Origin of the sequence: Citrobacter sp. Cpo074 (genome assembly GCF_030332745.1) — a bacterium.
GTDB lineage: Bacteria > Pseudomonadota > Gammaproteobacteria > Enterobacterales > Enterobacteriaceae > Citrobacter > Citrobacter portucalensis.
Genome location: NZ_JAOWHG010000023.1, coordinates 57,672 through 115,342, shown reverse-complemented (window position 1 = coordinate 115,342; position 57,671 = coordinate 57,672). Strand labels below are relative to the sequence as shown.

Below are 57,671 nucleotides of genomic sequence, written 5' to 3'. Positions count from 1 at the left end.
ATCCATCCCAGTTCGACGTGTTGCTGTGCTCTAACCTGTTTGGTGACATTCTGTCTGATGAGTGCGCCATGATCACCGGTTCAATGGGCATGTTACCGTCCGCCAGCCTGAATGAGCAGGGCTTCGGTTTGTACGAGCCTGCTGGCGGCTCCGCTCCGGACATCGCCGGGAAAAATATTGCCAACCCTATCGCCCAGATCCTGTCGCTGGCGCTGCTGCTGCGCTACAGCCTGGATGCCAATGATGCGGCAACCGCAATTGAGAGCGCCATCAACCGCGCATTAGAAGAAGGCATTCGCACCGGTGACTTAGCCCGTGGCGCTGCCGCAGTCAGTACCGATGAAATGGGCGACATCATTGCCCGTTACGTCGCAGAAGGGGTGTAATCATGGCCAAAACGTTGTACGAAAAATTGTTTGATGCGCACGTCGTCTTTGAGGCGCAAAACGAAACCCCACTGTTGTACATCGACAGGCATCTGGTGCATGAAGTGACCTCTCCGCAGGCGTTTGATGGTCTGCGCGCGCATTGCCGTCAGGTGCGCCAGCCAGGTAAAACCTTTGCCACCATGGATCACAACGTCTCTACCCAGACCAAAGATATCAACGCGTCGGGTGAGATGGCGCGCATCCAGATGCAGGAGCTGATTAAGAACTGTAACGAATTTGGCGTCGAGCTGTACGACCTGAACCATCCGTATCAGGGTATCGTTCACGTGATGGGGCCAGAACAAGGCGTGACGTTGCCGGGTATGACCATCGTCTGCGGCGATTCCCACACCGCTACACACGGCGCGTTCGGTGCACTGGCATTTGGCATTGGCACCTCTGAAGTTGAACACGTTCTGGCGACGCAGACCCTGAAACAGGGGCGCGCCAAAACCATGAAGATTGAAGTCAACGGTAAAGCAGCCCCTGGCATTACCGCCAAAGATATCGTGCTGGCGATTATCGGTAAAACCGGTAGCGCAGGCGGTACCGGACACGTGGTTGAGTTTTGTGGCGAAGCCATCCGTGCATTGAGCATGGAAGGCCGGATGACCCTGTGCAACATGGCCATTGAAATGGGCGCCAAAGCGGGTCTGGTCGCACCGGATGAAACGACCTTTAACTATGTTCAGGGTCGTTTACACGCACCGAAGGGCGAGGATTTTGACCACGCGGTTACATACTGGAAAACCCTGAAAACCGACGACAACGCGACGTTTGATACAGTCGTTACCCTGCAGGCAGAAGAGATCGCTCCGCAGGTCACCTGGGGAACAAACCCGGGTCAGGTCATCTCGGTAAACGATAATATTCCCGACCCGGCGTCATTTGCCGATCCCGTTGAGCGTGCATCAGCTGAAAAAGCGCTGGTGTATATGGGGCTGAAACCGGGTATTCCGTTAACGGAAGTGGCTATCGATAAAGTGTTCATCGGTTCCTGCACCAACTCGCGTATTGAAGATTTACGCGCCGCGGCAGAAATCGCCAAAGGGCGCAAAGTTGCGCCGGGTGTGCAGGCACTGGTGGTGCCGGGCTCTGGTCCGGTGAAAGCGCAGGCGGAAGCAGAAGGTCTGGATAAGATCTTTATCGAAGCCGGTTTTGAATGGCGTTTACCGGGCTGTTCCATGTGCCTGGCGATGAACAATGACCGCCTGAACCCAGGCGAACGCTGCGCATCCACCAGCAACCGTAATTTTGAAGGTCGTCAGGGCCGCGGTGGTCGCACGCATTTAGTCAGCCCGGCCATGGCCGCCGCTGCCGCCGTTACCGGTCATTTTGCCGACATTCGCAGCATCAAATAAGGAAACTACCATGGCAGAGAAATTTACCCAGCATACCGGCCTGGTTGTCCCACTGGATGCCGCCAACGTTGATACCGACGCAATTATCCCTAAACAGTTTTTGCAGAAGGTTACGCGCACCGGTTTTGGCGCCCATCTGTTTAACGACTGGCGTTTCCTGGACGAAAAGGGCCAACAGCCGAATCCTGAGTTCGTTTTAAACTTCCCGGAATATAAAGGGGCATCAATTCTGCTCGCACGGGAAAACTTTGGCTGCGGCTCTTCACGCGAACATGCGCCGTGGGCACTGACCGATTACGGCTTTAAAGTGGTGATCGCACCAAGCTTCGCCGACATCTTCTACGGCAACAGTTTCAATAACCAACTGTTGCCGGTGACCCTGAGCGACGCGCAGGTAGATGAAATGTTCGCGCTGGTGAAAGCCAATCCGGGCATTAAATTTGAAGTGGATCTGGAAGCGCAGGTGGTGAAAGCAGGCGATAAGTCCTACAGCTTTAAAATCGACGACTTCCGCCGCCACTGCATGCTCAACGGTCTGGACAGCATCGGGCTGACGCTGCAGCATGAAGCGGCCATCACCGAGTACGAAGACAAGCAGCCAGCGTTTATGCAGTAATCTCTTCCGCTGGTCACCACACGGTGGCCAGCCCTTTCTCTTCGCCTAAAGCGTATCGCCGTAATAGATTTGGTAGCCAAGATTGACGCTGCCCGGCGCATCTTTCCCGTTCAAACGCTTAATCAGAATATCCGCCGCCGTTTTGCCAATCTCAAAGCGTGGCGTAATCACACTGGCGATTTTTTGCAGCCGCGCACGGCCAATTTCCAGCCCGTGGAAACCGGCAATCGCCATTTTTCCCGGCACATCGTACTGCTGTGCCTGACACTCCAGCAGCGCGCCAACCGCCAGGTCATCGTTGGTACAGAAAATAGCGTCAATATCCGGCTTTTCCGCCATCGCCTGCTGGAACATCTTGCGGCCCAGCGCCACCGACGAAATAGTCTTTGGCGCCAGGTGGTACGCTTCCAGTCCCTGCGCCGCCAGCGCTTTCTCGGTGCCGCGAAAACGGCTAAGGTCTCGGGGGTCATCCATCGAGCCAAAGAAAGCAATGCTGCGTTTACCGCTGTCGATAAAAGCCTGCGTCATTTCAAACGCGGCTTTTTCGTTATCAAACCCAACCTGTATATCAAGATACTGGCCGCTAATATCCATCAGTTCCGCCACCGGTACGCCGCTGGCGCGCACGTACTGGATCATTCGCTCGGTATGCAGCTTTCCCGTGAGGATCAGGCCGTCGATATTGTAAGAGAGCAGGTTCAGCACCTCGCGTTCTTCACGCTCGGCATCATATTCGTAGTTGGCGATCAGCGTCTGGTACTGGCAGGCCGAGGTGACGGATTCAATCCCCGCCAGCACGTCGGCAAAGATCTGATTACGAAACGAGGGGATCAGCACACCAATGGTTTTGCTACGTGCGTTGAGCAGAATTTCCGGGGCACGGTTGGGGATGTAGTTGTTCTCTTCCATCACTTTCGAAATCAATTCGCGGCTGCGTTGCGACACCTGATTCGGGTCACGCAGATAACGGCTGACCGTCATCTTATTCAGCCCGGCCAGATTAGCGATATCCTGTAATGTCATCCGATTGTTTTTCATGAGGTTCTCTACGACCAACAGCCCATTATGCTCGCAGAGAACCTTATCACAGCCGGTTAGCGACTGCACTCCTCGCTCAACCTTAACGCGTAGCCATCTCAGCCGACGGCGACGTGGTTTCATTTTGCGCACGAACGCAGTACATCAGCACCACCGACGCCAGCAGAGCAATCGCCATGAAGGTGTAGGAGACGCCCGGCCCGCCGGTCACGCCGTTGAGGTAACCCACCAGCCACGCGCCGAGGAATGCCCCTAACGCGCCAAAACTGTTGATCATCCCCATCGACACGCCGGAGACGTTGCGCGGTAGCAGTTCGGGGATCAGCGCAAAGAACGGCCCGTAAGGCGCATACATACAGGCGGCGGCCACAACCAGCAGCGCGTAGGAGAGCCAGAAGGACTGGTTGCCCAACAGCCACGAGGCAAAGAACGCGATGGCGGCAATCAACAGCAGTGGCCAGATAAACAGCTTACGGTTCTGGAACTTATCGGACAGCCAGGAGACGGTCAGCATCAGGCAGATCGCCGCCAGATACGGTACCGCTGCCAGCCAGCCCACCGCCACGATGTCCATCTGCGCCGCATTTTTGAGGATTGACGGCATCCACATCATGAAGCCATACACCCCGATGCTCCACAGCGCATGCACCGCGCAAAGCATAATGACGCTGCGTGAACGCATCGCTTCACCGTAGTTACGCATCGGTTTGATGTCGCGCTGCTCGCGATCCATCGCCTGCTGTAATGCCTGTTTCTCCTGCTCGCTCAACCAGCCCGCATCCGCCGGTTTGTCGCGTACCAGAATCACCCAGCAGAACGCCCAGATCACCGCCGGGATACCTTCGATAATAAACATTTCGCGCCAGCCCCAGGCTTCAATCAGGTAGCCGGAGACTATCGACATCCACAGCACTGTGACCGGGTTGCCAAGAATTAAAAAGGTGTTGGCGCGCGAGCGTTCAGTTTTGGTAAACCAGTTGCTGATATAAATCAGCATCGCGGGCATCACCGCCGCTTCGACGATGCCGAGAATAAAGCGGATCGCCATCAGCGTTGGGATATTGCTGACAAAGCCGGTCGCCGCGGCACAAAGCCCCCAAAGGATCAGGCTGTAAAAAATCATTTTGCGCACGCTATGTTTAACGGCGTACATCGCGCCCGGCACCTGGAAAAAGAAATAGCCCAGGAAGAATAACGCGCCAATTAACGATGCTGTTCCCTGAGTAATCCCTAAGTCATGTTCAATACCGGCGGCAGCGGCAAAGCCGTAATTGGCGCGGTCGAGATAAGCTAAGCTGTAGGTAATAAAAATAATCGGCATTAAATACCACCAGCGACGCGCTGGCAGTTTTGCGAGCATATTCATACTCACTCCTTGGATTATTGTTTTATCGCTCAGGCCGCGCGTTGCGGCCCATTATTGATCAGACCGCGGCCAGCATGCCGCCGTCCACAAACAGAAGATGCCCATTCACAAAGTCAGAAGCGGGCGCGGCAAGATAAACCGCCGCGCCGATCAGCTCCTCCGGGTTACCCCAGCGAGCGGCGGGCGTGCGCTGGAACAGCCAGGCGGAGAATGCTTCATCGTTGACCAGCGCGGTGGTCATGTCGGTGGCGAAATAGCCGGGAGCAATGCCATTGACCTGAATATTGTATTCCGCCAGTTCCACGCACATGCCACGGGTTAACATTTTGACCGCGCCTTTTGACGCCGCGTATGGAGTAATGGTTTTACGACCTAATTCGCTTTGCATTGAGCAGATATTAATAATCTTCCCGCGGCGGCGTTGCACCATGTAGCGGGAAACCTGCTGTGACACCAGAAAGACCGATTTCTGGTTTACATCAATCACTTTGTCCCATTCAGCCTCCGGGAATTCGGTGAAGGGAAAACGACGCTGAATTCCGGCGTTGTTAATTAAAATATCAATGGCCCCAACTTCCTTTTCAATTTGCGCGATGGCGCGCGCCACCTCTTCCCCGTTGGTGACATCAAATCCATAGCCAACGGCGCGATAGCCTTCGGCAACCAGTTTGTCCGCCGCCGCCTGAGCGCGCTGCTGGGTAATATCGTTAATCACAATCTCAGCACCGTGCGCCGCCAGACCGTTGGCCAGCAGGTTACCAATGCCCTGAGCGGAACCGGTAATCAGCGCGCGTTTGCCGGTCAGGTCGAATAGGTTCTTCATAAAAAACTCCTTTTTTAATAACTGTTACGCGTAACTGTATACGCGTAACAGTAGAAAAAAGAAGATCCAGGAAGAGGAAAATGATCGTTATGTGATCAACATTGCATTTACGTGCAAGATGAAAAAAAGAGGGATTAGCCTGATAAGCGTAACGCGATCAGGCCGTAAGGACAGGTTGCCGGATGGCGGCGTAAACGCCTTATCCGGCCTACAAAAACGACAAAAGCGAATACGAAATGTCGTCCGGTCGAGCACTGCAACGCCGGGACTGCACCGGACTAAACATCCTTCACCCGACCAGTCATCCACAGCGTCACCACCGAAATCACCGCAATCACCCAATAGACGGCAGAGTGACCGTAGCTTTGCGCAACAGCCCCCTGAATCACCCCTGCCAGAATGACTCCCGTTGAAATACTGTTGGTAAATAATGTGGTCGCTGATCCCGCACGTCCGGGCATCAGATCCTGAAACCACAGCATGCCTATCCCGGCGATAATACCGATAAATACCGCGTTAAACAGTTGCAGCACCAGCAGCGCCGTACGGCTGTGAAAGAAGATCAAACCAAGATAAAACAGCACGCCTGCCGCGACGGCCGCGATCATCATTCGCCGTTTGCCAAAGCGCTTCACGTAATAGCCCGCAAGAATCATCGCCGGAATTTCCAGTCCAGCCGCCGTCCCCATTAGAATCCCGGCCAGCTTGTCCGGCAAGCCCAGTTCGAGGCTTATCCACAGCGGCATATCGATGATGTACATGGTGTTGCAGGTCCACATCAGCGTGGAGGCAATAAACAACATGCGTACATTTTTGTCCTGCCAACCGCCGGTCTGTTCCAGCGGCACGTCTACAGGCTGCTCCACCCGAGCAACTGACGGCAGTATCAGCGCAATCAGCACCAGGCTAATGGCAAAAATCCCTGCGGCAATGGAAAACATCGCCGTAAAGCCGTAATTCAGCGCCAGCATAAAAGCCAGCGGTGGGCCAATTACCCAGGCCAGTGAAAGCTGCGCACGCATCACCGAGCTAAACATCACCACTTCACGCGCGGAGTTATCAGCATATTCCCGCGCCAGCGCAAACAGCTGCGGCATGGCGGTGTTCGCCAGCGAGGCCAGCAGCACACCGCAGGTGATCAGCGTAAGATAGTGACGATTAAAGGCAAACAGCAACGCATTGCCAATTGCCATCAGGCAGCAGAACATGATCAACTTACGTCGATCGCCATGGCTGTCGGATCGTTTCGCGAGGCCAAGGCTGACGACGATCCCGACAATCGCATTGACGGTGTAAAACAGCCCGACCCAAAATGGCTGCGCCCCGACTTCACGGCTCAGGAACAGACTCAGCGTGGGTGCCTGCAATGCCCCCGCCACGCCCATCATAAAAGCGACCAGCATAAATGCCGCGTAAACGCCGTTGAGGCGCCGTCCCATGGTCATAATCCAGAGCATTGTTATCCCTATTGGCTGGGCTGATACGAAAAAAGCCAGCAGAAAAAATCTGCTGGCGGGTGATTTTACACCAATACTCAGTCACACATGATGTCTGCAATTTCCAATTCAGGAGTCAGATGTCATCTCCCACTGCATCAGCTCTTCGAGCATCTTTAAGCGCTGCGGGGCACTCAGGCAAGCCAACCAGGACGATTTTTCTGTCGCGGTAAAGTACTTCAACCAGAACTGACGCATAGATGACCCCTTCGTTGTCTCATCGCTTCATCGGAATCTATTATTGGCTTAATATAGGGATTATAAAATTGCTGAGTTTTCCGCAGGAGTTCCCCTTTTATGTCTTCTGGTCGTTTGCAACAACAGTTCATCCGTCTGTGGCAATGCTGTGACGGCAAGACGCAAGACACGACGCTCAACGAGCTGGCGGATCTGCTGAGCTGCTCGCGCCGCCATATGCGTACGCTGCTTAATACCATGCAGGATCGTGGTTGGTTAACGTGGGAAGCTGAAGTTGGACGAGGTAAACGCTCGCGACTGACATTCCTCTATACTGGGCTGGCGCTCCAGCAGCAGCGCGCGGAAGACCTACTGGAACAGGATCGCATCGATCAACTGGTGCAACTTGTTGGTGACAAAACGGCCGTCCGGCAAATGCTGGTCTCCCATCTGGGTCGCAGCTTTCGCCAGGGTCGGCATATCATGCGCGTTCTCTATTATCGCCCGATGCACAACTTGCTCCCCGGTACGGCATTACGCCGCTCCGAAACCCATATCGCCCGCCAAATCTTCAGTGCCTTAATTCGGGTAAATGAGGAAAATGGGGAACTGGAAGCGGACATTGCCCATCACTGGCAGCAAATTTCACCTTTGCATTGGCGATTCTTCCTGCGCCCGGGGATCCATTTTCATCATGGCCGCGAGCTGGAAATGGAAGATGTTATCGCCTCGCTGAGGCGCATTAACGCCCTGCCGCTGTACTCACACATCACGCAGATCGTCTCCCCCACGGCCTGGACGCTGGATATCCATCTGGCCCAGCCAGATCGCTGGCTTCCCTGGCTATTGGGGCAGGTCCCCGCCATGATCCTGCCGCGAGAATGGGAAACGCTAAACAACTTTTCCAGCCACCCGATTGGTACCGGTCCGTATGCGGTAATGCGCAATACCAATAACCAACTGAAAATTCATGCATTTGATGATTACTTTGGCTACCGGGCGCTGATTGACGAAGTTAACGTTTGGGTATTACCCGACATCGGAGAAGAGCCTGGCGGCGGGTTGACGCTAAAAGGTCCAACAGAGGATGAAAAGGCGATCGAAAGCCGCCTCGAAGAAGGTTGCTACTACCTGTTGTTTGATGCGCGTAGCCACCGTGGCGCGAACCAGGAGGTTCGCGAGTGGGCAAGCCGCGTTCTCTCGCCAACAAATTTAATCTGCCACGCCGATGAACAGTACCAGCGGTTGTGGTTTCCCGCCTACGGTTTGCTTCCCCGCTGGCATCACGCCAAACCTGGCCATGGTGAAAAACCCGCCGGGCTGGAAACGCTGACGATCACCTACTATCGCGATCATATCGAACACCGGATTATCGCGCAGATCATGAAAACGTTGCTGGCGCAGCATCAGGTACAGTTGAATATTCAGGAGATCGACTACGATCAATGGCATGCAGGTGAAATCGTCAGCGATATCTGGCTCAACAGCGCCAACTTTACCCTCCCGCTGGACTTCTCACTGTTCGCACATTTGTGCGAAGTCCCTTTGCTGCAAAACTGTATCTCGCGGGACTGGGAAAACGATGCGGCTCGCTGGCGAACGGGCGAAATGAGCCTGGCAGCATGGTGCCAACAGTTGCTCGCCACAAAGGCCATTGTGCCATTAATCCACCACTGGCTGATCATTCAGGGACAGCGCAGTATGCGCGGGCTGCGCATGAATACCCTCGGCTGGTTTGATTTTAAATCGGCGTGGTTTGCGCCGCCGGATCCATAATTGCTGCTGAACAACAAAATCATTACACTAACGCTGTTCTCAACGGGGTGCTAAATAAAAACATACACAAAATCATTCGATCGGTGTATGGGCTGAGAGATACCCGTCGAACCTGATCCGGATAATGCCGGCGAAGGGATTTGAGGCTGTAGCTCAAGTCCTTTGCCACCTAACTCGTCATATTTCAAGCTGCAGATGCGTTGGCTTTCCTCGCTCACCCCAGTCACGTACTACCTGTACGCTCCTGGGGATGCGCTGCGTCGCCGCCTTCCTGCAACTCGAATTATTTAGAGTTTTACTTTATGAGGTGCAAAGTGTTTAAAAAATGTCTTCCGCTTTTACTGCTGTGCGCAGCGCCTGCTTTCGCTAAACCTGTACTGACCGTCTATACCTACGACTCGTTCGCAGCTGACTGGGGCCCGGGCCCGACAATCAAAAAAGCTTTTGAAGCTGACTGCAACTGCGAGCTAAAACTGGTCGCGTTGGAAGATGGCGTGTCGCTGCTTAACCGCCTGCGCATGGAAGGAAAAAACAGCAAAGCCGACGTCGTGCTGGGTCTGGATAACAACCTTCTGGAAGCCGCTACACAAACCAAACTGTTTGCCAAAAGTGGTGTTGCAAACGACGCCGTTAACGTACCCGGCGGCTGGAAAAACGATACCTTCGTTCCGTTTGATTACGGCTATTTCGCCTTCGTTTATGATAAGAACAAGCTGAAGAATCCGCCCAAAAGCCTGAAAGAACTGGTAGAGAGCGACCAAAAATGGCGCGTCATTTATCAGGATCCACGCACCAGCACGCCAGGATTGGGTCTGCTGCTATGGATGCAGAAAGTCTATGGTGATAAAGCGCCAGAGGCGTGGCAGAAACTGGCAGCCAAAACCGTCACCGTCACCAAGGGCTGGAGCGAAGCCTACGGCCTGTTCCTGAAAGGTGAAAGCGATCTGGTGCTCAGTTACACCACCTCTCCGGCCTATCACATCATCGCCGATAAAAAAGACAACTACGCCGCGGCCAACTTTAGCGAAGGCCACTATTTGCAGGTGGAAGTCGCCGCCCGTACCGCGGCCAGCAAGCAGCCGGAACTGGCCGAGAAATTCCTGAAGTTTATGGTATCCCCGGCATTCCAGAATGCGATTCCGACCGGCAACTGGATGTATCCCGTGACGCAAGTCGCCCTACCGCCAGGATTCGAGCAACTGAATAAACCGGCCACCCCGCTGGAATTTACGCCGCAGCAGGTTGCGGCTCAACGTCAGGCATGGATTAGCGAATGGCAACGCGCCGTCAGCCGTTAATTCCCGGCTGGCTGTTTCCTGGGCTTACCGCCGCCACGCTGATGGTGGCCGTTGCCCTGGCCGCATTTTTGGCACTGTGGTTTAACGCCCCGCAGGGAGAATGGCTCTCGCTGTGGCAAGATGACTACCTGTGGCACGTGGTGCGCTTTTCTTTCTGGCAGGCATTTTTATCCGCTGTGCTGTCGGTTGTCCCGGCGATTTTCCTTGCCAGAGCGCTCTATCGTCGTCGTTTTCCAGGGCGTCTGGCGCTGCTGCGTCTGTGCGCGATGACGTTAATCCTGCCAGTGCTGGTCGCGGTATTCGGTATTCTTAGCGTCTACGGTCGCCAGGGTTGGCTGGCCTCGCTCTGGCATACATTCGGGCTGGAGTGGACGTTTTCGCCATACGGTTTGCAGGGCATTCTGCTGGCGCATGTCTTTTTCAATCTGCCGATGGCCAGCCGCCTGCTGTTACAGTCGCTGGAGAATATTCCCGGCGAACAGCGGCAGTTAGCCGCTCAGTTGGGTATGCGTGGCTGGCATTTCTTCCGTTTTGTTGAATGGCCATGGCTGCGTCGTCAGATCCTGCCCGTCGCGGCACTCATCTTTATGCTGTGCTTCGCCAGTTTCGCCACCGTTCTGTCGCTTGGCGGCGGGCCACAGGCCACCACCATCGAGCTGGCTATCTATCAGGCGCTGAATTTTGATTACGATCCTGCCCGCGCAGCCATGCTGGCGTTGATCCAGATGGTTTGTTGTTTGGCGCTGGTGCTCCTCAGCCAACGTCTGAGCCGGGCGATTGCTCCCGGTGCTACCCTGGTACAAGGCTGGCGCGATCCCGACGATCGCCTGCACAGCCGACTGGCTGACGCAATCCTGATTATTCTTGCCCTGTTGCTGTTACTGCCGCCGTTGCTGGCGGTGATTATCGATGGCTTAAACCGCCATGTTCTGGATGTACTGATGCAGCCAGTGCTGTGGCAGGCGTTGGGAACCTCGCTGCGCATCGCATTAGCAGCAGGAGCGTTATGCGTCGTGCTCACTATGATGCTGTTATGGAGCAGTCGTGAACTCCGTGCCCGACAGCAGCTGCTGGCAGGTCAGATGCTGGAGTTGAGCGGCATGATGATCCTCGCCATGCCGGGCATCGTGCTGGCAACCGGCTTCTTTCTACTGCTCAATAATACCATTGGGCTTCCTGAATCTGCCGACGGCATTGTCATTTTTACCAATGCGCTGATGGCGATCCCTTACGCGCTGAAAGTGCTGGAAAACCCAATGCGTGACGTCACTGCTCGCTACAGTATGTTGTGCCAGTCGTTGGGCATTGAGGGATGGTCGCGCCTGAAAGTGGTTGAACTGCGCGCCCTGAAGCGCCCGCTGGCGCAGGCGATGGCGTTTGCCTGCGTCCTGTCGATTGGCGATTTTGGCGTAGTGGCGTTATTTGGTAATGAGGATTTCCGTACCCTGCCGTTTTATTTATATCAGCAGATTGGCTCTTATCGCAGTCAGGATGGCGCGGTTACGGCGTTATTACTGCTGATCCTGTGCTTTACGCTGTTTACCGTTATTGAGAAATTGCCGGGTCGAAATGTTAAAACTGATTGATATCACATGGCTTTATCACCATTTGCCTATGCGCTTTACGCTGTCGGTCACGCGCGGTGAGCAAATAGCTGTACTCGGGCCCAGCGGCGCCGGGAAAAGTACGCTGCTGAATCTGATTGCCGGCTTTCTCACGCCTGCCAGCGGTACCATGATGATTGACGGTGAAGATCACACCACCACGCCGCCCTCACGCCGTCCCGTTTCCATGTTGTTTCAGGAAAATAACCTGTTCAGCCATCTGAGCGTACAGCAAAACATCGGCCTGGGCCTGAATCCGGGATTGAAGCTGAACACATCGCAGCGGGAGAAAATGCACCACATCGCTCAACAAATGGGACTCGACTCTCTGCTGGAACGCCTCCCCGGTGAGCTTTCCGGCGGGCAGCGGCAGCGCGTGGCGCTGGCGCGTTGTCTGGTGCGAGAACAACCTATTTTACTGCTTGATGAACCGTTCTCAGCGCTCGATCCCGCGCTGCGCCAGGAGATGCTAACGCTGGTCGCCGAAGTCTGTCGCGAGAAGCAGCTGACGTTGCTGATGGTTTCTCACAGCGTAGAAGATGCCGCGCGAATTGCGTCCCGCTCGATTGTGGTCGCCGATGGGCGCATCGCGTGGCAGGGCAAAACGGACGATCTGTTAAGCGGCAACGCCAGCGCCTCGGCGCTATTGGGCATTAAAGCATAATGCGTTGCCGGATGACGGCGTGAACGCCTTATCCGGCCTGTAGGTCGCACATTTTGTAGGCCGGATAAGGCGAAGCCGCCATCCGGCAAAGGTATCGTCAGTAACCTACAACCTTACGCAGAATGTCGATATACACCGGCATCAGCGGATGGCGCAGTAACGCCACCAGCGCGACCACGCCGATCCCGAGCGTTAACGGCGCCAGATACAGCAAACGGCTGCGGGGGAAATACGCCGTTAAGCGATCAACAGCCGCTTTGCCACTACGCCATAGCCGCCAGCAAAACCAGCCGCCCACCCAGAGCAACACCGCCGTCGCCAGCAGCAACCATTTAAAATCCCCGCTCTGCATATCAGAAGGGATATCAATTGCCGCTCCCGCCAGGATCCCCGGCAGGAAGTAGAACGGTGGCCACAGCACGCAGCCAATAATATTCGGGACGATAAATTTAGCGACAGGCAGATCCAGCATGCCTGCTACCATCGGCACCAGCGGGCGCGTCGGTCCGACAAAACGCCCCACCAGAATAGTAAACATGCTGTGTTGATGCAGGGCGTGCTCGGTTTTATCCAGCAGCGCCTTGTTCTTTTTCATGAATGACCAACGGTGCAGCGGCTTTTTAAAGCGCCAGCCCAACCAGAAGGAGATCCAGTCCCCCAACAGGCAGCCGACAATGCCCGCAAGCCAGGCATGCCAGAAGTTCAGTTCGCCGCTGCCAATCAGCGCGCCCAACCCCGCCATCATCACGGTCCCGGGCAGAATCAGACCAACCAGCGCCAGCGACTCCAAAAAAGCCACCAGAAGTACGGCGATCAGAGAGTACAGGGCGGACTGGAGAATAAAGTGTTCCAGCAATGCTTGCATAATGTGTCCGTCAAATTTACGAAGCAGGGATTTTGATAACCCCTCTCAACTTCGTCAAGCCATCAATTGTCTGAATAGATTGCGAGTTATGACAACTTTCAGGATACATCATTCACTTTTTCTTTACATCAAGGTCTGTTTACCGCAAATGACACGCAATTTGCCGAGTTTCGGCGCATCCTGGATCAATCGCTGGCCGAAAAGAAAGGGTGATTTAATGCGCGATAAGTATTCATGGTGAAAGACTTAGAGCCAGGCCCATTAGTTCATTTCACCGTGTCAAAATACTCCAGCTCAAGAGAGTCCCATTTTTGGGATATACAATAGCGTTGATAGTTATCAGCATAGTTATGCGGGTCATGATAAAACCATATACAATTATATTTTATTGAAGGATTTAGTTTCTGCAAAAAACCGATTAAGTACGTTTTTTTAGCAGCGATATCATTAATATTACTCCACTTTACAATAACTCTCATTTGCTGATTATCCAGATTATATTCATAATTATACTCAACATCTTCTGATATTAATGGTACATTTTTCAGAACATCAGGCGTATATAGCCAGTAAGAAAAAATATCACTACGTTCGTAATGATGTTCCCCAGACGTTAGAGCAAACCAAATTAAAAAACACAGAAATGGTATAGTAAGTAGTATTACAAATAATAAAATCCATTTTTTCATATTCACCAATGCCTCTGTGGTGAATGTGGATTAAGCAGAAAAAAAAGTGGACGGTCAAATGGCGAATCAGCATAGTTCATAGTATCAGATACTGAGACAGAGCCATAAACCTCATGATTTATCCTATTTTTATTTTTAAAAAAACCATCAATCGGATTACTATGAAACTGATTACACATTAAACCGGAGAAAGATTCATTTAATGGTTTTATATAATTCATCCAGTCTGGCAGATTTTTCTTAATCGGTTCTCCATATTTGAAAGGTGGATGAGTTGAAAAAAGAAAAGGCAAAAAGTCTCTATTCTTAAAAGTACCAATTGGATCATGAGCATCCCATATTTGTGCGGCTGTTTCATAGGATACTGGCTTCGCCAGATAAAATGGATCTGGCCCGGTTCCAAAAACACGATAAAAACCCACTAAATCAGAAACTAAATCCTCGACACTAAAACCACTATCGGTATACCAATTGAAGAGAATAGAGTCTTGCCAGGCTTCGAATCTTTTTGCAGTCCCATACATAATAGTCAGAGCAATTCGGGCCTTAACCGCAGGTGAAAGGCATGAACGCACCATGACCTGTGTATGTACACCAGAATGAAAAGTCAAACCTAAACCAAATAACTTCTTCCTTATCCCCATTTCCTGATAGTAATCTACTGGAAAGTACCAATCATTGAGTTTCTTGTAATATTTTGCTCGTTGCTCTTGTTCAAGTTTTCTCTTCAGGATTCTGGCATCATTTCCCTGTGCATGACCTAAATCGATCCACCCCAGCTCTTCAGTGTAAACTAACCCATATTTTTTTGTTGTCGCAAACATTCCATCAGTAATATCAAAACGCTTACTCATTTAAAACCTCCTTGACAGGAAGTTTATAGCAAGAATATTTTCATCAAACAAATGCTGATTTTTTATTATTTATAGATATATATTCATCATAAAATCACCGCGCATCTCAGATGCCAAATTTTAATGCGCTGAAAGAAGTTTAATACTCGCAGCGCACAAGCTAAATTTATTCACATCCAGCGCGAAACTCACTCGGACTGGCACCGGTACATTTTTTGAAAACACGAGAGAAATAGAGCTGGTCGTCAAAACCAACATTGCGACCTACGGTGGCGATAGGCATACGTGTGGTACTCAGCAGTAGCTTCGCCTGGCTGATGCGCTGGTCCTCGCGCCAGCTTAATACGCTGATCCCCAACTGCTGACGGAACAGATGCGACAAACGGGAAGGCGACAGGCAGACGTGCTGCGCGACGCTGGCGATATCAAAATTGCTGTCCGCCAGGTGATCGCTGATGTACTGGCAGGCATCGCGGACGCGGTTGTCCATGGGCGGGTGTAGCGATTCATTGATGGCTTCCATACGTCGGAGCAACAACTGCTCCAGTAAATTAATCGCCAGCAGTTCGGAATAACGACCTTCTCCCTGCCCGGCGTTAATTATCTGCCCAAACAGTTCGTTAAAATGCGGCTGATGTGCTTCATCCGGGCGGAAAAAACCGGTCTGGCCAAAAATGGCCGGCCAGGTCAGCCACTCCTGCCAGTAGGCGCGCGGACGAAAGTAAACCCACTGGTGATACCACTCGCTGGCATCAGGATGGCGCCCGTAGTGGTGAATTTCTCCAGGTGGAAACAACAGAATATCGCCAGGCCGGCAGACAAACTGCTTGCCCTGATTATTGATAACCCCTTCGCCACGGATGGTGAGATTGAGGATATAACCCTTCATACCCAGCGGCCTGTCGATAAAAAAATCCAGGTATCCGTTCGCTTCAATGGGGGTTAATCCGGCCACCAAATGCGCGTTAAACGAATAACCTGGCAACAGGGGATCGTTTTGCGTTTCAGCCATAATTTCAATACTCCCTACGTCCTGCCAAGAAACAATTTGTCCATATTACGCCAGACATCATCGCTGTCGCTCCTGCGGGCCGCTGTATTTGCGGCAATGGACCACCAACCCCGCTCGTGAAAAGCTCTTTGTAAAAAACATGTACTACGCCAACGTCAAAATCGGCTAACAAAAGTGTCTATAACTACGGCAGAAATGTCCACATTGATTATTTGCACAGCGTCACACTTTGTGATGCCACAGCATTTTAGTCCATAAGATTAGCGGATCCTGCCTGACGGTTTTTATCGCTACTCACTACTGTTTATCCATACCCGTATTTTTGGATGGAGTAAGACGATGGCGATTGCAATTGGCCTCGATTTTGGTAGTGATTCAGTACGCGCTTTGGCGGTGGAATGTGCCACCGGCGAAGAGATCGCCACCAGCGTTGAGTGGTACCCACGTTGGCAGGAAGGGCAGTATTGCGATGGCCCAAACAACCAGTTTCGCCATCATCCGCGCGACTACATTGAATCCATGGAAGCGGCGCTGAAAACCGTACTGGCCGAACTGAGCGCTGAGCAGCGCGCGGAAGTGGTCGGTATTGGCGTTGACAGTACCGGCTCAACCCCGGCACCCATCGATGCAGACGGTAATGTACTGGCGCTGCGTCCGGAGTTCGCGGAAAACCCGAATGCGATGTTTGTCCTGTGGAAAGATCACACCTCAGTAGAAGAAGCCGAAGAAATCACCCGCCTGTGCCATACACCGGGCAAGATCGATTACTCCCGCTATATCGGCGGCATTTATTCCAGCGAATGGTTCTGGGCCAAAATCCTGCATGTCACTCGTCAGGACCACGCAGTTGCCGAGGCTGCGGTTTCGTGGATTGAGCTATGCGACTGGGTTCCGGCCCTGCTCTCCAACACCGTACGCCCACAGGATATTCGTCGCGGTCGCTGCAGCGCCGGGCATAAATCTCTGTGGCATGAAAGCTGGGGTGGTCTGCCGCCAGCCAGTTTCTTTGACGAACTCGACCCCATCCTCAACCGCCATCTGCAATACCCAATGTTTACCGATACCTTCACCGCGGATCTGCCGGTTGGCACCCTGTGCACCGAGTGGGCACAGCGCCTGGGACTACCGGAAAGTGTGGTGATTGCAGGCGGTGCTTTTGACTGCCATATGGGCGCGGTCGGCGCAGGTGCACAGCCTAACACGCTGGTGAAAGTCATCGGCACGTCAACCTGCGACATTCTGATTGCCGACAAGCAAAGCGTTGGCGAGCGTGCGGTGAAAGGCATTTGCGGCCAGGTTGATGGCAGCGTGGTGCCTAATTTTATTGGCCTCGAAGCTGGTCAGTCTGCATTCGGCGATATCTATGCCTGGTTTAGCCGCGTGCTGAGCTGGCCGCTGGAACAGCTTGCCGCACAGCATCCGGAACTGCAGACCCAGATTAAAGCCAGTCAAAAACAGCTGCTGCCTGCACTCACCGAAGCATGGGCGAAAAATCCATCACTGGAGCATCTGCCGGTCGTGCTCGACTGGTTCAACGGTCGCCGTACGCCCAATGCCAACCAGCGTCTGAAAGGCGTCATTACCGACCTGAATCTGGCAACCGATGCACCAGCGCTGTTCGGTGGTCTGATTGCCGCCACGGCCTTTGGCGCGCGCGCCATTATGGAATGCTTCACCGAACAAGGCATTGCGGTTCACAACGTGATGGCGCTTGGCGGTATCGCGCGCAAGAACCCGGTCATCATGCAGGCCTGCTGTGACGTGCTGAACCGTCCGCTACAGATTGTCGCTTCAGACCAGTGCTGCGCACTCGGTGCAGCTATCTTCGCCGCCGTTGCCGCGAAAGTACACGCCGATATCCCTGCCGCTCAGCAGCAGATGGCAAGCGCCGTGGAAAACACGCTGCAACCTCGCCCAGAGCAGGCTCAACGTTTTGAACAGCTTTACCGCCGCTATCAGCAGTGGGCAGTAAGCGCTGAACAGCAATACCTTCCGACTGCCGCTCCGGCGCAACAAGCCCCGGTAGACCTGGCAACCCTGACACATTAAGGACACGACAATGACGATTTTTGATAACTATGAAGTGTGGTTTGTGATTGGTAGCCAGCATCTGTATGGCCCTGAAACCCTGCGTCAGGTAACCCAACATGCCGAGCACGTCGTTAACGCACTGAATACTGAAGCCAAACTGCCCTGCAAGCTGGTATTAAAACCGCTGGGCACTTCCCCTGATGAGATTACCGCTATCTGTCGTGACGCGAATTACGACGATCGCTGTGCAGGGATGGTGGTCTGGCTGCATACCTTCTCTCCGGCCAAAATGTGGATTAACGGCCTGACTATTCTCAACAAGCCGCTGATGCAGTTCCACACCCAGTTCAATGCCGCCCTGCCGTGGGACAGCATTGATATGGACTTTATGAACCTGAACCAGACTGCGCACGGCGGTCGTGAGTTCGGCTTCATCGGCGCGCGTATGCGTCAGCAGCATGCCGTGGTCACCGGCCACTGGCAGGATAAACAAGCGCACGAACGCATTGGCTCCTGGATGCGCCAGGCCGTGTCCAAACAAGATACCCGCCACCTGAAAGTCTGCCGTTTTGGCGACAACATGCGTGAAGTTGCGGTCACCGATGGCGATAAAGTCGCTGCGCAGATCAAGTTCGGCTTCTCGGTAAACACCTGGGCCGTGGGCGATCTGGTGCAGGTAGTGAACGCAATTAGCGACGGTGAAATCAACGCGCTAATCGATGAGTACGAAAGCACCTATACCATGACGGCGGTGACGCAAGTCCACGGTGAAAAACGTCAGAATGTCCTGGAAGCGGCCCGTATTGAACTGGGGATGAAGCGCTTCCTGGAACAGGGCGGATTCCACGCCTTCACCACCACATTTGAAGATTTACACGGCCTGAAACAGCTCCCTGGTCTGGCCGTACAGCGTCTGATGCAGCAAGGCTACGGCTTTGCGGGCGAAGGCGACTGGAAAACCGCCGCTCTGCTTCGCATCATGAAGGTGATGTCAACCGGTCTGCAGGGCGGCACCTCATTTATGGAGGATTACACCTACCACTTCGAGAAAGGCAACGATCTGGTGCTCGGCTCGCACATGCTGGAAGTGTGCCCGTCCATCGCGGTGGAAGAGAAACCGATCCTCGACGTACAGCACCTCGGCATTGGTGGTAAAGACGATCCTGCCCGTCTGATCTTCAACACCAAAACCGGCCCGGCAGTGGTTGCCAGCCTGATCGATCTCGGCGATCGCTATCGCCTGCTGGTTAACTGCATCGACACGGTACAAACGCCGCACTCCCTGCCAAAACTGCCTGTCGCTAACGCGCTGTGGAAAGCTCAACCGGATCTGCCAACCGCTTCTGAAGCCTGGATCCTCGCCGGTGGCGCGCACCACACCGTGTTCAGCCACGCACTGGATCTGAACGATATGCGCCAGTTCGCTGAAATGCATGATATCGAGATCGCAGTGATCGATAACGATACCCGCCTGCCGGCCTTTAAGGACGCGTTGCGCTGGAACGAAGTGTATTACGGGTTCAAACGTTAATTGGTGAAACGGATTGCCCGGTGGCATTTCATTTACCGGGCCTACAAATTACGTAGGCCGGATAAGCGAAGCGCCATCCGGCATTCAGGAGTTAACATGCTAGAAGATCTTAAACGTCAGGTACTGGAAGCGAATCTGGCGCTGCCAAAGCACAACCTGGTGACGCTGACCTGGGGAAACGTTAGCGCCGTCGATCGCGAGCGCGCCGTGTTTGTGATTAAACCTTCGGGAGTCGATTACAGCGTAATGACCGCCGACGATATGGTGGTAGTCAGTATCGCCACGGGTGAAGTTGTAGAAGGTACGAAGAAACCTTCCTCAGATACCCCAACACACCGTTTGCTGTATCAGGCATTCCCGACCATTGGCGGCATTGTTCACACCCATTCGCGTCATGCAACCATCTGGGCGCAGGCGGGTCAGTCGATTCCTGCAACGGGGACCACCCATGCGGACTATTTCTACGGTTCGATTCCCTGCACACGCAAAATGACCGACGAAGAAATCAACGGCGAATATGAATGGGAAACCGGTAACGTAATCGTTGAAACCTTTGAAAAACAAGGTATTGACGCCGCACAGATGCCTGGCGTGCTGGTGCACTCTCACGGTCCATTTGCCTGGGGAAAAAATGCCGAAGATGCGGTGCATAACGCCATCGTGCTGGAAGAAGTAGCCTATATGGGGATTTTCTGCCGCCAGCTCGCGCCGCAATTACCGGATATGCAGCAAACCCTGCTAGATAAACACTACCTGCGCAAACACGGTGCAAAAGCGTATTACGGGCAGTAAAAGAAATAAGCGCGCAGATAATCTACGCGCTCCTTTATAGTTATTCGCTATAATATTCGGCGAATGAACCTTGGTATACACAATCATTTGAACAGATATAATCAATTACATTATCATAGTGTCCATGAGCCTTATTTCCTTCCAGACAATGGAAAAAGATATAATCTGTAATCGTCGCCTGCCACTTCTGCCCGTTCAGCAGATAATTAATCACTGTATCTTTGTGTCCCTTACTTTTGTCATTACCCTGCCAGTGAAAAAAAGCGCTACCATTTTCAATAATTTCAGCATTCCACAACTTACCGTCCCATGTTTTATATAAAATATACTTGCTCACAGTTTTAATCGCTGGATTAGAAATCATTGTGTTAACAAACATATAGTTCTGATATTTAATGCCAAGCTGATGTTTGGAAAGAACGTTCATAAAAACTCCATTTTTTCAAAATTAATATTAAAAGGACAAAAAAATGCACAAGCCATCGACAAAATAAAATTATATTCACAGAGAATTTCCCGACGAAATTGAATTGAAACTGCTTAGTTAGAACAATAACAACCCCATTTAAATATATTATATTTAAGATAATGACCCAAACATTTCGAATGAAAGTTTTACACTAACAGCTAATAAAAACAAATAAAAATATAATTTTTTCACTAATCCGAGAAATATGTAGCAAAATCAAATGGGCACTATTCCTAAAAAATAGAAAAAGTATGAAAACGAACTTGTAATTAACAATTAAAACATAAACAACGTAATTAATGGAAACTAATGTACAAATACCAGCTATAACATATCTATCTGTAGCCTATCAAAGCTATTTGATTCATATATTGCATATGAAGATAACATTGTCAGGTAGGAATAATTATTTTACTCAGGAAAGCGTATTTCGGGCAGTAACCTCTTCTGAGCATGACAACTGTATAAAATCACAGCTAATCTATCAGAACCAGGCTATAATAATGCCTGGTTTTTTGACGGATACGCAGCGTGGCGCAAGCAGGTTTTATTTTAACCCGGCACTGGCGGGACACCCCGCAGGGAACTGAGGTCTCATTCTGGCTGGCTACAGACGATGGGCCGCTGCAGGTCACGCTCGCGACTCAGGAGTCGGTCGCGTTTATTCCCACCAGTCAGGTTCCTCGCGTAATGTCATTATTACGCACTGAAAACGGCTATCGCCTGAAATCGCTGCAATTGCAAGACTTCCACCGCCATCCTGTTTCCGGCCTGTATTGCCGCTCACATCGCCAGCTCATGCGGTTGGAAAAACTGCTGCGCGAAAACGCAGTCACCGTCTATGAGGGCGATGTACGCCCACCTGAGCGGTATCTGATGGAGCGCTTTATCACCTCCCCTGTTTGGGTCGAAGGCGACAGACATAATGACATGCTGGTGAATGCCCGCCTGAAGCCGAACCCTGACTATCGACCACCGCTAAAATGGGTATCGCTGGATATTGAAACCACGCGCCACGGCGAACTCTATTGCATCGGTCTTGAAGGCTGCGGGCAGCGTATTGTCTATATGCTCGGCCCGGCAAACGGCGACGCCTCTACGCTTGATTTTGAACTTGAGTACGTTGCAAGCCGCCCGCAGTTGCTGGAAAAACTCAATGACTGGATTGCCCGTCACGATCCTGATGTGATAATCGGCTGGAACGTCGTGCAATTCGATTTACGCGTCCTGCAAAAGCACGCCGAACGTTACCGCATTCCCCTGCGTTTTGGTCGCGATAGCAGCGAGCTTGAGTGGCGCGAGCATGGCTTCAAGAACGGTGTATTCTTCGCTCAGGCTAAGGGGCGCCTGATTATCGACGGTATTGAGGCGCTAAAATCCGCGTTCTGGAATTTCTCGTCATTCTCGCTGGAAACGGTGTCGCAAGAATTGCTGGGTGAAGGCAAGTCGATTGATAATCCGTGGGACCGAATGGACGAAATCGACCGTCGATTTGCCCAGGATAAGCCCGCGCTTGCCACCTACAATCTCAAAGACTGTGAGTTGGTCACGCGCATTTTTCACAAAACCGAGATCATGCCATTTCTGCTGGAGCGCTCGACGGTCAACGGTCTGCCGGTCGACCGTCACGGTGGTTCGGTTGCCGCCTTCGGCCACCTCTACCTTCCGCGCATGCACCGGGCGGGTTATGTGGCGCCGAATCTGGGTGAAGTCCCCGCGCACGCCAGTCCCGGCGGCTACGTGATGGACTCGCGCCCAGGCTTATACGACTCCGTACTGGTGCTGGATTACAAAAGCCTGTATCCCTCAATAATTCGTACTTTTTTAATCGATCCGGTGGGGCTTATCGAAGGGATGGCGCAGCCGGATCCGGAACACAGCACCGAAGGTTTCCTTGACGCCTGGTTTTCACGCGAAAAGCACTGCCTGCCTGAAATCGTTACTCAGATCTGGCACGGGCGCGAAGAAGCAAAACGCCGCGGCAATAAGCCACTCTCGCAGGCGTTGAAAATCATCATGAACGCATTTTACGGCGTGCTGGGCACCACCGCCTGTCGCTTTTTCGACCCGAGACTGGCCTCGTCCATTACCATGCGCGGCCATGCGATCATGCGCCAGACCAAAGCGTTAATTGAGGCTCAGGGTTACGATGTCATTTATGGCGATACCGATTCCACCTTTGTCTGGCTGAAAAAGGCGCACTCAGAAGACGATGCAGCCCGAATTGGTCGGGAACTGGTGAGCTATGTCAACACCTGGTGGGCGCAATCGCTGAAGCAACAAAATCTGACCAGCGCGCTGGAGCTGGAATTTGAAACCCATTTTTGTCGCTTTCTGATGCCGACCATTCGCGGTGCAGATACCGGCAGTAAAAAACGCTATGCGGGGATGATTCAGGACGGTGCGGAGCAACGTATGGTGTTTAAGGGACTGGAAACAGTACGAACCGACTGGACGCCGCTGGCCCAACAATTTCAGCAGGAGCTATACCTGCGAATTTTTCGTAACGAACCTTATCAGGAGTTTGTTCGCGAGACTATTGCCCGTCTGATGGCCGGTGAAATGGATGAACAACTGGTGTACCGCAAGCGCCTGCGCCGCCCGTTAAGCGAATACCAGCGAAATGTTCCACCACACGTTCGTGCCGCGCGACTCGCCGATGAGCAGAATGTAAAGCTGGGGCGTCCACCGCAGTATCAGAATCGCGGAACCATAAAATATGTCTGGACGGTCAATGGCCCAGAACCTGTTGATTATCAGCTATCTGTGCTCGATTACGAGCATTATCTGACCCGCCAGATCCAACCTGTTGCTGAGGGAATTCTTCCCTTTATTGACGATAATTTTGCTACACTACTCACAGGACAACTGGGGTTATTTTGACGCGTGACGAAACCGCCGCCATCCAGTACCATAGCGCCCTTTCCATTCCTGGACCCATTTAACACCACTACCACTGATTTATTAGCCTGGTAGCGGGGTCGTATGCTCTCAATAACGGGGATTAGCCCGGAAAATGACGAGTATTGCCTGCAATTAAAGATATAGAGCCGAACATATATGCCTTTTACACTTGGTCAACGCTGGATCAGCGATACAGAAAGCGAATTGGGACTTGGTACTGTTGTCGCCATGGATGCGCGAACCGTCACTTTACTTTTCTCATCGACGGGCGAAAACCGTCTGTATGCGCGCAGTGATTCCCCCGTGACCCGCGTGATGTTCAATCCTGGCGATACGATAACAAGCCATGAAGGCTGGCAGCTGCATGTCGATGAAGTAAAAGAAGAAAACGGCCTGCTTGCCTATATCGGAACCCGCCTGGATACCGAAGAAACCGGTGTCATGCTGCGTGAAGTACTGCTCGACAGCAAACTGGTATTCAGCAAACCACAAGATCGCCTGTTTGCTGGCCAGATTGACCGCATGGATCGCTTTGCTCTGCGCTATCGCGCCCGTAAATTTCAGAGCGAACAATACCGTATGCCGTGGAGTGGGTTGCGTGGTCAACGTACCAGCCTGATTCCTCACCAGCTGAACATTGCCCATGATGTTGGTCGTCGTCATGCGCCTCGCGTTTTACTGGCAGACGAAGTGGGTTTAGGTAAAACCATTGAAGCCGGGATGATCCTGCATCAGCAACTGCTTTCCGGCGCCGCAGAGCGCGTGCTGATCATCGTCCCGGAGACATTACAGCATCAGTGGCTGGTCGAAATGCTGCGCCGTTTCAACCTGCGTTTTGCACTGTTTGATGATGAGCGTTATGCAGAAGCGCAGCACGACGCCTACAACCCGTTTGAAACCGAACAACTGGTCATCTGCTCGCTGGACTTTGCCCGTCGCAATAAACAGCGTCTGGAGCACCTGTGTGACGCCGAGTGGGATCTGCTGATTGTCGATGAAGCCCATCACCTGGTGTGGAGCGAAGACGCGCCCAGCCGCGAATATATGGCCATTGAACAACTGGCAGAACGTGTGCCGGGCATCCTGCTGCTAACCGCTACACCGGAGCAGTTGGGCATGGAAAGTCACTTTGCACGCCTGCGCCTGCTGGACCCGAGCCGTTTCCATGATTTCGCCCAGTTTGTTGAAGAGCAAAAAAATTATCGTCCGGTCGCCGACGCCGTCGCCATGTTACTGGCAGGCAACAAGCTGAGTAACAATGAGCTGAACATGTTAGGCGACATGATTGGCGAGCAGGACATTGAGCCGCTATTGCAGGCGGCAAACAGCGACAGCGAAGACGCCCAGAGCGCGCGTCAGGAGCTGGTTTCGATGCTGATGGACCGCCATGGCACCAGCCGTGTGCTGTTCCGTAACACCCGTAACGGTGTGAAAGGCTTCCCGAAACGCGAGCTGCATACCATCAAGCTGCCGCTGCCGACCCAATACCAGACGGCGATTAAAGTCTCCGGCATTATGGGCGCGCGTAAAAGTGCAGAAGACCGGGCGCGCGACATGCTCTACCCGGAACAGATTTATCAGGAATTCGAAGGCGACACCGGCACCTGGTGGAACTTTGACCCGCGCGTGGAATGGCTGATGGGCTACCTGACCAGCCACCGCTCGCAAAAAGTATTAGTTATCTGTGCAAAAGCCACCACCGCGCTTCAGCTGGAGCAGGTTCTGCGCGAACGCGAAGGTATCCGCGCTGCCGTATTCCATGAAGGGATGTCGATCATTGAGCGTGACCGCGCCGCAGCATGGTTTAGCGAAGAAGATAGCGGCGCCCAGGTAATGCTGTGTTCTGAAATCGGCTCCGAAGGGCGTAACTTCCAGTTCGCCAGCAATCTGGTGATGTTTGACCTGCCGTTCAACCCGGATCTGCTGGAACAGCGTATTGGCCGTCTGGACCGTATTGGTCAGGCGCATGATATTCAGATTCACGTTCCGTACCTGGAAAAAACCGCGCAATCTGTGCTGGTGCGCTGGTACCACGAAGGTCTGGATGCGTTCGAACACACCTGCCCGACCGGCCGTACCATCTATGACACGGTCTATAACAATCTGATCGGCTACCTGGCTGAACCAGAAAATACCGAGGGCTTTGACGATCTGATCAAAACCTGCCGCGAACAGCATGACGCGCTGAAAGCACAGCTGGAGCAAGGTCGCGATCGCCTGCTGGAGATCCACTCTAACGGCGGCGAAAAAGCACTGGCGTTGGCTGAGAGTATTGAAGAACAGGACGACGATACCAGCCTGATCGCCTTCGCCATGAACCTGTTTGATATCGTCGGTATTAATCAGGATGACCGTGGCGACAATTTAATCGTGCTGACGCCGTCCGATCATATGCTGGTGCCGGATTTCCCTGGGCTGCCGGAAGATGGCTGCACCATTACGTTCGAGCGCGATGTCGCCCTGTCGCGTGAAGATGCCCAGTTTATTACCTGGGAGCATCCGCTGATCCGCAATGGTCTGGATCTGATCCTCTCCGGCGACACCGGAAGCAGCACTATTTCGTTGTTAAAAAACAAAGCATTACCTGTTGGTACACTGCTGGTTGAGCTGGTCTATGTTGTTGAAGCGCAAGCGCCGAAACAACTGCAGCTAAACCGCTTCCTGCCACCAACGCCGGTACGCATGCTGCTGGATAAAAACGGCAATAACCTTGCTGCACAGGTTGAGTTCGAAACCTTTAACCGTCAGCTCAGCGCCGTTAACCGCCACACCGGCAGCAAACTGGTCAACGCCGTGCAGCAGGATGTTCATGCCATTCTGCAACTCGGTGAAGCGCAGGTGGAAAAATCAGCCCGTGCGCTGATCGACGCAGCGCGTAAAGAAGCTGACGAGAAGCTGACGGCAGAACTTTCCCGTCTCGAAGCGCTGCGTGCCGTTAACCCGAACATCCGTGATGACGAACTTAGCGCAATTGAAAGCAACCGTCAGCAGGTGATGGAAAGCCTGGATCAGGCGGGCTGGCGTCTCGATGCCCTGCGCCTGATCGTCGTGACGCATCAGTAACGGAGCCATACATGGGGATGGAAAACTACAATCCGCCGCAGGAACCCTGGCTGGTCATCCTGTATCAGGATGAACACATTATGGTGGTCAACAAGCCGAGCGGCTTGTTGTCTGTGCCAGGTCGTCTGGATGAGCACAAAGACAGCGTGATGACGCGTATTCAGCGCGATTATCCGCAGGCTGAATCCGTGCATCGTCTGGATATGGCAACCAGCGGCGTGATTGTAGTCGCGCTAACCAAAGCGGCAGAGCGCGAGCTAAAACGCCAGTTTCGCGAGCGCGAACCGAAAAAACAGTATGTCGCACGCGTCTGGGGGCATCCTGCTCCGGCCGAGGGTCTGGTTGATTTACCGCTGATTTGCGACTGGCCAAACAGACCAAAGCAAAAAGTATGTTATGAGACCGGGAAATCGGCGCAGACCGAGTATGAAGTCGTGGAGTTCGCGGCGGATAACACCGCCCGGGTCGTGCTCAAACCCATTACCGGACGCTCCCACCAGCTGCGTGTGCATATGCTGGCTTTAGGGCATCCTATCCTGGGCGACCGCTTCTATGCTCCGCCGGAAGCTCTCGCGTTAGCGCCACGCCTGTTGCTGCATGCAGAGATGTTAACCATCACGCATCCCGAATACGGCAACAGTATGACGTTTAAAGTCCCGGCGGATTTTTAAATTCTGAGCCAATTTATGCCGGGGGCGCTTCGCTTGCCCGGCCTACATTCATTAACGTAGGCCGGATAAGGCGCTAGCCGCATCCGGCAATTCAATCACTTGAATCCTTTTTGATCCTTAATCAGCTCGTAAGCTTTTTGGATTTCCTGCGCTTTTTGCTTCGCCATTTCCATCATCTCTGGCGGCAGACCTTTCGCAACCAGTTTGTCCGGATGGTGCTCGCTCATCAGCTTACGGTAAGCGCGCTTGATGGTGGTCGCATCGTCGGTCGTTTTCACACCCAGCACATTACAGGCGTCTTCCAGCGTCGGGCCGCGTTGCGCCTGCTGCCAGCCACCGCCGCCAGACTGCTGCTGATATCCGCCGCCAAACTGTGCGCCGCCCTGCATCATGCGCAGGAACTGATCAAATTGGGTGCGTGAGATCCCCAACTCTTCAGCAATCACATACAGCACTTCACGTTCGTTAGGATGCAACGACCCATCGGCAAATGCCGCCTGGATCTGAATCTCCAGAAACATGCGGATCAGATCGAATCGCCCAAAACAGACGCTGCGAAACTGACGCATCTTTTCACGTAATGGGTAATTATCCGATTTTCCTACCCGGAAGGCATGTTGTGCTGCCGTTCGCGAGTCACCGTGCAAATTCATCCGATCCATCAACAGGCTGGCGATATGAATATCGGCTTCCGTGACACGACCTTTGGATTTGGTCAGATGTCCCATCACCTCAAAAGTGGTGGCAAAAAACAGCGCCTGGCGTTCACGTTGGTTGGCAAACCACGCCATTTTGCGCATGCGGGCTTTGTCGAACATGTGGCCAACTAACAGCCCCAGAACCACACCCCAGAAGCCGCCGCCCATCATTAAGGCCACGGCTACACCAATTATCTTTCCCCAATACTGCATAGACTCCCCAAATCTTTCCGCTCTCAGCCAGGCTATGTCCCACAATATAAGGTGCTTTTACCGATTTACGGCTGCGGTCAATTGTGGGACATCGCCTATAATTTGCATTATCATACCTGTCATTCAATGCCGTGCCTAACACCACAAACGCTATACCCGTTGGATTTCGAGTTGCAGCAAGGCGGCAACGTAGTGAGTCCCCTGGAGCTTACCCATGTAAGTGACGGGGGTGAACGAGGAAGACAACGAAGATGCAGCTTGAAAGGTGGCGGGTATAAAATGGGCAGGATTAATACTAGCGAAGTGAAGATGAGATAAGTTAGGCTGTGACCGTTTGTCACGCGCGACGCTACTGATGATGGAACAATAAATACAACGTATGAAAAAACGTATTCCCACTCTTCTGGCCACCATGATTGCCAGCGCCCTCTATAGCCATCAGGGCCTGGCAGCCGATCTCGCCTCACAGTGTATGCTGGGCGTGCCGAGCTATGACCGTCCTCTGGTACAGGGCGAGACTAATGAGTTACCCGTCACCATCAATGCCGACAACGCAAAAGGGAATTATCCCGATGACGCGGTGTTTACCGGCAACGTGGATATCGCACAGGGTAACAGCCGCCTGCAGGCCGACGAAGTACAGCTTCATCAGAAGCAGGCTGAAGGCCAGCCGGAGCCAATACGTACCGTCGATGCGTTGGGCAATGTCCATTATGACGACAATCAGGTTATTCTAAAGGGGCCGAAGGGCTGGTCCAATCTGAATACCAAAGATACCAACATCTGGGAAGGTGATTACCAGATGGTCGGCCGTCAGGGGCGCGGGAAAGCCGACCTGATGAAACAGCGTGGGGAAAACCGTTATACCATTCTGGAAAACGGTAGCTTTACCTCCTGTCTGCCAGGTTCCGATACCTGGAGCGTCGTCGGTAGCGAAGTTATCCACGACCGTGAAGAACAGGTCGCAGAGATCTGGAACGCCCGTTTTAAACTGGGTCCGGTTCCGGTCTTTTACAGTCCTTATTTACAGTTACCCGTCGGCGATAAGCGCCGTTCCGGTTTCCTGATCCCGAACGCAAAATATTCCACCAATAACTATTTTGAGTTCTACCTCCCGTATTACTGGAACATTGCGCCCAATATGGACGCCACCATCACGCCACATTATATGCACCGTCGTGGCGGGATCATGTGGGAGAACGAATTCCGCTACCTCACCCAGGCGGGTGCGGGCTTGATGGAGTTCGACTATCTGAATTCCGATAAAGTGTACGAGGACGAACATCCGAAGGATGACAATTCACGTCGCTGGCTGTTCTACTGGCAGCACGCCGGTGTACTGGACCAGGTGTGGCGTTTCAACGTCGACTACACCAAGGTCAGCGACACCAGCTACTTTAACGATTTCGATAATAAATACGGTTCCAGTACCGACGGCTACGCCACGCAGAAATTCAGCGTCGGCTACGCGGTACAAAACTTTGACGCTACGGTATCGACCAAGCAGTTCCAGGTCTTCGACGCACAAAACAGTAATAGCTACTCTGCGCAGCCGCAGTTAGACGTCAACTACTACCAAAACGACGTTGGTCCGTTTGATACCCGTATTTATGGCCAGGCGGTCCATTTCGTCAATACCAATGACAACATGCCGGAAGCAACGCGTGTTCACCTGGAACCAACGATCAATCTGCCGTTGTCGAATAACTGGGGCAGTATCAATACCGAAGCGAAGCTGCTGGCAACGCACTATCAGCAGACCAATCTGGATTGGTACAACAACAACCCGAGTAACGTTAACAAGCTCGACGAGTCAGCCAACCGCGTCATGCCGCAGTTTAAAGTTGACGGCAAAATGGTATTCGAGCGCGACATGCAAATGCTGGCACCGGGCTATACCCAGACGCTGGAGCCACGCGCGCAGTACCTGTACGTACCGTATCGCGACCAAAGTCATATCTATAACTATGACTCATCCTTGCTGCAATCTGACTACAGCGGCCTGTTCCGTGACCGTACTTATGGCGGTCTGGACCGTATTGCTTCTGCCAACCAGGTGACGACCGGGGTCACATCTCGCGTTTATGATGACGCTGCCGTTGAACGTTTTAATATTTCTGTGGGTCAAATCTACTATTTCACCGAGTCTCGCACCGGCGATGACAACATTAAATGGGAGAATGACGACAAAACGGGTTCACTGGTATGGGCGGGCGACACCTACTGGCGTATCTCCGATCGCTGGGGTTTACGCAGTGGGATCCAGTACGACACGCGTCTGGATAGTATCGCCAACAGCAGCAGCAGTATCGAATACCGTCGCGATGAAAACCGGATGCTGCAGTTGAATTACCGTTACGCCAGCCCGGAATATATCCAGGCGACTCTACCGTCTTACTACTCTACGGCAGATCAGTATAAAAACGGGATTTCGCAGGTGGGCGCGGTGGCAAGCTTCCCAATTGCTGAGCGTTGGTCGATTGTTGGCGCTTACTACTTCGATACCAACGTGAACAAAGAAGCAGATTCAATGCTGGGCTTACAGTACAACTCCTGCTGTTACGCCATTCGCTTTGGCTACGAACGTAAGCTGAACGGTTGGGATAATACCCAGCAACACGCGATTTATGACAACACGATCGGCTTTAATATCGAACTGCGCGGTCTGAGCTCCAACTACGGTCTCGGCACCAACCAAATGCTGCGTTCGAACATTTTGCCGTATCAAAGCTCTTTATGATCTGATTGATTTACAACGTAATCCGCATTGCGGTTAATTGAAATGGAAAAAGTATGAAGAACTGGAAAACGCTGCTTCTCGGTATCGCCATGATCGCGAATACCAGTTTCGCTGCCCCACAGGTAGTCGATAAAGTTGCAGCCGTCGTCAATAACGGCGTCGTTCTGGAAAGCGACGTCGATGGCTTAATGCAGTCAGTAAAACTGAATGCAGGTCAGGCAGGTCAGCAATTACCGGATGACGCTACGCTGCGTCATCAGATCCTGGAACGTTTGATCATGGATCAAATCCTCCTGCAAATGGGTCAGAAGATGGGGGTGAAAATCTCTGACGAGCAGTTGGATCAGGCTATTGCCAACATCGCCAAGCAGAACAACATGACGCTGGATCAGATGCGCAGCCGCCTGGCACAGGATGGCTTAAGCTATTCAACCTATCGTAGCCAGATCCGCAAAGAGATGACCATCTCTGAAGTGCGTAACAACGAAGTTCGCCGTCGCATCACCATCCTGCCTCAGGAAGTAGATGCCCTGGCGCAACAGGTGGGCAACCAAAACGATGCCAGCACCGAGCTGAACCTGAGCCACATTCTGATCCCATTACCGGAAAACCCAACGTCCGACCAGGTTAACGCGGCTGAAAGCCAGGCGCGCTCTGTTGTTGATGAAGCGCGTAACGGTAGTGATTTCGGCAAACTGGCTATTACTTATTCCGCTGACCAGCAGGCGCTGAAAGGCGGCCAGATGGGGTGGGGACGTATTCAGGAGCTGCCGGGTATCTTTGCCCAAGCGTTAAGCACTGCGAAAAAAGGCGATATCATTGGTCCAATTCGTTCCGGTGTCGGCTTCCACATCCTGAAAGTCAACGATATGCGTGGCCAAAGCCAGAGCATCTCCGTGACTGAAGTTCATGCTCGCCACATTCTGCTTAAGCCGTCGCCGATCATGACCGATCAGCAGGCGCGTCTGAAGCTGGAACAAATCGCGGCAGATATTAAGAGCGGTAAAACGACCTTCGCGGCAGCCGCTAAAGAGTTTTCTCAGGATCCAGGCTCTGCCAACCAGGGCGGCGATCTGGGCTGGGCTGCTGCGGATATTTTCGACCCTGCTTTCCGCGATGCGCTGACCAAACTTAACAAAGGCCAGATGAGCGCCCCGGTGCACTCCTCTTTCGGTTGGCATCTGATCGAACTGCTGGATACGCGTAACGTTGATAAAACTGACGCAGCGCAGAAAGACAGAGCTTACCGTATGCTGATGAACCGTAAATTCTCGGAAGAAGCAGCAACCTGGATGCAGGAACAGCGCGCCAGCGCTTACGTTAAAGTTCTGAGCAACTAATGACTCGTGCTCAACGCGTTGTTATCACTCCCGGCGAACCCGCCGGGATTGGCCCGGACCTGGTGGTTCAGCTCGCCCAGCGCGATTGGCCTGTAGAACTTGTTGTCTGTGCGGATGCAGCACTCCTCAATGACCGGGCAGCGATGCTCGGGTTACCGCTTTCACTCCTCCCCTACTCTCCAGATACCCCAGCCAAACCGCAATCAGCAGGCACATTGACGCTGTTACCGATTGCGCTGCGGGCACCTGTTGTCGCGGGTCAGTTGGCGGTAGAAAACGGGCAATATGTGGTGGATACGCTGGCTCGCGCCTGCGATGGTTGTCTGCAAGGTGAGTTTGCGGCGCTGATCACCGGCCCGGTTCACAAGGGCGTTATCAATGACGCTGGCGTCCCGTTTACCGGACATACCGAGTTTTTTGAAGAGCGCTCACAGGCAAAGAAAGTTGTTATGATGCTGGCGACCGAAGAGCTGCGCGTTGCCCTGGCAACCACGCATTTGCCGCTCAGAGCCGTTGCCGACGCCATTACGCCCGCCCTGCTTCAGGAAGTGATCGGCATTTTGCATCATGATTTACGCACCAAGTTCGGCATTGCCGATCCGCATATTCTGGTGTGCGGTCTTAACCCGCATGCTGGTGAAGGCGGTCATATGGGAACGGAAGAGATAGATACCATCATTCCGGTACTCGATGAACTGCGTGCGCAGGGAATGAAATTAAACGGTCCGCTGCCCGCAGATACGCTGTTTCAGCCCAAATATCTCGACCACGCGGATGCCGTGCTGGCAATGTACCACGATCAGGGTCTCCCCGTGCTAAAATACCAGGGATTTGGTCGCGGTGTGAATATCACGCTGGGCCTGCCCTTTATTCGCACATCCGTCGATCACGGCACCGCACTTGAACTCGCGGGCCGTGGACAAGCAGATGTCGGCAGTTTTATTACGGCGCTTAATCTCGCCATCAAAATGATTGTTAATACCAATGAATAATCGAGTCCATCAGGGCCATTTAGCCCGTAAACGTTTCGGGCAGAACTTCCTCAACGATCAGTTTGTGATCGAAAGTATTGTCTCTGCTATCAACCCGCAGAAAGGTCAGGCTATGGTAGAAATCGGCCCGGGCCTGGCGGCATTGACCGAACCAGTAGGCGAACGTCTGGACAAGCTCACGGTCATTGAACTCGACCGCGATCTGGCAGCACGCCTACAGACACACCCGTTTTTAGGGCCTAAGCTGACGATTTATCAGCAAGATGCCATGACCATGAACTTCGGCGAACTGGCACAAACGATGGGACAGCCGCTGCGCGTATTCGGCAACCTGCCGTACAACATCTCCACGCCGCTCATGTTCCATCTTTTTTCCTATACTGATGCCATTGCCGACATGCATTTCATGTTGCAAAAAGAGGTGGTGAATCGTCTGGTTGCAGGGCCAAACAGTAAAGCGTATGGTCGATTAAGCGTCATGGCACAGTATTACTGCAATGTGATCCCGGTACTTGAAGTACCGCCTTCCGCATTTACGCCAGCGCCTAAAGTTGATTCAGCCGTTGTGCGTCTGATCCCTCATACGACGATGCCGTACCCGGTTAAAGATGTTCGTGTGCTGAGCCGTATTACCACCGAAGCGTTTAATCAGCGCCGTAAAACAGTACGTAACAGTCTCGGCAACCTGTTTAGCGTTGAAGTACTGACAGAGCTGGGCATTGATCCGGCGATGCGAGCGGAAAATATCTCTGTCGCGCAATACTGCCGGATGGCTAACTATCTGTCAGAAAACGCGCCATCGAAGGAGAGTTAAACATGATCAATTCGCCCCGAGTGTGTATTCAGGTACAAAGCGTCTACATTGAGGCGCAATCCTCACCTGATGATGAACGTTACGTTTTTGCTTACACCGTAACTATCCGCAATTTGGGGCGAGCGCCTGTGCAGCTGTTGGGGCGTTATTGGTTGATCACTAATGGTCATGGCCGCGAAACCGAAGTTCAGGGTGAAGGCGTGGTTGGCGTCCAGCCCCACATCGAACCCGGCGAAGAGTACCAGTACACCAGCGGTGCGGTGATTGAAACACCGCTGGGCACCATGCAGGGTCATTACGAAATGATCGATGAACAAGGCATCGCCTTTACCATCGATATTCCCGTATTCCGACTCGCCGTTCCAACACTCATTCATTAAAACAATAACTATGGCGACATACCTTATTGGCGACGTTCACGGTTGTTACGATGAACTGGTAGCCTTGCTGCATCAGGTAGACTTTAATTCCGAAAAAGACACCCTATGGCTCACCGGCGATCTGGTCGCTCGTGGACCGGGCTCGCTGGACGTTTTGCGCTACGTGAAATCACTGGGCGACAGCGTGCGGTTAGTATTGGGTAATCACGATTTACACCTGCTGGCCGTATTTGCTGGTATCAGTCGTAATAAACCTAAAGACAGGGTCACATCGCTGCTCGAAGCACCGGATGCCGACGAATTACTTAACTGGCTCCGCCGTCAACCGCTGTTGCAGGTAGACGAAGAGAAGAAGCTGGTGATGGCGCATGCCGGTATCACCCCACAGTGGGACCTGCAGACGGCAAAAGACTGTGCTCGCGATGTTGAAGCCGTGCTGTCGAGTGACTCGTATCCCTTCTTCCTTGATGCGATGTACGGCGACATGCCCAATAACTGGACCCCGGAACTGACCGGGCTGGCGCGCCTGCGTTTTATTACCAACGCCTTTACCCGCATGCGTTACTGCTTCCCTAACGGTCAGTTGGATATGTACAGCAAAGAGTCACCAGAAGACGCACCTGCCCCGCTGAAGCCCTGGTTTGCCATTCCTGGACCTGTCAGTGAAGCATACAGCATTGCATTCGGGCACTGGGCATCGCTGGAGGGTAAAGGCACGCCAGAAGGTATTTACGCGCTGGATACGGGGTGTTGCTGGGGAGGGGATCTCACCTGTCTGCGCTGGGAAGACAAACAGTACTTCGTGCAGCCGTCAAATCGCCATCTGAATCTGGATCCTGGCGAAGCGGTCAACGCCTGATAGTCGTTTGCCGGATGCGGTGCTCGCACCTTATCCGGCCTACATTAGCTGGATGATAAGGCGTTTCGCCGCCATCCGGCACTTACAGTATTAACGACGTTCCAGAATCTCGAAGCAGTAGCTGTGAGAGTTTTGCGCGTCGGCATCGTGGAATTCACTGAACACCGATTCCCAGTCATCCGGTTCGTAGTCCGGGAAATGCGTATCCCCTTCCACTTCCGCATCAATGTGCGTCAGATACAGTTTCTGCGCTCTTGGCAGGAACTGCTCATACACACGCCCACCGCCAATTACCATAATTTCAGGTTCATCGCCGCAGGCCGCAATTGCTTCATCCACAGACTTCACCCACTGCACGCGATCGTCGGTGCCAGGCTTACTGCTGATGACGATATTTTTACGCCCAGGTAACGGTCGCCCGATGGATTCCCAGGTATGGCGTCCCATGACAACCGGCTTGTTTAAGGTATTACGTTTAAACCAGGCGAGATCGGCAGGGAGGTTCCACGGCATGGCGTTCTCCATACCGATGACGCGATCTACCGCTAACGCCGCAATCAGACTGATCATTGAATATTTCCCGGATACAAAAAAATTGTCGCCACTATACGGAAAGCGCAATCTTTCGTCGACTGGCGGAAAGAGGATGAACAGGAAAATTTTCCGTTCTGCTGGCGAACCGACCTATTTAAGGTGGTACGCCAGCATTACAGTAGTTCAAAAACAGCCAATTAGCAGTAAAGTTTGCAGAACATCACATTTTTTACCCTATGCTGACGGTTTCACTTCCGGCTCATCGGCGACGTCGCCCGTATGCTTACCTTCATCCGTGCCTTGCCAGCCATGGCGTTGAATTAACGATAAGTGCTGACGATCTTCCGCAATAATTTCACTCAGCATTGCGCTGGTGCGTTTATAAACGGCCGCGCGGGAAGTCGCGTCATTTTCCCCTTTCACCATCTCCTCTACCATCATGGTATTGAATCGGCGGAATACGTCAGCCCGCTCACGTGCCTCATAGCGCCCTAGCCCGAGACCTTCCAGTGCCAGACGTCCGGTCTTCAGTGCACCTTCAAAGGTTTCACGTTCCGGCATATCCACGCCCGCCTGGCGCAGGCGGATGTAATGGTCCACGTCGCGCGCACGAGCAATAATTTGCAGATGCGGGAAATGCTCTTTCACCATTTCGGTTAATTGCAGGCTGGTTTGCGGATCGTCAATGGCATTAATAATAACTTCAGCTTTCGCCGCCCCGGCAGACTCCAGCAGATCCATCCGGGTCGCGTCGCCATAGAAAACCTTCATCCCGAATTTACGCAGCGTTTCGATATGGTCCGGGTCATGATCAAGAACCACCATTTTGACCCCGCTCGACAACAGCAAACGACCGGTTATCTGGCCAAATCGCCCAAACCCGGCGATGATCACCCGCGGTTGCTCCTCATCGATTTCATCTGCTTCGCGCTCTTCTTCAGTCGCCGATTTTTCCAGACGCGTCAAAATCACCAGCAAAATCGGTGTAGCCGCCATCGACAACGCCACCGCCAGCGTCAGCGATTTCGCCCAGTCAGGATCGAGCACATTTGCCATTTGCGCCGCGCCAAACACCACAAAGGCAAACTCACTGCCCTGCCCTAATAATACGGCAAACCAGCGACGCTGCTTGTTCGGCACCTGCAACGGTTTCGCTATCAACCACAGCATGACGGTTTTGATAACCAGGAAACCGACCAGTAGAATGATAATGCGCAAGGGATTATCAATCAGCGTACCAAAGTCGATAGACATCCCTACACCGATGAAAAACAGCCCCAGCAGCAGTCCTTTAAATGGTTCAATGTCGCTTTCCAACGCGTGACGATACTCAGAGCTTGCCAGCAGCACCCCGGCCAGGAATGCCCCCATCGCCATCGACAATCCAACCTCTTCCAACAGCAGACCGAAGCCAAACACGAGGAACAGCGCAACGGCACTGAACACTTCCCGCAGGCCCGAACGGGCGACAAAACGCAAGGCAGGACGTGTGACATAACGACCTAACAGCACCACCAGCACCAGTGCGCCCGCTACCTTAAGGGCAGACAATGCAAACGCCCCAAGCGTTGTTGATGCGCCACTCGCTGCCAGTAATGGGATCATCGCCACCAGTGGAATAGCAGCGATATCCTGGAACAGCAGCACGGCAAACGCGCTGCGGCCCATTTGCGACACCATCAGGTTGCGTTCATTCATTGCCTGCATAGCGATAGCCGTAGAGGAAAGCGCCAGCGTCATGCCGATCAGCTCCGCTACCTGCCAGCGCAGGCCGAGGAACATACAGAACACACCAATCAGGCCTCCGCAGACCACCATTTGCAATGCGCCGCCGCCGAACACCGAGGCTCGCAGTTTCCACAAACGTTGCGGATCCAGCTCCAGACCAATGACAAACAGCATCAGCACCACACCGATCTCCGCAAAATGCAGGATGGATTCGGCGTCCGTCACCAGCCTCAGGCCCCATGGGCCGATAATGCACCCGGCGATGAGATACCCCAGTACCGACCCGAGTCCCAGCCGTACGGCGATGGGGACAATCAGTGCCGCCGATCCGAGATAAATCAGCGCCTGTATCAGCGTATGGCTATCCATGGTGTGCCTCCTGCCATTCCATCAGACGCTGTTTGTAGTGACGCGCCTGCGCTTGCAGGGTTTCATCATCACAGATAAACGTACAGTGCATCGCAAACGGCGGTAGCCATTTGAGGCCACAATAAAGTGCCGTCGCCTGTAAGGGTTGAGAAAGCACATCAAATCCGGGATGGGAGCCAATATCGAAGTGGTTTTCACCGCCGCCGGTCGTCACCGCCCACAGCAGATGTTTACCGTGCAGCGCAGTACCGCCATGGCCATACGCCCAGCCGTGCGAAAGGACTTTATCCATCCACAGCTTGAGTAATGGAGGTGTGCTGTACCACTGCATCGGATGCTGCCAGATGATCAAATCAGCGCGTGCCAGCGCATCCTGTTCAGCGGCAATATCGATATTGAAGTCGGGGTAGAGCTGGTAGAGCGAGCGGATCTCCACGCCCTCCAGCGTCCTTGCCTGTTCAAGCATCCGCTTATTCGCATGCGAATGCTGCGGATAGGGATGCGCATAAATGATGAGGATCATGATTAGCCTGTTTCACTGCATTATTGTAATAACAGTGAGTTTAGTCACTTAATCCACAGGCTAACAGTCAATATTATTGAGTGGCTGAATGGAGAAAACTGAACTAGTTATCCAGTTCACTCATATCTTTAACCTGATCGCGGTTAATCTGTTCCGTCTTACCCGTTTGCGCATTTTTATACGACACCAGGCCAGTATCATCATCGACTTGCGGTTTGCCGTCAGTGACGATTGTTTTGCCATCGGTGGTTTTAACCGCCTGGTTTGAGGAACAACCGGCCACGGTAAACAGTGCTGCTGCGGTAAAAATTGAGGTGATCAGGATATGTTTTTGCATGGTGTTCTCCCTGCTTTTCAGTTGTTTTCAGTGATATACCCAGTTAACTGTAGGCTAACTGACTGAGTTGCAGGGAAAATACAGAACACTCCTAATAACTCGCCCTGGCCACGGGCTTACTGCGAATCGTCATTTGACTGGTTTGCGCCAGCGTCAGACCTCGCGTTTCCGGGGCGAAAGCGATGGACACAAGCAGGCCAATCAGCGAAATTCCTGCGCCCATCAGCATGACATTGCTGATCCCGTATTTGGTAATGAACACCGGCAGCGCCCATGTTGAAACAATGGTGCCGATGCGGCTTAAGGACATAATCACCCCGACGGCAGATGCGCGAATGTCAGTAGGGAACAGTTCATTTGGGTACAGCCACTGAAGATTTCCCGGTCCCCCCGAGAAAAAGGCGTACACGGCAAACGCCAGCACCACCAGCCACGCTCCCATATCAGGAATTAACCCCAGCACGGCCAGCGCCAGCGTCATCATAATAAAGCTGCCAATTAACAATGGCCGACGGCCCGCACTATTGAGCCAGAACATGGGCGGAATGCACCCCAGCATAAAGCACAGGCTTATCACCACATTGCCCAACGCCGCGCTTTTCCCGGCACCAAGCCCCAACAGTCCAACAATCTGCGGACCAAAGGTATAAATGGCGAACATCGGGATCACCTGACAGGTCCAGATAGCGGCGACAAACAGGACAAACGGGAAATGACGGCGGTTAAACAGCTGCAGGAAGCGCGTCTCCTGCGGCGCCTCTTCGTCGAACACCACCGGTTCGCCGAACAGTTTGATCATCATCGCTTCACACTCTTTCACCCGACCTTTACGCAGCAGCCAGCGCGGCGATTCAGGAAGATCGAAGCGCCCAATCAGGATCAAAATACAAGGGATCACCGCGCTGCCCAGCATCCAGCGCCATCCTCCTTCAACATCATACAGCCAGTAACCGACCAGATCGGCACAGGTGGCGCCGACATACCACATCGCGGCGATAAAACCGATGGAGAAAGCGCGCTGGCGGGTATTGGAGAACTCGGTAATCATCGAGGTAGCAATCGGATAATCGGCACCAATCACAATACCGATCAGCACACGCATTACCAACAGCTCAATGGGCGAGGAAACAAACATGGTTGCCGCCGATATCACGCCAATGGCAATAATATCGATGATAAACATTTTGCGCCGCCCGACCTTATCGGAAATGTAGCCAAACAGCGACGTCCCCACAAACAGACCGGCGAGCGTGCCAGCCCCCAGTAGACCAATCCACTGTGCGTCCAGTTTCAACGCTGGCGTGAGCTGTTCCAGCGCCACGCCAATCATCACCAGCACATAACCATCCAGAAATGGCCCACCGCTTCCCCACAGCATTATCCGGCGGTGAATAGAGGTAAATTTGATGTCATCAAAGTTCCTGGGCTGCTGCATAGCGACTTCCTGTTTCAATACGGGCAAAGCGTCATCTGTAGGCCGGATAAGGCGTTTACGCCGCCATCCGGCATTGGCGCCACATGATTGCCGGATGGCGACGCTACCGCGTCTTATCCGACCTACGGGTGCACAACCTCATACTTATTAGCCGTAGCGAAACTCCACGCCAAATGTCCCGCGCGGGTATTCCCACTTTTCGAGCGCTGTATCAAGTCCGAGAATGCGGCACGTTCCGCACTCCAGGCATCCGGCGTAATCAAAACGGACGCTGCCGTCGTCCTGTTTTTTATACAGTCCGGCCGGACAGGCCTTAATCAGTACTTCCAGCGCCTGTTTATCAGGATCGGTTTTGAGAATGATGTGCGGGCTGTCTTCATCCACATTGAACTTATTGACGCCCAGTTTGACGTCCACATTGACGGGAGATGTCATAATACGGTCACTCCTTTCAGGCCATCTTTCATCAGGTTGATGAAGCCCACTTTCTTCGCATGACGCAGGATTTTTTTGCGCATTGGCACCGGAGCAGAGCCATCTACGGTGAACAGGTCGCGCGCGATGCTGACCGCCATTTCGGGATAGGCGGTAAACATGCGTGGGTTATCTAGGAAAGCGGGAAGCTTCTGATACATGCGCATATCGCGCATTGGACCATCATCGAGATGCTGACGGTATTCGCCCAGCGACTGCTTGCTGAAGTCGTCGCGCTTCATCGCGGAAAGCACCGTTTTCGCGGCCGCTTCGCCTGCGGATATGGCGAGATCCATACCGCGGATGGTAAAGCCGAGGTTCATACACATTCCGGCAGCATCACCGGCAATCAGCACACCGTCACCCACCAGTTCAGGCTGCATATTCATACCGGCCTCCGGTACGACGTGCGCGGCATATTCCACCAGCTTGCCACCGGCGATCAATGGGGCAACCGCCGGATGCTGTTTGAAATCTTCCAGCATTTGTGGGACCGATTTTTTAGCATCTTTCAGATGATGAAGACCGCAGACCAGCCCCAGAGAAAGGGTCGTTTCATTAGTATAGAGGAAGCCCCCGCCCATCAACCCATCAGTTGGAGAACCGGCAAACAGGCAAGCTGCACCTTCGTTCCCCTGTAACTGGAAACGATCTTCAATCACCGATTTTGGCAATTCGATCAGCTCTTTTACGCCAACGGCAACATGCGATGCCTCAACGCGCTTTGCCATGCCCAGTTTTTCTGCCAACAAAGAATTCACCCCGTCAGCGAGGATCACCACTTTGGCTTCCAGAATATCGCCGTCGGCTTCCACGCCCACAACTTTGCCTTCGCGCTGCACAACGTTATCCACCCGAATACCGGTGATAAGCTGGGCTCCCACCTCCTCGGCCTGCTCCATCAGCCAGGCGTCAAATTTGCTGCGTAAGACGGAATAAGAAACCTGCGACGATGCAGCCTCTTCACCATTGCAATAGTCGATGGTCATCGCCCCTTTATCGGTCATAAAGGCGAGTTTTTCGTGGGTGATTATGCGTTCAATGGGGGCCTGCTCAGCAAAGCCGGGAATGATGCGTTCCAGGCTATGGGCATACATGCGCCCACCGGTGACATTCTTCGCGCCAGCAGAATTGCCGCGCTCGATGACCAGCACCTGTGCACCTTCCCGAGCCAGCACCAGCGCCGCAACCGAACCGGCCAGACCTGCACCCACGATGATGGCATCAAAGATATCTTCGGACATACGTACTCCTGTCAGTGGCAGGATACTTTCGCACCCTGCCCGAATGGTTTAACGCGCCAGAGCAGCCGTCAGCGCAGGCAGGATCTTCAGCGCATCGCCAACGATGCCAAAATCTGCGTACTGGAAGATCGGCGCATTTTTATCTTTGTTGATGGCGAAAATCGTCTGCGCGCCGTTGGCGCCGACCATATGTTGGATCTGCCCGGAGATCCCCACGCCCAGGTACAGTTCTGGTTTGAGCATCAGGTTGGAAATGCCGACGTAGCGTTCGTGCTCCATCCACTTCTCGTTTTCCGCCACTGGACGGGAACAGGCCAGCTCAGCGCCAATCGCCTGGCACAGCGCTTCGGCCAGCGAGATATTTTCTTTGCTACCAATACCGCGTCCCACGCTGACCACCAGACGGGCTTTGTCGAGATCGACGCTGTTGCTCTGACGCGCCTGCGTTGCCGTACGGGTCACGGCGATAGTCGGAGCCTGCCACTGGACGGTGTGCACCTCGCCGCTGCGGGCAGTATCCGGTTGCTGCGCGTCAAACGTTCCGCTACTGAGAGTGATCACGGCAAACAGTGAAGCGATTGTTTCTGCTCCCATCGCCAGGCCGCCGTAGACCATATGTTTGACCGCCGCTTTTCCGTCCTGTACTTCGACTGCGCTGGCGTCGTTTGAGACCGCAGCCGACAAGCGAAAGCCCAGCTTTGCCGCTAACAGCTTGCCCCGACGCGTATTCGGCAGCAGCACCGCGCCGCCCTCGCTGTGCTGACGAATGGTTTCGGCCATCGCATCGGCGTAGTCTTCAACCATACGGTCTTCTGGTTTGCCGCTGAGCAGCCAGACATGATCTGCGCCTAAATGGCATGCCGCCGCGCTGTCCTCATCGCTGAGCACAAACGTGTTAACGTTTTCACCTAAAGCCTGCGCACCATTCATCAGTTCCGGCAGACGAGAAGGGGTATCGCTGAATACCCAGACACTGGAAAATTTGTTCATAACATCCCCTGATAATTAAATGATTTTGCGAAGATTCTCGACAAACGCGGCAATCTGTTCTTCACCGTCACCTTCAATCACAACGCGCTGACGCTCGCGCTGCTTCGGTGCGGCAACCTGTTGTTCGGAATACGCTTGCGCGCCGTTCAGCCCAATGTCCGCAGACGACCAGACCTGGACCGGTTTTTTCGCTGCACCAAGAATGGCTTTCATGGAAGGGATTTGTGGGGTGTTGATATCCGTAGAAACTGCGATCACCGCCGGGAGCGGGATGCTTAGCGTTTCAACTTCATCTTCCAGTTCACGCTCTACCGTCAACGTGCTGTCGGTAAGCGAGAGGATTTTACTCACGCCGTTAATCGCCGGCACGTTCAGCATTTCGCCCACCAGCAGACCAACCTGCTGTGCATAAAGATCGGAAGAACCGTCGCCGCAAATAAGCAGATCAAAACCTGATTTTTGTGCGGCGGCAGCCAGCGCAGTGGCGGTTTGTTGCGGCAGCGCCTGTTCAAATTGATCGTCAATGACAACAATCAGTTCATCAGGGCCACGGGAGAGCACATCTTTGCGCCCTTTTGCATTGGTCAGCGCTTTGCCGCCGACGCTCATGGCCACAACCTGAGCCTCTCCCACCTGCTGTTTTAACTGGCAAGCCGCTTCGATCGCATTCAGATCATATTGGCTGATTTTGCCATCTGCTTTGCTGAAATCGAGTGTTCCATCAGCATTATTAATCGCAATATCCTGCTCATCAGGTACGCATTTGTAGCAAGTAATTATCTTCATTGCATCTCCAGAAATCATGAAGGAAACGTATTTATATCGGCGGTGTTAAATACAGATATCACGCTCTTTAATTCGGAAATAAAACATTAATCACCAATATTGAAAATGTCACACATTGATATTCGTAACTTTCAATAGTGTTATGCACCTCACCAATATTGAAAGAAACATGTCAAATACGAAAATTTTCAATATTGTTTGCTGGTTCAACAATATTGAACGTCAGTCACTTAAAAAAGTTAAAAAAGAAACATCAACATTATGATTAATAAGGAAATTATTTGTATTTTCAGACAAAATAACCAGCATAAGAAAGTGTGACGCAGATAACAGAATAGCCGGAAATGAATACCCATTATGAGTTACTCACTGAGGCGCCCAGAGGTTAAAAAGTTATCAACAAATCATTAATAATAAATAAACAAACGATCACATACGGGCACGCTAAATAAATTTCGTTTTCACACTGGAATTCACTTATGAAAAATGAAAAGAGAAAGTCGGGAATTGAACCGAAGGTTTTTTTTCCGCCATTAATAATTGTTGGGATACTTTGTTGGTTAACAGTAAGAGATCTTGATGCCGCTAACGTCGTTATTAATGCGGTATTCAGTTATGTCACCAACGTCTGGGGTTGGGCATTCGAATGGTATATGGTCGTCATGCTCTTCGGCTGGTTCTGGTTGGTCTTTGGCCCGTATTCGAAAAAGAAATTAGGCGACGAAAAACCTGAGTTTAGTACCGCCAGCTGGATTTTTATGATGTTCGCCTCCTGTACATCTGCTGCAGTTCTGTTCTGGGGCTCTATTGAGATCTACTACTATATTTCCACACCGCCGTTCGGTCTGGAACCAAATTCCACAGGCGCGAAAGAGATAGCTCTGGCGTACAGCTTGTTCCACTGGGGACCGCTGCCGTGGGCGACCTACAGCTTCCTTTCAGTCGCGTTCGCCTACTTCTTCTTTGTACGCAAAATGGACGTTATCCGCCCCAGTTCCACGCTGGTACCGTTAGTTGGCGAGAAGCATGCTAAGGGCTTGTTCGGCACCATCGTCGATAACTTCTATCTGGTGGCGCTGATCTTCGCGATGGGCACCAGCCTCGGTCTCGCTACCCCGCTGGTAACCGAGTGTATGCAATGGCTGTTCGGTATTCCGCATACGCTGCAACTCGACGCCATCATCATTACCTGCTGGATCATATTGAACGCCATTTGCGTGGCCTGCGGCCTGCAAAAAGGGGTCAAGATCGCCAGCGACGTACGTAGTTACCTGAGCTTCCTGATGCTCGGCTGGGTGTTTATCGTCAGCGGCGCCAGCTTCATCATGAACTACTTCACCGACTCGGTCGGCATGCTGCTGATGCATCTGCCGCGCATGCTGTTCTATACCGATGCCATCGGCAAAGGCGGCTTCCCGCAGGGCTGGACTGTTTTCTACTGGGCGTGGTGGGTTATTTACGCTATCCAGATGAGTATCTTCCTGGCACGTATTTCTCGCGGTCGTACCGTACGTGAACTGTGTTTCGGGATGGTACTGGGCCTGACCGCTTCCACCTGGATCCTGTGGACCGTCCTTGGCAGCAACACGCTGCTGCTGATGGATAAAAACATTCTCAACATCCCGCAACTGATTGAACAACACGGCGTGGCGCGCGCCATTATCGAAACCTGGGCTGCTTTACCGCTCAGCACCGCCACCATGTGGGGATTCTTTATCCTCTGCTTTATTGCCACCGTCACGCTGATTAACGCCTGCTCCTACACCCTGGCGATGTCCACCTGTCGCGAAGTTCGTGATGGTGAAGAACCGCCGCTGTTGGTGCGTATCGGTTGGTCCGTTCTGGTCGGCGTCATCGGCATCGTTCTGCTGGCGCTGGGTGGGCTGAAGCCCATTCAGACCGCAATTATCGCCGGGGGATGTCCGCTGTTCTTCGTCAACATCATGGTGACGCTGTCCTTTATTAAAGACGCCAAAGTGCACTGGAAAGACAAGTAATTCTTATTAACCCAATTGATCAAGAGGCTGAAAGATGGATTTCAACTTAAATGACGAGCAGGAACTGTTTGTCGCCGGTATTCGTGAACTGATGGCCAGTGAGAACTGGGAAGCTTATTTTGCCGAGTGCGATCGCGACAGCGTCTACCCTGAGCGTTTTGTAAAAGCGCTGGCGGATATGGGCATCGATAGCCTGTTGATCCCAGAAGAACACGGCGGCCTGGAAGCCGGTTTTGTCACCGTTGCCGCCGTCTGGATGGAACTCGGACGTCTTGGCGCACCGACTTACGTGTTGTACCAATTACCGGGAGGTTTTAACACTTTCCTGCGTGAAGGGACTCAGGAGCAAATTGATAAAATCATGGCGTTCCAGGGCACCGGAAAGCAGATGTGGAACTCTGCTATCACCGAACCGGGAGCGGGATCGGATGTTGGCAGTCTGAAAACCACTTATACACGCAAAAATGGTAAGGTTTATCTTAATGGCAGTAAGTGCTTTATCACCAGTAGCGCCTATACCCCGTACATCGTAGTGATGGCGAGAGATGGTGCATCGCCGGATAAACCTGTTTATACCGAGTGGTTTGTTGACATGAGCAAAGCGGGTATCAAGGTCAACAAACTGGAGAAACTCGGTCTGCGCATGGATAGCTGCTGTGAAATCACCTTTGATGACGTTGAACTGGACGAGAAAGACATGTTCGGTCGGGAAGGTAATGGCTTCAACCGTGTGAAAGAAGAGTTTGACCATGAACGCTTCCTCGTCGCGCTGACCAACTACGGTACGGCAATGTGCGCTTTTGAAGACGCCGCGCGCTACGCCAACCAACGCGTACAGTTTGGCGAAACGATCGGCCGTTTCCAGCTGATCCAGGAGAAGTTCGCACACATGGCGATCAAACTGAACTCCATGAAAAACATGCTGTTGGAAGCCGCATGGAAAGCGGATAACGGCACCATTACTTCTGGTGACGCGGCAATGTGTAAATACTTCTGCGCCAACGCCGCGTTTGAAGTGGTAGACACCGCCATGCAGGTACTGGGAGGTGTTGGTATCGCGGGCAACCACCGCATCACGCGTTTCTGGCGTGACCTGCGCGTTGACCGTGTTTCTGGTGGTTCTGACGAAATGCAGATCCTGACGTTAGGTCGTGCGGTACTCAAGCAATACCGATAGAACGACGCAACCTGTAGGCCTGATAAGACGCCTTAGCGTCGCCATCAGGCAATCAATGCCGGATGGCGGCGCGAGCGCCTTATCCGGCCTACATGGACACCCATAAATGCCAGGAGAAAAATGATGAATCATTTACCAATGCCAGCCTTCGGCCCGCTTTCCGGGGTACGCGTTGTCTTTTCAGGGATCGAAATTGCCGGTCCGTTCGCCGGACAGATGTTCGCCGAATGGGGCGCTGAGGTTATCTGGATTGAAAACGTCGCATGGGCCGATACCATTCGCGTACAGCCTAACTATCCGCAGCTCTCACGCCGTAACCTGCACGCCCTGTCACTGAATATTTTCAAAGATGAAGGCCGGGAAGCGTTTCTGAAGCTGATGGAAACCACCGATATTTTCATTGAAGCCAGTAAAGGCCCGGCCTTTGCCCGCCGCGGTATTACCGATGAAGTGCTGTGGGAACATAACCCGAAACTGGTTATCGCCCACCTTTCCGGCTTCGGCCAGTTTGGTACCGAGGAGTACACCAATCTTCCGGCGTATAACACCATCGCACAAGCGTTCAGCGGCTATCTGATCCAAAACGGCGACGTGGATCAGCCAATGCCCGCCTTCCCGTACACCGCCGATTACTTCTCCGGGATGACCGCAACGACAGCAGCGCTGGCGGCCCTGCACAAAGTGCGCGAAACGGGTAAAGGTGAAAGCATCGATATCGCTATGTACGAAGTGATGCTGCGCATGGGTCAGTATTTCATGATGGATTACTTCAACGGCGGCGAAATTTGCCCACGCATGACCAAAGGCAAAGACCCGTATTACGCTGGCTGCGGCCTGTATAAATGCGCCGATGGCTATATCGTTATGGAGCTGGTCGGCATCACGCAAATCAACGAATGCTTCAAGGATATTGGCCTCGCCCACATTCTTGGCACACCGGAAGTCCCGGAAGGCACCCAGCTTATCCATCGTGTGGAATGCCCTTACGGCCCGCTTGTGGAAGAGAAACTGGACGCCTGGCTGGCAACGCACACCATCGCCGAAGTCCAGGCGCGCTTTGCTGAGCTGAACATCGCATGCGCGAAGGTGCTGACTATTCCTGAACTGGAAGGCAACCCGCAGTACGTTGCCCGTGAATCTATTACTCAGTGGCAAACAATGGATGGCCGCACCTGCAAAGGGCCAAACATCATGCCGAAATTTAAAAACAACCCGGGGAAAATCTGGCGTGGCATGCCGTCACATGGCATGGATACTGCCGCCATTCTGAAAAATATTGGTTATAGCGAAGCAGACATAAATGAGCTGGTCGGCAAAGGCCTGGCCAGAGTTGAGGAATAAACGCGACGCGCTGACCCCTCGATGGTTAGCGCTCACGCCTGATTTCAGTGGATAAAGCAATATGGATATCGTTGGCGGACAAAACTTACGTCAGATGTGGGACGACCTGGCCGGGGTGTACGGAGATAAAACGGCGTTAATTTTCGAATCCTGCGAAGGAATCGTTCGGCAGTTTAGCTATGCCTCGCTCAATGAAGAGATTAACCGCACGGCAAACCTGTTCCATTCCTTAGGGATCCGCAAGGGCGATAAGGTCGCATTGCATCTGGATAACTGTCCGGAATTCATTTTTTGCTGGTTTGGGCTGGCAAAAATTGGCGCCATCATGGTACCGATTAATGCCCGCTTGCTGGGTGAAGAAAGTGCCTGGATCCTGCAAAACAGCCAGGTAAGTCTGCTGGTCACCAGCGCCCAGTTTTATCCTATGTACCGCCAGATACGACTGGAAAATAGCACCCCGCTTAATCATATCTGTCTGATTGGCGAACAGCTTCCGGCTGACGACGGCGTGAGTCACTTTACCCAACTGCAATCCCGCCAGTCCGCCACGCTGTGCTATACGCCCGCGTTATCCACTGACGATACGGCGGAAATTCTGTTTACCTCAGGCACCACCTCGCGGCCTAAAGGGGTGGTAATTACCCACTACAACCTGCGGTTTGCAGGCTACTACTCTGCCTGGCAAATCGCCCTGCGCGATGATGACGTCTACATGACGGTGATGCCCGCGTTTCATATCGATTGTCAGTGTACCGCCGCAATGCCCGCATTCTCCGCTGGCAGCACCTTTGTGCTGCTAGAGAAGTACAGTGCCAGGGCGTTCTGGAATCAGGTGCATAGATATAAGGCGACGGTTACCGAATGCATTCCGATGATGATCAGAACGCTAATGGTGCAGCCCGCTGCACCAACCGACAGACAGCATCACCTGCGCGAAGTGATGTTCTACCTCAATTTATCCGAGCAGGAAAAAGACGATTTTACCGAACGCTTTGGCGTCAGGCTGCTGACCTCCTACGGTATGACTGAAACCATCGTCGGTATTATCGGCGACCGTCCCGGTGACAAACGACGCTGGCCCTCCATTGGCCGCGTGGGATTTAGCTATGAAGCCGAAATCCGTGACGATCACAACCGTCCCCTGCCCGCCGGAGAAATTGGCGAAATCTGTATTAAAGGCGTGCCGGGCAAAACAATCTTCAAAGAGTACTACGCGCAGCCGGAGGCTACCGCCAAAGCGCTGGAACCTGAGGGCTGGTTACATACCGGTGATTCGGGCTATCAGGATGAGGATGGCTATTTTTATTTCGTCGACAGGCGCTGCAACATGATTAAACGCGGCGGAGAAAATGTCTCCTGCGTCGAGCTGGAAAATATTATTTCTGCGCATCCCAAAATTCAGGACATTGTGGTTGTCGGTATTAAAGATTCAATCCGTGATGAAGCCATTAAAGCGTTTATCGTCCTTAATGAAGGTGAAACATTAAGCGAAGCCGAGTTCTTCAGCTTCTGCGAAAACAATATGGCGAAATTCAAGGTTCCCTCTTTTATGGAGATAAGAACCGACCTGCCGCGCAATTGTTCAGGAAAAATAATCAAAAAAAATCTGAAATAACCCTTCCGACAGGAACTCCTCCTGCCGGGAAATCTATTTATCTGGAGATGAACTATGAGTGATTCATTACATCTGACCCGTAACGGCTCGATCCTGGAAATTACCCTCGACCGGCCTAAAGCCAATGCCATTGACGCCAAAACCAGCTTTGCCATGGGTGAAGCGTTTCTTAATTTTCGTAACGACCCGGAATTACGCGTAGCGATTATCACCGGCGGCGGTGAGAAATTCTTTTCTGCAGGCTGGGACTTAAAAGCAGCAGCTGAAGGTGAAGCGCCAGATGCCGATTTTGGCCCAGGCGGCTTCGCCGGTTTAACCGAAATTTTCGATCTCGATAAGCCGGTCATCGCTGCGGTAAACGGCTATGCGTTTGGCGGTGGTTTTGAGCTGGCGCTGGCGGCGGATTTTATTGTCTGCGCGGAAAATGCCAGCTTCGCACTGCCGGAAGCCAAGCTCGGGATCGTGCCTGACAGCGGCGGCGTACTGCGTCTGCCTAAGCTGCTGCCACCGGCAATCGTCAACGAAATGGTGATGACCGGCAGACGAATGAGCGCCGAAGAAGCGCTGCGTTGGGGTATCGTCAACCGCGTTGTCAGCCAGGGCGAACTGATGAATAGCGCGCGTGAACTGGCGCAGCAGTTGGTCAATAGCGCCCCGCTGGCTATCGCCGCACTGAAAGAGATCTATCGCACCACCAGCGAAATGCCGGTGGAAGAAGGCTACCGCTACATCCGCAGCGGCGTGCTGAAGCACTATCCATCTGTACTGCATTCGGAAGATGCGCTTGAAGGTCCGCAGGCGTTTGCCGAAAAACGCGACCCGGTGTGGAAAGGTCGTTAATAAGCCGATGCCGGATAGCGATTCGCTTATCCGGCAATAAAACCGAGATAAAACGATGAGCTACTACGCCTTTGAGGGCCTGATTCCGGTGGTACATCCGGATGCCTTTGTCCATCCCAGCGCCGTGCTGATTGGCGATGTCATAGTGGGTGCCGGAGTTTATATTGGCCCGTACGCGTCATTGCGCGGTGACTATGGTCGCTTGATCCTGGAGGCTGGTTCTAATTTGCAGGATGGCTGCATCATGCACGGCTACTGCGACACCGACACCATCGTGCATGAGAACGGACACATCGGCCATGGCGCAATCCTGCACGGTTGCGTGGTGGGCAGAGATGCGCTGATCGGCATGAACAGCGTCATTATGGACGGCGCAGCGATTGGCGAAGAGAGCATTGTCGCCGCCATGAGCTTCGTCAAAGCCGGATTTCAGGGAGAGGCAAGGCAGATGCTGGTTGGCTCACCCGCTCGCGTATTGCGTGAAGTCACGGACCAGGAACTGCACTGGAAACGGCTAAACACCAAAGAGTATCAGGATCTTGCAACTCGCTGCCACACAGGTCTACACGAAACACTGCCCTTAACGCGGGTCGAAGAAAACCGGCCACGCCTGAAAGGCACAACGGACGTAAAACCCAAATCATCACAGTAATTGATGCCGGATGCGCTCACGCTTATCCGGCCTACGCGTCAATCACCGTTTATGCCGCCATCAGGCAAACTGATTATTAGCGACGCATACTCTTGGAGAGCATCATCTGCCATTTCTGCTCACGGTTGAGCTCTGTTGGAGGAACGGCAGACAGGCGTGGCGTTTTCGCCATGCTCACCTTTTTCTCCTGCAAATTGTGATTCAGTCGGCTGTAGAGATGAGAGTCAATACTCACGACTTTCACCAGACGCTGGCACTGACAACCCCGACCGGCAATCTGATTAGGGATCATCTTAACTTCACAAACAATTTCTCCCACTTCCGACAGAATATAAGAGAGCGTATTAATTGCTTTGCAGTGCTCGATATCAAAATGGCGGGAAATTTCCTTTGCGGTGATCCAACGATCCTCGGCCATCATCCAGTCAGCAATTAACAAATAAAGCGGTCTTTCAACATATTTTTCACACATAAGCACACCATTTTCACAAATTAAAAATCTGGCTACGGCCTGTCCAAATTAATAAAAACTAAGCCATATTAAAATTGTGGATATAAAGGATAGTATGCGACTTGAATGTTGATTAGTGTGAGCAATATCGTGCTTATTACATTGAAAATGTGGTTACGGAAACGGACTTGTCCAGGAATGACCTTACGCAAGACAAAAAAAGGGTTTCTTTACAGAAACCCTTTCAAAATTATATTACAGATCCGGTTAGAGCAATATTCACCGGACCTTTTGTTTATTACTTTTTGATCTGCGCGTGCATTTCCTGCACCGAGGTTACCTTCTCGGTGGCATCGGCATTCAACGCCATCGCTGTGGCGAAACCGCCGTTCAGCGTAGTGTCATAATGCACTTTGTACTGCAGCGCGCTGCGGCGAATAAGCTTGGAGTCTTCAATCGCCTGACGACCTTCGGTGGTGTTGATGATATAGGTGTACTCGCCATTCTTGATACGGTCCTGAATGTGCGGACGACCTTCATGCACCTTGTTCACCAGACGTGGATTGATACCCGCTTCACCCAGAACAATCGCGGTCCCGTGCGTCGCATCCAGCTCGAAGCCAAACTTCAGCAGTTTCGCTGCCAGGTCAACCACGCGCTCTTTATCGCCTTCGCGAACGGAGAGCAGCGCACGACCCTGTTTTTTCATGGTGGAGCTGCTGCCCAGCTGTGCCTTGGCGAACGCTTCCGCGAAGGTACGGCCCACGCCCATCACTTCCCCGGTAGAGCGCATTTCTGGCCCTAACAGCGGGTCAACGCCCGGGAATTTGTTGAACGGCAGCACCACTTCTTTTACCGAGTAGTACGGAGGGATTACTTCTTTGGTTACGCCCTGCTGTGCCAGCGTTTTCCCGGCCATCACGCGCGCCGCGACTTTCGCCAGCGGTACACCAGTTGCCTTGGAGACGAACGGAACGGTACGTGCCGCACGCGGGTTCACTTCAATCAGGTAAACTTCGTTATTCTTCACCGCAAACTGGACGTTCATCAGACCGCGAACCTGCAGTTCGAAGGCCAGTTTCTGCACCTGTTGGCGCATCACATCCTGAATTTCCTGGCTCAGGGTGTAAGCAGGCAGAGAACATGCGGAGTCACCGGAGTGCACGCCCGCCTGTTCGATATGCTCCATGATGCCGCCAATCAGCACCATTTCACCGTCGCAGATAGCGTCCACGTCCACTTCAACCGCGTCATCAAGGAAACGGTCCAGCAGTACCGGCGCATCGTTAGAAACGCTGACTGCGGTCTGGAAGTAGCGACGCAGGTCGGCTTCATCGTAGACGATTTCCATCGCGCGACCACCGAGAACATACGACGGACGCACTACCAGCGGGTAGCCAATCTCTTTCGCCTTCTCAACAGCCTGTTCGATAGCCGTTACGGTAGCGTTCGCCGGCTGTTTCAGCTTCAGACGGTCAACCGCCTGCTGGAAACGCTCGCGGTCTTCCGCGCGGTCGATGGCATCCGGGCTGGTACCGATAACCGGTACACCTGCCGCTTCCAGCGCACGTGCCAGCTTCAGCGGGGTCTGTCCGCCGTACTGTACGATGACGCCTTTCGGCTTCTCGATACGAACGATTTCCAGTACGTCTTCCAGCGTGACCGGTTCGAAGTACAGGCGGTCAGAGGTGTCGTAATCAGTTGAAACGGTTTCCGGGTTACAGTTGACCATGATGGTCTCGTAACCGTCTTCGCGCAGCGCCAGCGAGGCGTGTACGCAGCAGTAGTCAAACTCAATACCCTGACCGATACGGTTTGGACCACCGCCCAGCACCATGATTTTATCGCGGTCAACGGACGGGTTCGCTTCGCACTCATCTTCATAGGTGGAGTACATGTAAGCGGTGTCGGTGGCAAATTCTGCCGCACAGGTATCCACGCGTTTGTAGACCGGGTGCAGATTGTACTGGTCGCGCAGTTTGCGGATTTCCGCTTCGCGAACGCCGGCCAGTTTCGCCAGACGCGCATCGGCGAAGCCTTTGCGCTTCAGTACGCGCAGGAAGTCAGCGTCGAGGCCGTTGATGCCAAGGTCGGTGACTTTTTCTTCCAGACGTATCAGCTCTTCAATCTGCACCAGGAACCAGCGGTCGATGTTGGTCAGATTGAACACGCCATCGACGGACAGGCCAGCACGGAAGGCATCGGCGATGTACCAGATACGCTCAGCGCCCGCGTCTTTCAGCTCGCGGCGGATTTTGGTCAATGCTTCCGGATCGTCGAGGCTTACTTTCGGGTCGAAGCCGGTCGCGCCCACTTCCAGACCGCGCAGCGCTTTCTGCAGCGATTCCTGCTGGGTGCGGCCAATCGCCATCACTTCACCGACAGATTTCATCTGCGTGGTCAGACGGTCGTTAGCACCAACGAATTTCTCGAAGTTGAAGCGTGGAATTTTGGTCACAACGTAGTCGATGGACGGTTCAAACGAGGCCGGTGTACGGCCACCGGTGATGTCGTTCATCAGTTCGTCGAGGGTGTAACCTACGGCCAGCTTGGCAGCGACTTTCGCAATCGGGAAGCCGGTAGCTTTGGACGCCAGCGCCGAGGAGCGGGATACGCGAGGGTTCATTTCGATGACAATCAGGCGACCGTTTTTCGGGTTTACCGCAAACTGGACGTTAGAACCGCCGGTTTCTACGCCGATTTCACGCAGTACCGCCATCGAGGCGTTACGCATGATTTGATATTCTTTGTCGGTCAGCGTCTGGGCAGGTGCTACGGTGATGGAGTCACCGGTATGGATGCCCATCGCGTCGAAGTTTTCGATGGAGCAAACGATGATGCAGTTGTCGTTTTTATCACGCACCACTTCCATCTCGTACTCTTTCCAGCCAATCAGTGATTCATCAATCAGCAGCTCGTTGGTTGGGGAAAGATCCAGACCGCGTTCGCAGATTTCTTCGAACTCTTCGCGGTTATAGGCGATACCGCCACCGGTGCCGCCCATGGTGAAGCTAGGGCGGATAATGCACGGGAAGCCAACGTCAGCGGCAACCGCCAGCGCTTCTTCCATGGTGTGAGCGATGCCTGAACGTGCGGTGTCGAGACCAATCTTCTTCATCGCGATATCGAAGCGACGACGGTCTTCCGCTTTATCAATGGCATCCGCCGTTGCGCCAATCATGGTCACGCCGAACTCAGCCAGTACGCCCTGGCGTTCCAGTTCCAGCGCACAGTTCAGCGCTGTCTGACCGCCCATGGTTGGCAGCACCGCATCCGGGCGTTCTTTCTCAATAATTTTGCGCACCACTTCCCAGTGAATCGGCTCGATGTAGGTGGCATCGGCCATTTCCGGGTCGGTCATGATGGTTGCCGGGTTGGAGTTCACCAGAATAACGCGGTAACCCTCTTCACGCAGGGCTTTACACGCCTGCGCACCGGAATAGTCAAACTCACACGCCTGACCGATAACAATCGGACCCGCGCCCAGAATCAGGATACTTTTTATGTCTGTACGTTTTGGCATGGCTCTTTTACTCCTGATTATTTCGCGGACTGACGGTATTGCTCAATTAACTCGATAAAGTGGTCGAACAACGGTGCAGCGTCGTGCGGACCCGGACTCGCTTCAGGGTGTCCCTGGAAGCTGAACGCCGGTTTGTCGGTACGATGAATCCCCTGCAAGGTGCCGTCGAACAGTGACTTGTGGGTCACGCGCAGGTTGGCAGGCATGGAAGCTTCATCTACAGCAAAACCGTGGTTCTGTGCGGTAATCATCACGGTATTGTTATCAATATCTTTTACCGGATGGTTACCGCCGTGGTGGCCAAACTTCATCTTAATGGTCTTCGCACCGCTCGCCAGCGCCAGCAGCTGATGGCCGAGGCAGATGCCAAATACCGGAATATCGGTTTCGAGGAATTTCTGAATCGCGGTAATTGCGTAGTCGCACGGTGCCGGGTCGCCAGGACCGTTGGACAGGAAAATACCGTCCGGATTCATCTTCAGAACGTCTTCTGCTGAGGTTTTCGCCGGTACAACCGTCAGGCGGCAGCCGCGGTCCGCTAACATACGCAGAATGTTACGTTTGGCGCCGAAATCGTAAGCCACAACGTGGAACGGCATTTCATCGGCAGATTTCGCTTCCGGCAGGTCACCGGCTAGCGTCCAGCTCCCCTGCGTCCAACTATAAGGCTCCGCGGTGGTCACTTCTTTCGCCAGATCCATACCGTTCAGGCCTGGGAAAGCTTTTGCTTTTTCCAGTGCCAGCGCCGCATCCGGGTTATCGCCCGCGATGATGCAGCCGTTCTGTGCGCCCTTTTCACGCAGCAAACGCGTCAGCTTACGGGTATCGATATCAGCAATCGCCACAATGTTATGGCGCTTGAGGTAAGAAGAGAGGTCTTCAGTATCGCGGAAGTTGCTGGCAATCAGCGGCAGGTCGCGGATGACCAGGCCTTGCGCATGTACCTGAGAAGATTCTGCATCGGCTTCATTGGTGCCGACATTACCGATATGAGGATAAGTAAGAGTGACGATTTGGCGGGAATAGGAAGGATCAGTGAGGATTTCTTGATAACCGGTCATTGAAGTATTGAAAACGACTTCCCCAACCGCCGAACCTGTTGCCCCTATGGCCCGACCGTGAAACTGGGTTCCGTCTTCCAGAACCAATAGCGCTGACTTAATCAAAACACCCTCCAGAGAATATTCACTCACTTTATTTGCATATTAATTCATTAACACCTCATGAATCAATGCAAATTTGCTTACCTATGGATTTCTGGCAAACGGCGGCATTCTAGAGATAGCTCACACAAAAGTCTACCCAAAAGGGCTTTTTTTATTATTATTTTGCGCCACTGGGATAAAACACACGATTTAACAGGCAAAAAGATCAGCTAACTCAGGGTAGAAAACGCTTGCGGTAGGCAAAGAGTGTAAAAACAGAATGCAAGAGAGAAAAAAGTGGACCATTTGGTCAAAATTTACATTGAGATAACACAAACACCCAACAAAACATATAAAAACACTAATCTTAAAGAAAAAATACACCAAAAAGTGAAAAATAAAAGGGCAATAAAATATTGCCCTATGTAATCAAATAATTATGATTACAATAACCACATCACGAAGGGTAATGAAAGCTATAAACTGCGTAAATTAAGCACATCTTTCATATCAAAAAGACCATTTGACTTTGATTTCAGCCAAATCGCCGATCGCACTGCGCCATTGGCAAAGGTCATACGGCTGGACGCTTTATGCGTGATCTCTATACGCTCGCCAATATCGGCAAACATCGCGGTATGCTCACCGACGATATCCCCCGCCCGCACCGTGGCAAAACCGATCGTGCCCGGTACGCGCTCGCCGGTGTAACCTTCACGCGAATAGACCGCGCATTCTTTTAAATCTTTATCCAGCGCCCCGGCAATCGCCTCGCCCATCGCCAGCGCAGTGCCTGACGGCGCATCCACTTTATGGCGGTGGTGGGCTTCAATAATCTCAATATCGGTGTAATCACCCATCACTTTCGCCGCCTTCTCCAGCAGCTTAAGCATGACATTGACGCCAACGCTAAAGTTCGCGGCGAAAACGATAGCAATCTCCTGCG

General features: G+C 52.8%; 49 protein-coding genes and 1 riboswitch (2 of these 50 cut by a window edge). Of the genes, 25 read left to right on the top strand and 24 right to left on the bottom strand.

All coding sequences use genetic code 11. From position 1 onward, the window contains the following. The 3 genes in view from leuB to leuD are tightly spaced (at most 10 nt apart) and all read left to right on the top strand, a layout consistent with a single transcriptional unit that may run on beyond the window. Nucleotides 1-386, top strand: the 3' portion of a protein-coding gene (gene leuB / locus OGX83_RS01615) for a 3-isopropylmalate dehydrogenase (protein ID WP_003829570.1). The gene continues 706 nt to the left of window position 1, outside the view; only the last 386 of its 1,092 coding nucleotides appear in the window; its start codon lies off the left edge, out of view; it ends in the stop codon at nucleotides 384-386. A gap of 2 nt (nucleotides 387-388) precedes the next feature. Beyond that, on the top strand, nucleotides 389-1,789 hold the full coding sequence (gene leuC / locus OGX83_RS01610; RefSeq protein WP_286587258.1) for a 3-isopropylmalate dehydratase large subunit: 1,401 nt from the start codon (nucleotides 389-391) through the stop codon (nucleotides 1,787-1,789). 10 nt (nucleotides 1,790-1,799) lie between these two features. Continuing rightward, nucleotides 1,800-2,405 carry a 3-isopropylmalate dehydratase small subunit gene (leuD, locus tag OGX83_RS01605; RefSeq protein ID WP_003829572.1) on the top strand — a complete coding sequence of 202 codons (606 nt, stop codon included), beginning with the start codon at nucleotides 1,800-1,802 and terminating at the stop codon, nucleotides 2,403-2,405. A gap of 45 nt (nucleotides 2,406-2,450) precedes the next feature. Here leuD and idnR read toward each other — a convergent pair whose 3' ends face one another. The 5 genes from idnR to sgrT form a co-directional block, all read right to left on the bottom strand. Then, nucleotides 2,451-3,443, bottom strand: a complete 993-nt coding sequence (gene idnR / locus OGX83_RS01600; protein ID WP_032944294.1) for a DNA-binding transcriptional regulator IdnR — start codon at nucleotides 3,441-3,443, stop codon at nucleotides 2,451-2,453. An 82-nt stretch (nucleotides 3,444-3,525) separates the two neighbouring features. Then, the gene (locus tag OGX83_RS01595) at nucleotides 3,526-4,809 is read right to left on the bottom strand and encodes an MFS transporter (protein ID WP_003829574.1); all 1,284 of its coding nucleotides are present in this window, start codon (nucleotides 4,807-4,809) and stop codon (nucleotides 3,526-3,528) included. A gap of 58 nt (nucleotides 4,810-4,867) precedes the next feature. After that, entirely contained in the window at nucleotides 4,868-5,632 is a 765-nt protein-coding gene (gene idnO, locus OGX83_RS01590) for a gluconate 5-dehydrogenase (protein ID WP_008786186.1), read from the bottom strand. Between the two features lie 278 nt (nucleotides 5,633-5,910). Beyond that, nucleotides 5,911-7,089 carry a sugar efflux transporter gene (locus OGX83_RS01585; RefSeq protein ID WP_286587257.1) on the bottom strand — a complete coding sequence of 393 codons (1,179 nt, stop codon included), beginning with the start codon at nucleotides 7,087-7,089 and terminating at the stop codon, nucleotides 5,911-5,913. A 108-nt stretch (nucleotides 7,090-7,197) separates the two neighbouring features. After that, nucleotides 7,198-7,326, bottom strand: coding sequence for a glucose uptake inhibitor SgrT (gene sgrT / locus OGX83_RS01580; RefSeq protein WP_020996233.1), 129 nt, complete (start codon nucleotides 7,324-7,326; stop codon nucleotides 7,198-7,200). Nucleotides 7,327-7,425: 99 nt separating this feature from the next. On the opposite strand from sgrT, the gene sgrR reads away from it, so the two are divergent. The 4 genes from sgrR (at nucleotide 7,426) to thiQ (ending at nucleotide 12,647) form a co-directional block, all read left to right on the top strand. Further along, entirely contained in the window at nucleotides 7,426-9,081 is a 1,656-nt protein-coding gene (sgrR, locus tag OGX83_RS01575) for an HTH-type transcriptional regulator SgrR (RefSeq protein WP_048214950.1), read from the top strand. 33 nt (nucleotides 9,082-9,114) lie between these two features. Then, nucleotides 9,115-9,238, top strand: a riboswitch (TPP riboswitch). A 157-nt stretch (nucleotides 9,239-9,395) separates the two neighbouring features. Continuing rightward, nucleotides 9,396-10,379 (top strand): thiamine ABC transporter substrate binding subunit, encoded by a 984-nt coding sequence (gene thiB, locus OGX83_RS01570; protein ID WP_057067389.1) that lies wholly within the window; start codon nucleotides 9,396-9,398, stop codon nucleotides 10,377-10,379. After that, nucleotides 10,355-11,965 carry a thiamine/thiamine pyrophosphate ABC transporter permease ThiP gene (gene thiP / locus OGX83_RS01565; RefSeq protein WP_286587256.1) on the top strand — a complete coding sequence of 537 codons (1,611 nt, stop codon included), beginning with the start codon at nucleotides 10,355-10,357 and terminating at the stop codon, nucleotides 11,963-11,965. The genes thiB and thiP overlap by 25 nt, the downstream gene beginning before the upstream one ends. Further along, complete coding sequence (gene thiQ, locus OGX83_RS01560; protein WP_032942352.1) at nucleotides 11,949-12,647, top strand: thiamine ABC transporter ATP-binding protein ThiQ; 699 nt, start codon at nucleotides 11,949-11,951, stop codon at nucleotides 12,645-12,647. Before thiP ends, thiQ begins: the two co-directional genes overlap by 17 nt. A gap of 97 nt (nucleotides 12,648-12,744) precedes the next feature. Here thiQ and OGX83_RS01555 read toward each other — a convergent pair whose 3' ends face one another. The 4 genes from OGX83_RS01555 to araC all read right to left on the bottom strand — a co-directional run bounded on the left by OGX83_RS01555 (nucleotide 12,745) and on the right by araC (nucleotide 16,067). Then, entirely contained in the window at nucleotides 12,745-13,512 is a 768-nt protein-coding gene (locus tag OGX83_RS01555) for a DedA family protein (RefSeq protein ID WP_003829584.1), read from the bottom strand. 266 nt (nucleotides 13,513-13,778) lie between these two features. Next, the gene (locus OGX83_RS01550; protein ID WP_174770707.1) at nucleotides 13,779-14,201 is read right to left on the bottom strand and encodes a hypothetical protein; all 423 of its coding nucleotides are present in this window, start codon (nucleotides 14,199-14,201) and stop codon (nucleotides 13,779-13,781) included. A gap of 2 nt (nucleotides 14,202-14,203) precedes the next feature. Then, nucleotides 14,204-15,055, bottom strand: a complete 852-nt coding sequence (locus OGX83_RS01545; protein WP_234692545.1) for a hypothetical protein — start codon at nucleotides 15,053-15,055, stop codon at nucleotides 14,204-14,206. 166 nt (nucleotides 15,056-15,221) lie between these two features. Then, nucleotides 15,222-16,067 (bottom strand): arabinose operon transcriptional regulator AraC, encoded by an 846-nt coding sequence (gene araC / locus OGX83_RS01540; RefSeq protein ID WP_003829586.1) that lies wholly within the window; start codon nucleotides 16,065-16,067, stop codon nucleotides 15,222-15,224. Between the two features lie 339 nt (nucleotides 16,068-16,406). Between araC and araB the strand changes: the two genes are divergently transcribed. The 3 genes from araB (at nucleotide 16,407) to araD (ending at nucleotide 20,421) form a co-directional block, all read left to right on the top strand. Beyond that, a complete protein-coding gene (gene araB / locus OGX83_RS01535) occupies nucleotides 16,407-18,116 on the top strand; it encodes a ribulokinase (protein ID WP_204191988.1) in 1,710 nt (569 codons plus the stop codon). 10 nt (nucleotides 18,117-18,126) lie between these two features. Continuing rightward, nucleotides 18,127-19,629: an L-arabinose isomerase gene (araA, locus tag OGX83_RS01530; RefSeq protein ID WP_103285775.1), complete on the top strand. Its 1,503-nt coding sequence runs from the start codon at nucleotides 18,127-18,129 to the stop codon at nucleotides 19,627-19,629. A gap of 96 nt (nucleotides 19,630-19,725) precedes the next feature. Continuing rightward, on the top strand, nucleotides 19,726-20,421 hold the full coding sequence (gene araD / locus OGX83_RS01525; protein ID WP_286587255.1) for an L-ribulose-5-phosphate 4-epimerase: 696 nt from the start codon (nucleotides 19,726-19,728) through the stop codon (nucleotides 20,419-20,421). Between the two features lie 40 nt (nucleotides 20,422-20,461). On the opposite strand, the gene OGX83_RS01520 is transcribed toward araD, so the two are convergent. Next, on the bottom strand, nucleotides 20,462-20,848 hold the full coding sequence (locus tag OGX83_RS01520; protein WP_048214956.1) for a DUF4751 family protein: 387 nt from the start codon (nucleotides 20,846-20,848) through the stop codon (nucleotides 20,462-20,464). A gap of 573 nt (nucleotides 20,849-21,421) precedes the next feature. On the opposite strand from OGX83_RS01520, the gene polB reads away from it, so the two are divergent. The 3 genes from polB to rluA all read left to right on the top strand — a co-directional run bounded on the left by polB (nucleotide 21,422) and on the right by rluA (nucleotide 27,528). After that, entirely contained in the window at nucleotides 21,422-23,773 is a 2,352-nt protein-coding gene (gene polB / locus OGX83_RS01515) for a DNA polymerase II (RefSeq protein WP_286587254.1), read from the top strand. 177 nt (nucleotides 23,774-23,950) lie between these two features. After that, complete coding sequence (gene rapA / locus OGX83_RS01510) at nucleotides 23,951-26,857, top strand: RNA polymerase-associated protein RapA (protein WP_048236149.1); 2,907 nt, start codon at nucleotides 23,951-23,953, stop codon at nucleotides 26,855-26,857. A gap of 11 nt (nucleotides 26,858-26,868) precedes the next feature. Continuing rightward, entirely contained in the window at nucleotides 26,869-27,528 is a 660-nt protein-coding gene (gene rluA / locus OGX83_RS01505) for a bifunctional tRNA pseudouridine(32) synthase/23S rRNA pseudouridine(746) synthase RluA (RefSeq protein WP_003018849.1), read from the top strand. Between the two features lie 95 nt (nucleotides 27,529-27,623). Here the strand turns inward: rluA and djlA are convergent, their stop codons facing one another. Beyond that, complete coding sequence (djlA, locus tag OGX83_RS01500) at nucleotides 27,624-28,439, bottom strand: co-chaperone DjlA (RefSeq protein WP_235125468.1); 816 nt, start codon at nucleotides 28,437-28,439, stop codon at nucleotides 27,624-27,626. Between the two features lie 379 nt (nucleotides 28,440-28,818). Between djlA and lptD the strand changes: the two genes are divergently transcribed. The 6 genes from lptD to apaH are packed head-to-tail and all read left to right on the top strand — an operon-like array spanning nucleotide 28,819 to nucleotide 35,564. Continuing rightward, a complete protein-coding gene (lptD, locus tag OGX83_RS01495; protein WP_286587253.1) occupies nucleotides 28,819-31,179 on the top strand; it encodes an LPS assembly protein LptD in 2,361 nt (786 codons plus the stop codon). 53 nt (nucleotides 31,180-31,232) lie between these two features. Next, nucleotides 31,233-32,519: a peptidylprolyl isomerase SurA gene (gene surA / locus OGX83_RS01490; RefSeq protein ID WP_032942346.1), complete on the top strand. Its 1,287-nt coding sequence runs from the start codon at nucleotides 31,233-31,235 to the stop codon at nucleotides 32,517-32,519. Continuing rightward, a complete protein-coding gene (gene pdxA / locus OGX83_RS01485) occupies nucleotides 32,519-33,511 on the top strand; it encodes a 4-hydroxythreonine-4-phosphate dehydrogenase PdxA (RefSeq protein ID WP_008786171.1) in 993 nt (330 codons plus the stop codon). The genes surA and pdxA overlap by 1 nt, the downstream gene beginning before the upstream one ends. Beyond that, complete coding sequence (gene rsmA, locus OGX83_RS01480) at nucleotides 33,504-34,325, top strand: 16S rRNA (adenine(1518)-N(6)/adenine(1519)-N(6))-dimethyltransferase RsmA (protein WP_286587252.1); 822 nt, start codon at nucleotides 33,504-33,506, stop codon at nucleotides 34,323-34,325. Before pdxA ends, rsmA begins: the two co-directional genes overlap by 8 nt. Before the next feature lie 2 nt (nucleotides 34,326-34,327). Beyond that, nucleotides 34,328-34,705, top strand: a complete 378-nt coding sequence (apaG, locus tag OGX83_RS01475) for a Co2+/Mg2+ efflux facilitator ApaG/CorD (RefSeq protein ID WP_003018867.1) — start codon at nucleotides 34,328-34,330, stop codon at nucleotides 34,703-34,705. 10 nt (nucleotides 34,706-34,715) lie between these two features. Then, on the top strand, nucleotides 34,716-35,564 hold the full coding sequence (gene apaH, locus OGX83_RS01470) for a bis(5'-nucleosyl)-tetraphosphatase (symmetrical) ApaH (RefSeq protein WP_003829612.1): 849 nt from the start codon (nucleotides 34,716-34,718) through the stop codon (nucleotides 35,562-35,564). A gap of 90 nt (nucleotides 35,565-35,654) precedes the next feature. Here apaH and folA read toward each other — a convergent pair whose 3' ends face one another. From folA to OGX83_RS01425, 9 genes are all read right to left on the bottom strand, one after another. Next, nucleotides 35,655-36,134 carry a type 3 dihydrofolate reductase gene (gene folA / locus OGX83_RS01465; RefSeq protein ID WP_284880814.1) on the bottom strand — a complete coding sequence of 160 codons (480 nt, stop codon included), beginning with the start codon at nucleotides 36,132-36,134 and terminating at the stop codon, nucleotides 35,655-35,657. A gap of 198 nt (nucleotides 36,135-36,332) precedes the next feature. Further along, entirely contained in the window at nucleotides 36,333-38,195 is a 1,863-nt protein-coding gene (gene kefC / locus OGX83_RS01460) for a glutathione-regulated potassium-efflux system protein KefC (protein ID WP_003829616.1), read from the bottom strand. Continuing rightward, nucleotides 38,188-38,718 carry a glutathione-regulated potassium-efflux system oxidoreductase KefF gene (gene kefF, locus OGX83_RS01455; RefSeq protein ID WP_003829618.1) on the bottom strand — a complete coding sequence of 177 codons (531 nt, stop codon included), beginning with the start codon at nucleotides 38,716-38,718 and terminating at the stop codon, nucleotides 38,188-38,190. The genes kefC and kefF overlap by 8 nt, the downstream gene beginning before the upstream one ends. Nucleotides 38,719-38,821: 103 nt before the next feature. Next, a complete protein-coding gene (locus tag OGX83_RS01450; RefSeq protein WP_003018880.1) occupies nucleotides 38,822-39,055 on the bottom strand; it encodes a YgdI/YgdR family lipoprotein in 234 nt (77 codons plus the stop codon). Between the two features lie 91 nt (nucleotides 39,056-39,146). Beyond that, nucleotides 39,147-40,490, bottom strand: a complete 1,344-nt coding sequence (locus OGX83_RS01445; protein ID WP_250671374.1) for an MFS transporter — start codon at nucleotides 40,488-40,490, stop codon at nucleotides 39,147-39,149. A 147-nt stretch (nucleotides 40,491-40,637) separates the two neighbouring features. Then, nucleotides 40,638-40,925 carry a ferredoxin-like protein FixX gene (fixX, locus tag OGX83_RS01440; protein WP_000203736.1) on the bottom strand — a complete coding sequence of 96 codons (288 nt, stop codon included), beginning with the start codon at nucleotides 40,923-40,925 and terminating at the stop codon, nucleotides 40,638-40,640. After that, nucleotides 40,922-42,208 (bottom strand): FAD-dependent oxidoreductase, encoded by a 1,287-nt coding sequence (locus tag OGX83_RS01435; protein ID WP_286587251.1) that lies wholly within the window; start codon nucleotides 42,206-42,208, stop codon nucleotides 40,922-40,924. Before OGX83_RS01435 ends, fixX begins: the two co-directional genes overlap by 4 nt. 48 nt (nucleotides 42,209-42,256) lie before the next feature. Then, on the bottom strand, nucleotides 42,257-43,198 hold the full coding sequence (locus OGX83_RS01430) for an electron transfer flavoprotein subunit alpha/FixB family protein (RefSeq protein WP_286587250.1): 942 nt from the start codon (nucleotides 43,196-43,198) through the stop codon (nucleotides 42,257-42,259). Nucleotides 43,199-43,213: 15 nt separating this feature from the next. Beyond that, entirely contained in the window at nucleotides 43,214-43,984 is a 771-nt protein-coding gene (locus OGX83_RS01425) for an electron transfer flavoprotein FixA (RefSeq protein WP_032942343.1), read from the bottom strand. A gap of 479 nt (nucleotides 43,985-44,463) precedes the next feature. Between OGX83_RS01425 and caiT the strand changes: the two genes are divergently transcribed. The 6 genes from caiT (at nucleotide 44,464) to caiE (ending at nucleotide 51,606) form a co-directional block, all read left to right on the top strand. Beyond that, a complete protein-coding gene (caiT, locus tag OGX83_RS01420) occupies nucleotides 44,464-45,981 on the top strand; it encodes an L-carnitine/gamma-butyrobetaine antiporter (RefSeq protein WP_279850915.1) in 1,518 nt (505 codons plus the stop codon). A gap of 34 nt (nucleotides 45,982-46,015) precedes the next feature. Next, complete coding sequence (gene caiA / locus OGX83_RS01415; RefSeq protein ID WP_003018898.1) at nucleotides 46,016-47,158, top strand: crotonobetainyl-CoA dehydrogenase; 1,143 nt, start codon at nucleotides 46,016-46,018, stop codon at nucleotides 47,156-47,158. A gap of 123 nt (nucleotides 47,159-47,281) precedes the next feature. Beyond that, nucleotides 47,282-48,499: an L-carnitine CoA-transferase gene (caiB, locus tag OGX83_RS01410; protein WP_003018901.1), complete on the top strand. Its 1,218-nt coding sequence runs from the start codon at nucleotides 47,282-47,284 to the stop codon at nucleotides 48,497-48,499. 61 nt (nucleotides 48,500-48,560) lie between these two features. Continuing rightward, entirely contained in the window at nucleotides 48,561-50,114 is a 1,554-nt protein-coding gene (gene caiC, locus OGX83_RS01405; protein WP_048227113.1) for a crotonobetaine/carnitine-CoA ligase, read from the top strand. A 54-nt stretch (nucleotides 50,115-50,168) separates the two neighbouring features. After that, the gene (caiD, locus tag OGX83_RS01400) at nucleotides 50,169-50,954 is read left to right on the top strand and encodes a crotonobetainyl-CoA hydratase (protein ID WP_286587249.1); all 786 of its coding nucleotides are present in this window, start codon (nucleotides 50,169-50,171) and stop codon (nucleotides 50,952-50,954) included. 55 nt (nucleotides 50,955-51,009) lie between these two features. Then, entirely contained in the window at nucleotides 51,010-51,606 is a 597-nt protein-coding gene (gene caiE / locus OGX83_RS01395) for a carnitine operon protein CaiE (RefSeq protein ID WP_286587248.1), read from the top strand. 76 nt (nucleotides 51,607-51,682) lie between these two features. Here the strand turns inward: caiE and caiF are convergent, their stop codons facing one another. The 4 genes from caiF to dapB form a co-directional block, all read right to left on the bottom strand. After that, the gene (gene caiF, locus OGX83_RS01390; RefSeq protein WP_003829705.1) at nucleotides 51,683-52,078 is read right to left on the bottom strand and encodes a carnitine metabolism transcriptional regulator CaiF; all 396 of its coding nucleotides are present in this window, start codon (nucleotides 52,076-52,078) and stop codon (nucleotides 51,683-51,685) included. A gap of 277 nt (nucleotides 52,079-52,355) precedes the next feature. Then, a complete protein-coding gene (gene carB / locus OGX83_RS01385) occupies nucleotides 52,356-55,580 on the bottom strand; it encodes a carbamoyl-phosphate synthase large subunit (protein WP_286587247.1) in 3,225 nt (1,074 codons plus the stop codon). A gap of 17 nt (nucleotides 55,581-55,597) precedes the next feature. Further along, nucleotides 55,598-56,746 (bottom strand): glutamine-hydrolyzing carbamoyl-phosphate synthase small subunit, encoded by a 1,149-nt coding sequence (gene carA, locus OGX83_RS01380; protein ID WP_003829709.1) that lies wholly within the window; start codon nucleotides 56,744-56,746, stop codon nucleotides 55,598-55,600. A 455-nt stretch (nucleotides 56,747-57,201) separates the two neighbouring features. Then, a protein-coding gene (gene dapB, locus OGX83_RS01375; RefSeq protein ID WP_286587246.1) for a 4-hydroxy-tetrahydrodipicolinate reductase crosses the window boundary here: on the bottom strand, nucleotides 57,202-57,671 show its 3' portion. 352 nt of this gene lie beyond the right edge of the window; only the last 470 of its 822 coding nucleotides appear in the window; its start codon lies beyond the right edge, outside the window; it ends in the stop codon at nucleotides 57,202-57,204.

Coding starts and splice junctions, on each gene's coding strand:
- leuC (WP_286587258.1), top strand. CDS start 389: ATGGCCAAAACGTTGTACGAAAAATTGTTTGATGCGCACGTCGTCTTT.
- leuD (WP_003829572.1), top strand. CDS start 1,800: ATGGCAGAGAAATTTACCCAGCATACCGGCCTGGTTGTCCCACTGGAT.
- idnR (WP_032944294.1), bottom strand. CDS start 3,443: ATGAAAAACAATCGGATGACATTACAGGATATCGCTAATCTGGCCGGG.
- OGX83_RS01595 (WP_003829574.1), bottom strand. CDS start 4,809: ATGAATATGCTCGCAAAACTGCCAGCGCGTCGCTGGTGGTATTTAATG.
- idnO (WP_008786186.1), bottom strand. CDS start 5,632: ATGAAGAACCTATTCGACCTGACCGGCAAACGCGCGCTGATTACCGGT.
- OGX83_RS01585 (WP_286587257.1), bottom strand. CDS start 7,089: ATGCTCTGGATTATGACCATGGGACGGCGCCTCAACGGCGTTTACGCG.
- sgrT (WP_020996233.1), bottom strand. CDS start 7,326: ATGCGTCAGTTCTGGTTGAAGTACTTTACCGCGACAGAAAAATCGTCC.
- sgrR (WP_048214950.1), top strand. CDS start 7,426: ATGTCTTCTGGTCGTTTGCAACAACAGTTCATCCGTCTGTGGCAATGC.
- thiP (WP_286587256.1), top strand. CDS start 10,355: ATGGCAACGCGCCGTCAGCCGTTAATTCCCGGCTGGCTGTTTCCTGGG.
- thiQ (WP_032942352.1), top strand. CDS start 11,949: ATGTTAAAACTGATTGATATCACATGGCTTTATCACCATTTGCCTATG.
- OGX83_RS01555 (WP_003829584.1), bottom strand. CDS start 13,512: ATGCAAGCATTGCTGGAACACTTTATTCTCCAGTCCGCCCTGTACTCT.
- OGX83_RS01550 (WP_174770707.1), bottom strand. CDS start 14,201: ATGAAAAAATGGATTTTATTATTTGTAATACTACTTACTATACCATTT.
- OGX83_RS01545 (WP_234692545.1), bottom strand. CDS start 15,055: ATGAGTAAGCGTTTTGATATTACTGATGGAATGTTTGCGACAACAAAA.
- araC (WP_003829586.1), bottom strand. CDS start 16,067: ATGGCTGAAACGCAAAACGATCCCCTGTTGCCAGGTTATTCGTTTAAC.
- araB (WP_204191988.1), top strand. CDS start 16,407: ATGGCGATTGCAATTGGCCTCGATTTTGGTAGTGATTCAGTACGCGCT.
- araA (WP_103285775.1), top strand. CDS start 18,127: ATGACGATTTTTGATAACTATGAAGTGTGGTTTGTGATTGGTAGCCAG.
- araD (WP_286587255.1), top strand. CDS start 19,726: ATGCTAGAAGATCTTAAACGTCAGGTACTGGAAGCGAATCTGGCGCTG.
- OGX83_RS01520 (WP_048214956.1), bottom strand. CDS start 20,848: ATGAACGTTCTTTCCAAACATCAGCTTGGCATTAAATATCAGAACTAT.
- rapA (WP_048236149.1), top strand. CDS start 23,951: ATGCCTTTTACACTTGGTCAACGCTGGATCAGCGATACAGAAAGCGAA.
- rluA (WP_003018849.1), top strand. CDS start 26,869: ATGGGGATGGAAAACTACAATCCGCCGCAGGAACCCTGGCTGGTCATC.
- djlA (WP_235125468.1), bottom strand. CDS start 28,439: ATGCAGTATTGGGGAAAGATAATTGGTGTAGCCGTGGCCTTAATGATG.
- lptD (WP_286587253.1), top strand. CDS start 28,819: ATGAAAAAACGTATTCCCACTCTTCTGGCCACCATGATTGCCAGCGCC.
- surA (WP_032942346.1), top strand. CDS start 31,233: ATGAAGAACTGGAAAACGCTGCTTCTCGGTATCGCCATGATCGCGAAT.
- pdxA (WP_008786171.1), top strand. CDS start 32,519: ATGACTCGTGCTCAACGCGTTGTTATCACTCCCGGCGAACCCGCCGGG.
- rsmA (WP_286587252.1), top strand. CDS start 33,504: ATGAATAATCGAGTCCATCAGGGCCATTTAGCCCGTAAACGTTTCGGG.
- apaG (WP_003018867.1), top strand. CDS start 34,328: ATGATCAATTCGCCCCGAGTGTGTATTCAGGTACAAAGCGTCTACATT.
- apaH (WP_003829612.1), top strand. CDS start 34,716: ATGGCGACATACCTTATTGGCGACGTTCACGGTTGTTACGATGAACTG.
- folA (WP_284880814.1), bottom strand. CDS start 36,134: ATGATCAGTCTGATTGCGGCGTTAGCGGTAGATCGCGTCATCGGTATG.
- kefC (WP_003829616.1), bottom strand. CDS start 38,195: ATGGATAGCCATACGCTGATACAGGCGCTGATTTATCTCGGATCGGCG.
- kefF (WP_003829618.1), bottom strand. CDS start 38,718: ATGATCCTCATCATTTATGCGCATCCCTATCCGCAGCATTCGCATGCG.
- OGX83_RS01450 (WP_003018880.1), bottom strand. CDS start 39,055: ATGCAAAAACATATCCTGATCACCTCAATTTTTACCGCAGCAGCACTG.
- OGX83_RS01445 (WP_250671374.1), bottom strand. CDS start 40,490: ATGCAGCAGCCCAGGAACTTTGATGACATCAAATTTACCTCTATTCAC.
- fixX (WP_000203736.1), bottom strand. CDS start 40,925: ATGACATCTCCCGTCAATGTGGACGTCAAACTGGGCGTCAATAAGTTC.
- OGX83_RS01435 (WP_286587251.1), bottom strand. CDS start 42,208: ATGTCCGAAGATATCTTTGATGCCATCATCGTGGGTGCAGGTCTGGCC.
- OGX83_RS01430 (WP_286587250.1), bottom strand. CDS start 43,198: ATGAACAAATTTTCCAGTGTCTGGGTATTCAGCGATACCCCTTCTCGT.
- OGX83_RS01425 (WP_032942343.1), bottom strand. CDS start 43,984: ATGAAGATAATTACTTGCTACAAATGCGTACCTGATGAGCAGGATATT.
- caiT (WP_279850915.1), top strand. CDS start 44,464: ATGAAAAATGAAAAGAGAAAGTCGGGAATTGAACCGAAGGTTTTTTTT.
- caiA (WP_003018898.1), top strand. CDS start 46,016: ATGGATTTCAACTTAAATGACGAGCAGGAACTGTTTGTCGCCGGTATT.
- caiB (WP_003018901.1), top strand. CDS start 47,282: ATGAATCATTTACCAATGCCAGCCTTCGGCCCGCTTTCCGGGGTACGC.
- caiC (WP_048227113.1), top strand. CDS start 48,561: ATGGATATCGTTGGCGGACAAAACTTACGTCAGATGTGGGACGACCTG.
- caiD (WP_286587249.1), top strand. CDS start 50,169: ATGAGTGATTCATTACATCTGACCCGTAACGGCTCGATCCTGGAAATT.
- caiE (WP_286587248.1), top strand. CDS start 51,010: ATGAGCTACTACGCCTTTGAGGGCCTGATTCCGGTGGTACATCCGGAT.
- caiF (WP_003829705.1), bottom strand. CDS start 52,078: ATGTGTGAAAAATATGTTGAAAGACCGCTTTATTTGTTAATTGCTGAC.
- carB (WP_286587247.1), bottom strand. CDS start 55,580: ATGCCAAAACGTACAGACATAAAAAGTATCCTGATTCTGGGCGCGGGT.